The sequence below is a fragment of the Methylobacterium sp. Leaf100 genome (assembly GCF_001422845.1).
In the GTDB taxonomy this organism is placed as follows: domain Bacteria; phylum Pseudomonadota; class Alphaproteobacteria; order Rhizobiales; family Beijerinckiaceae; genus Methylobacterium.
On record NZ_LMMW01000012.1, the window covers coordinates 520637 to 577601 of the forward strand.

Sequence of the window (56965 nt, forward strand, 5' to 3'; positions counted from 1 at the left end):
TCGCCTGCCCCTGGAGCGAGACGGTGGTGCGCTCCGAGCCCCCGACCCGCGAGCGGGTGATGTTCGGCGCGCCGATCACCGTGGGAAACAGGGCGGCGCGGGCCTGGGCGACGAAACCGCGCGCCTGCTCGTAGGCGGCGACCTGGGCGCGCAGGGATTGGTTGTCGACGTCGACGAGGCGGATCAGCCGGTCGAGGGCCGGATCCCGAAAAACCCGCCACCAGTCGCCGCGCTCGGCCCCGTCGTTGGGGGCGGCCGGGCGCCACCCCTTGCGGCTCGCGACATAGGCCGCACTGTCCTCGCGGGCCCCGCCCTCCTTGAAAGCCAGCGGCGTCTCGACGGAGGGACGGGAATAGTCGGGGCCGACCATGCAGCCGGAGACCGACGCCGCGAGGGCGACGAGGGCGACGAGATGCGACGGGCTCCCTCTCCTGGAAGGAGAGGGTTGGGGTGAGGTGTGGGACCTATTCGGAGAGTCCACACACCTCACCCTGTCCCTCTCCTTCCAGGAGAGGGGACCCGCGCCACCTTCGGAATGCATCGGCCCGCTGTCGCATCGGAACGTGACGTCACTGCGCGCGCGACGATCCACCAAACTACCCACGCTCATTCGGCGGCGCCAGGAACCGCGCCAGGAACCGCGCCAGGAACCGCGCCGGGAACCGCGTCGAGCGCAGGCCCGCGCCGGCGCAGGCGGTCGAGGTAGAGGTAGACGACGGGGGTGGTGTAGAGGGTCAGGATCTGGCTCACGATAAGGCCGCCGACGATGGCGATGCCGAGGGGGCGGCGCAGCTCCGAGCCCTCCCCACCCGCGAGGATGAGGGGGAGTGCGCCGAGCATGGCGGCCAGGGTTGTCATCATGATCGGGCGGAAGCGCAAGAGGCAGGCCTCGAAGATCGCGTCACGGGGTTTCAGGCCGCGCGTCCGCTCCGCGTCGAGGGCGAAGTCGATCATCATGATGGCGTTCTTCTTCACGATGCCGATGAGCAGGAACACCGCGATGAGGGCGATGACCGTGAATTCGGTGCCCGAGACCAGGAGCGCCAGCAGGGCGCCGATGCCGGCAGACGGCAGGGTCGACAGGATGGTGAGCGGGTGGATGAAGCTCTCGTAGAGGATTCCGAGGATGGTGTAGACGGCGACCAGGGCGGCGAGGATCAGCAGGGGCTGGCGCGACGAGGATTCCTGGAAGCTCTTGGCGCCGCCGGCGAACTCGCCGTGGATGGTGGCGGGCAGGCGCAGGTCCGTCATGGTCTGCTCGATGATCCGGGTCGCGTCCGACAGGCTTTTTCCGGGGGCCAGGTTGAACGAGATCGTGGTGGCGACGAACAGGCCCTGGTGGCTCACCTGCACGGGGGCGTTGCCGGTCTCGATATGGGCGAAGGCCGAGAGCGGGATCATCGTCTCCTTGGCGGAGGAGACCGGGGCGCTCGACGAGGCGCCGCCCTTGCCGCCCGCGATGGCGTTGGCGGCGGCGTTGCGGGCCGAATCCCCCGCGAGGGCGGCGGCCGGGTCCGTCACGGCGGTGGTGCCGCTCGGGCCGGTATTGCCGGCCGGATTGGTGTTCACCGTGCCGCCCGCCGCGACCGTGCCGGCCACCGCGTTGGTGGTGGCCGAGCCGCGCGCCTTGCCGCCGGACGTCGAGACGAACAGCGTCTTCAGGGTGTCGGGACTCTGGAGGTAGCGCGGGGCGATCTCCATGACGACGTGGTACTGGTTCAGCGGGTTGTAGATCGTCGAGACCTGGCGCTGGCCGAAGGCGTCGTAGAGGGTGTTGTCGATCTTGTCCGGCGTCAGGCCGTAGCGGAAGGCGGTGGCCCGGTCGATGACGAGCCGGGTCTCGAGGCCGCCCTCCTGCTGGTCCGAGGACACGTCGACGAAGGTCGGGTCCTTCTGCAGGGCCTGGAGCAGCTTCGGGGCGGCGGCGTAGAGCTCTTCCGCCGTGTCGCCCTGGAGGGTGTACTGGTAGGTGGCGAAGCTCTGGCGCCCGCCCATGCGCAGGTCCTGGCGTGGGAACAGGTAGAGCCGCGCCCCCGCCACCTGCGAGAGCTTGGGCCGCAGGCGGGTCATCACCTTCTCGATGGGGTCGCGCTCGGCCTTGGGCTTCAGGCCGACGAAGACGTTGGCCGAGTTGGTGGCGCGCCCGCCGGTGAAGCCGACGACGCTGTCCACCGCCGGGTCGGCCTGCACGATGGCGGTCGCCTGTTCGAGCTTCTGCTTCATCGCCTGGAACGAGATGCGCTGGTCGGCCTGGATGCCGCCCATCATCTGACCCGTGTCCTGCTCGGGAAAGAAGCCCTTCGGCACGATGACGTAGAGGTAGACGTTGAGGCCCACGGTGGCGACGAGGCTGAGCACCACGAGACGGCGGTGGCGCAGGGCGATGCGCAAGGTGCGCTCGTAGGCGGCGAGCATGCCGTCGAACCCGGCCTCCAGGCCGCGCAGGAAGACATTCGGCCGGCGCGCCGGGTCGTGCGCCTCGGGCTTGAGCAGCAGCGCGCACATCATCGGCGTGGTGGTCAGCGACAGCACCAGGGAGATGAGGATCGCCAGCGACAGGGTGACGGCGAATTCCTGGAACAGGCGCCCGACGATGCCGCCCATGAGCAGGATCGGCAGGAACACCGCCACCAGGGACAGGCTCATGGAGATGACGGTGAAGCCGACCTCGCGGGCGCCCAAGAGTGAAGCCTCCACCCGCGCCTTGCCCTGCTCGATGTGGCGCTGGATGTTCTCCAGCACCACGATGGCGTCGTCGACGACGAAGCCCGTGGCGATGATGAGCGCCATGAGCGAGAGGATGTTGAGGCTGTAATCCAGCAGGTACATGGCCGAGAAGGTGCCGACGATGGAGATCGGCACGGCGACCGCCGGGATCAGGGTCGCGCGACCCGAGCGCAGGAAGACGAAGACCACGAAGATCACCAGCACCACGGCGATGAGCAGGGTCTCCTCGGTCTCGGCGAGCGACGCCCGGATGGTGGCGCTGCGGTCGCCCGTCACCATGAGGTCGATGTCGCCGGGCAGCGCCGCCTGGACCTGGGGAATCGCCTTCTTCAGGCCGTTGATGGTGTCGACGACGTTGGAGCCGGGCTGCTTGTAGATGAACAGGATCACGCCCGGCTTGCCGTTGACGAGGCCGAGGTTGCGCTTGTCCTCCACGGAATCCACGACCTTGCCGACATCGGTCAGGCGCACGGCGGCGCCGTTGCGGTAGGCCACGACGATGTCGCGGTAATCGGCCGCCACCCGGCCCTGGTCGTTGGCGTAGAGCTGGTAGCGCCGGGTGTCGGTCTCGATGGCGCCCTTGGGCGAATTGGCGTTGGCCGAGGCCAGCGCCGCGCGGATGCCCTCGAGGCCGATGCCGTAATTGAACAGGGCGGTGGGATCGAGCTCGACCCGCACCGCCGGCAGCGACGCGCCGCCGATGTCGACGTTGCCGACCCCGGGCAGCTGGGACATCTTCTGCTGCACCACCGTGGCGGCGGAATCGTAGAGCTGGCCCGGCGACAGGGTGTTCGAGGTCAGCGCCAGGATCAGGATCGGCGAATCGGCCGGGTTGAATTTGCGGTAGGTCGGGTTCTGGCGCAGCGCCGTCGGCAGGTCGGCCCGGGCCGCGTTGATGGCCGCCTGGACGTCGCGGGCGGCCCCGTCGATGTTCCGGTTGAGGCCGAACAGCAGGATGATCCTGACCGAGCCGACGGAACTCGTGGACGTCATCTCGTTGACGTCCGCGATGGCGCCGAGGCGCCGTTCGAGGGGCGCGGCCACGGTGGTCGCCATGGTCTCGGGGCTGGCCCCCGGCATCGACGCCTGGACGAGGATCACGGGGAAATCCACCTGCGGCAGGGGCGCCACCGGCAGCTTCAGGAACGCGAACATCCCGGCGAGCAGCACGCCGAGGGTGAGCAGGATCGTGGCGACGGGCCGGCGGATGAACGGGGCGGAGACGTTCACGGCAGCGCCTCGACGGGGCCGGCGCCGCCTTCGCGGCGGCCGGTGAGGCGGCGTTCCAGGCGGTCGAACGCGAGGTAGATCACCGGCGTGGTGAACAGGGTCAGGACCTGGGAGACGATGAGGCCGCCCGCGATGACGATGCCGAGGGGTTGGCGCAGTTCGGCGCCCACCCCCGTGCCGACGATGAGCGGTACCGCCGCGAACAGGGCGGCGAGCGTCGTCATCAGGATCGGCCGGAAGCGCAGGAGGCAGGCCTCGTAGATGGCGTCGCGGGGGCTCATCCCGTCCTCGCGCTCGGCCTGGAGCGCGAAGTCGATCATCATGATGGCGTTCTTCTTCACGATGCCGATGAGGAGCACGATGCCGATGACCGCGATGATGTCGAGCGACAGTCCGAACAGCATCAACCCCAGGAGCGCCCCGATGCCGGCGGAGGGCAGCGTCGACAGAATCGTGATCGGGTGGATGAAGCTCTCGTAGAGCACGCCGAGCACGATGTAGACGGTGACGATGGCGGCGATCACCAGGAACAGCTGGTTCGACAGGGCCGACTGGAACGCGAAGACCGAGCCCTGCGGCACCACGCGAAAACTCGGCGGCAGGTCAATGGCCTTGCCCGCCGCCTCCACCGCCGCCACGGCGTCGCCCAAAGCCGCGCCGGGCGCGAGATTGAACGACACGGTGGTGGCCGGGAACTGGCCGAGATGGGAGATGAGCAGCGGCGCCCGCCGCTCGCTCACCCGGGCGACCGCCGAGAGCGGGACCTGCCCCGAGGCCACCGTGGAGGACGGCAGGAAGATGTGGTCCAGGCTCTCGATGGTCCTGTGCAGGGCCGGGTCGGCTTCGAGGATCACCCGGTACTGGTTCGACTGGGTGAAGATCGTCGAGATGATGCGCTGGCCGAAGGCGTCGTAGAGGGCGTTGTCGACGGTGGCCGGGGTGATGCCGTAGCGCCCCGCCGTCGCCCGGTCGATGGTGATGTAGGCGGCGAGACCGCTGGCCTGGAGGTCGCTCGCGACATCCATGAGCAGGGGCGACGTCTGGAGCTGGCGCACGAAGCGCGGCACCCAGGTCTCGAACTCCGTGAGGTTCGGGTTCTCGAGGATCACCTGATACTGCGTCGCGCTCACCGCCGTGTCGATGGTGAGGTCCTGCACCGATTGCAGGTAGAGCCGGATGCCGGCGACCCCCGTGGTCGCGGCCTTGATCCGTTCGATGACCTGGCTCGCCGTGGATGTCCGCGCGGCGTGGGCCTTGAGGTTGATGAGGAACCGGCCCGAATTCAGGGTGACGTTCTGGCCGTCGACGCCGATGAACGACGACAGGCTGGCCACGTCCGGGTCCTGCAGGATGAGGGCGGCCAGCTTCTGCTGGCGCTCGGCCATGGCGGCGTACGAGACGGTCTGGTCGGCCTGGGTGATGCCCTGGACGACGCCCGTGTCCTGCACGGGGAAGAACCCCTTGGGGATCACCACGAACAGGTAGGCGGTGAGCGCCACCGTCGCGAGGGTCACCACCAGGGTCAGGCCCTGATGGCGCAGGACCACCCGGAGCATCCGGCCGTAGCCGGCGATGATCCCGTCCATGGACCGGCGGGCCGCGCGGGCGACGAACCCCTCGCGGCGCTCGGCGTGCCCGGCCGGCACGGGCTTCAGGAGGCGCGCGCACAGCATCGGCACGAGGGTGAGCGAGACCACGGCCGAGATCACGATGGTGGCCGCGAGCGTGATGGCGAATTCGTGGAACAGGCGCCCGACGACGTCGCCCATGAACAGCAGTGGGATGAGGACCGCGATGAGCGAGACGGTGAGCGAGATGATGGTGAAGCCGATCTCGCGGCTGCCCTTCAGCGCCGCCTCCAGGGGCGAATCCCCCTCCTCGACGTGGCGGGCGATGTTCTCGATGACCACGATGGCGTCGTCGACCACGAAGCCCGTCGCGATGGTGAGCGCCATCAGCGACAGGTTGTCGAGGGAGAACCCGTACAGGTCCATGATGGCGAGCGACCCGATCAGCGACAGCGGCACCGACAGGCTCGGGATCAGGGTGGCGGAGACGCTGCGCAGGAACAGGAAGATCACCAGCACCACGAGGCCGATGGCGAGCGCCAGTTCCACCTGCACGTCGTGGACGGAAGCGCGGATCGTCACCGTGCGGTCGGTGAGCACGCCGACGGAGATCGCCGCCGGCAGGGTCGCCCGGAGCTGGGGCAGGAGCTTCTGGATCTTGTCGACGGTGCTGATGACGTTGGCGCCGGGCTGGCGCTGGATGTTGAGGATGACGGCCGGGGTCTCGTCGGCCCAGGCGCCGAGCTTGGTGTTCTCGGGGCCCGAGACCACGTCGGCCACGTCCGAGAGCCGCACCGGGGCGCCGTTCTTGTAGGCGATGATGGCGCTGTCGTAGGCCTTCGGGTCGCGGATCTGGTCGTTGGCGTTGATGGCGTAGGACTGCGTCGGCCCGTCGATGGTGCCCTTCGGTGTGTTGACGTTGAGGTTGGTGATGGTGGTGCGCAGGTCGTCGATGTTGAGGCCGTATGCCGCCAAGGCGCGTGCGTTGAACCGCACCCGGATCGCCGGGCGCTGGCCGCCGCCGGTGCTCACGAGGCCGACGCCCGCCACCTGGGAGATCTTCTGGGCGAGGCGCGTCTCGGCCAGATCGCGCACCTCCGTGAGCGGCATGGTCTTCGAGGTCAGCGCGAGCGTCAGGATCGGCGCGTCGGCGGGGTTCACCTTGGCGTAGATCGGCGGGGCCGGGAGATCCGCCGGCAGCAGGTTGCCGGCGGCGTTGATGGCGGCCTGGACCTGCTGCTCGGCGATGTCGAGGGGCAGGTCCAGGCTGAACTGCAGGGTGACGACGGAAGCGCCCGCCGAACTCTGCGACGTCATCTGGTTGAGGTTGGCGAGCTGGCCGAACTGCCGCTCCAGCGGCGCGGTGACCGCCGAGGTCATCACCTCGGGGCTGGCGCCGGGATAGAACGTCTGGATCTGGATCGTCGGGTAATCCACCGACGGCAGGGCCGAGACCGGCAGGTTCAGGTACGACACCATCCCGACCATCAGGATCGCCAGCATGAACAGCGTGGTGGCGACGGGCCGCAGTATGAACAGGCGGGACGGGTTCATGGGGCGAGCCCCACGCCGTCGAGGGAGCCGCCGACGGAACTCCCTCTCCTGGAAGGAGAGGGCTGGGGTGAGGTGTGTGACTTATCCGGAGCGTTCGCACATCGCACTCTGTCCCTCTCCTTCCAGGAGAGGGGACCCGTGCTGGCGGCGAACGCCGGAGTTAACGGCGAAGGTCCGCACCGGCCGAGAGGTGGCGAGCGGCCGGGCAACCTCATTGCGCGGCCGGGCGCTGGCGGCGGCGTTCGCGCGTCTGGCCCTCGGGGGCGACGGCATCGGCCTTCGCGGCCTCCGCCTTGGCGTCCTCGGGCTTGGCGTCCTCGGGCTTCGGACCGGCGGCACCGGGCGGACGGGTGCCGTCGTCGGTGATCCGCACGCTCGCGCCATCGCGAAGCCGGTCGGTGCCGTCGACCACGACCCGGTCGCCGACGCCGAGGCCGGCCTTCACCACCGTGCGGGCGCCGTCGGCCTCGCCCAGGGTGATGGGGCGGACCACGACCTTGTCGTCGCCCTGCAGGAGGTAGACGTAGGTGCCGGGCGTGCCGCGCAGGATCGCGGCGGTGGGGACGATGGGGGCGTTCCGCACGGTGTCGACGATCAGCTTGGCGTTGACGAACTGGTTCGGGAACAGGGCGTCGTCGGTGTTGTCGAACAGGGCGCGCAGCCGCACCGTGCCGGTGGTGGTGTCGATCTGGTTGTCCACGGTGTCGAGGGTGCCGGTGGCGAGCACGGTGGTGTCGCCGCGATCGTAGGCCGAGACCGTGAGCCTGTCGCCCGTGCGCACCCGGCGCATCACCTGGGCGACGTCGTCCTCGGGCAGGGTGAACACCACCGAGATCGGGTTGAGCTGGGTCACCACCACGAGACTGGTCGAGGCGGCGGTGATGTAGTTGCCCTGATCGACCTGGCGCAGGCCGACGCGGCCCGCCACGGGCGAGACGATGCGCGTGTAGGTGATGTTGAGCTTCTGCTGGTCCACCAGCGCCTGGTCGGCCGCCACCGTGCCCTCGTTCTGCTTGACCAGGGCGCCTTGCGTGTCGACGTTCTGCTTCGAGATCGAATCCTGCTGGGCGAGGCGCTGGAAGCGGGCGAGGTCGAGCTTCGAGTTCTGCAGCAGGGCCTGATCGCGCATGAGCTGGCCCTGGTACTGGGCGAGCTGGGCTTCGTAGATCCGCGAATCGATCTGGGCGAGGAAATCGCCCTTCTTCACCATCTGGCCCTCGCGGAAGCCGACCTCCATGAGGTAGCCGCTGATCTGCGAGCGCACGGTGACGTTGGCGAGGGGCGTCACCGTGCCGAGGCCGCCGAGCACGATGGGCACGTCGCCGGCCGCGATGGTGGCGATGCCGACCGCCTGGGCCGGCTCGCCATGGCGCCCGGCGCCCCGGCCGCCCTTGCCGCGCGGTCCGGCGGTCTCCGTCGGGCCCTCGGGCTTTGGCGCGAGGTAGTGCCGGTAGCCGTAATACCCGCCGCCCGCGAGGATCAGCAGCAGGACGAACCACAGCCAGCCGCGCCCGCCCCGCGTCGGCGCGGCGCGGGTCTCAGACGGAGGCGCGTAGTCCCGCGCGGTCTCGGTGCGGATCGGCGAATTCTCGTTCATGGCGTCACGGCATCGGCGGGCGAGGCGCCCTCGCGGACAGACTGGAGTGGATCTAAGCACGCGTCGCCCGGTCCGACAGAACGGGGCAACGTCGCACCCGGGCGGGGGCGGCGATCGACCTCGGCTCCAGAGGCTTCGGTTCCACGGCGGCGCAGCATGGTGCCCCTTCTGGCCGCCCAATACGACGCCAGTACGGCGTCCGCGTTTCCCCCGTGTTGCTGTCCGTCGCCCCTGTGGATCACGGCCGGTTCGCGGGGTCGTAGGCCCGCACCACCGCACGGTACTCCTCGTCCACCGGCGTCACCGGGACGAGGTGGCGAAGGCCCGCGCCCAGGAGTGCGGTGGCGAGGGCGAGGAGAAGACAAGTCCGGACGCGCATGGCCTCCCATTCCTGCCACAGGCGCAGGGACCGGACACGGAAAAACCGCAGGACACGAAAAAAGGCCGTCGCTGGGGGCGCCGGCCTTTCTCGGGAAGTACAAACTCGGGAAGTCCGAGCTTGGGAAGTTCAAGTTCGGGACGTTCGACCTGATCGGGAAGAACGATCCGCTCGGGCAGAAAAGCCCGGGCGGACCCGCGTCTCTGAAGAAAGCTTCGTGGACCGGAGCGACCGCCGCCTTCCCGAAACGAGGGGGCGAAGTCCCGTGAGAGCCGCCGTCGCTCCGGCCATGTCCGGAACCTACGTCACAGGTGATGAATGTCAACAATCGTCAGCCGTGAGGCCCCCTCCAGCGCCCCCGGACGTGCGGAACCGCACATTTCACCCCGCGTGGGCGCCGTGCTACGCATCCGGCCTCCCGACGCCCGGGCGTCGTCGCACCCTCGCCTGCCGAACCGTATGAATCCCGTCTTCGCGAACCTGCCCACGACCGTCTTCACCGTGATGTCCGGCCTCGCCCGCGAATGTGGGGCGATCAACCTCGGCCAGGGCTTTCCCGACGATCCCGGCCCCGAGGACGTGCGCCGCCAGGCGGCCGAGGCGGTGATCGCGGGCGACAACCAGTATCCGCCGATGATGGGCCTCCCGGAGCTGCGCGCCGCCATCGCGACGCATTACCGGCACCATCAGGACCTCGACCTCGACCCGCAGACGGAGGTGATGGTGACCTCCGGCGCCACCGAGGCCCTGGCCGCCGCCCTGCTTTCCCTCATCGCACCCGGCGACGAGGTGGTGCTGTTCGCCCCCCTGTACGACGCCTACCTGCCCATGGTGCGCCAGGCCGGCGGCGTGCCGCGCATCGTCAACCTCAAGCCTCCGCATTTCCGGCTGGAGGAAGAGGCCCTGGCGGCGGTCTTCTCCGACCGGACGAAGCTCGTGGTGCTGAACAACCCCCTCAACCCCAGCGCCACGGTGTTCTCCCGCGAAAACCTCGCGCTCCTGGCGGGGTTCTGCACGCGCCACGACGTGATCGCGGTCTGCGACGAGGTGTGGGAGCACATCGTGTTCGACGGCGCGGCGCACGCCCCGCTCATGGCGCAGCCCGGCATGCGCGACCGCACGGTGAAGATCGGCTCGGCCGGCAAGATCTTCGGGCTCACGGGCTGGAAGGTCGGCTTCGTCATGGCCGCACCGCCGCTCCTGCGGGTGGTGGCGGGGGCGCACCAGTTCCTCACCTTCACCACCCCGCCCTGCCTGCAGGTGGCGGTGGCCTACGGCTTGGGCAAATCCGACGACTATTTCACCCGGATGCGCGAACGCTTCGCCCGCTCGCGGGACCGCCTCGGCGCCGGGCTGACGGAGCGCGGCTTCACCGTGCTGCCCTCGGCCGGCACCTACTTCCTCAACGTCGACATCGCGCCGCTCGGCTTCACCGACGACGTGGCGTTCTGCGAGGATCTGGTGCGCACCCACGGCGTCGCGGCGATTCCCGTGAGCGCGTTCTACGATGCCGACCCGGTGCGCCACATCGTGCGCCTGTGCTTCGCCAAGTCCGACGCGACCCTCGACGCCGCCCTCGACCGCCTCGGGCAGGTGTCCCGGAGGGCCGCCTGATGGGGCCGGTGCTTGCGGGGGCGCGCGGCCGGGGCCACATCCCGGGTCATGAGCACACCGCGCATTCCCGGCCGCCCGACCACGGACTTTTCCCGAGAGGCCGGTGCGGCGACACCGTTCCGGCCGCAGGCCGACGACCGCGAGGCGACGCTCCTGCGCCTCGAGGCGCTGGCGCACCTCATGGATTCGGCCTTCCTGATTCCGGGGATCAACCGCCGGGTCGGCCTCGACGCCATTGTGGGCCTCGTGCCGATCATCGGCGATGTCGCCGGCATGGTCATCGCCTCCTACGTGGTCAACGAGGCGCGCCGGCTCGGGGCGCCGCGCTGGCTCGTCGCCCGGATGATGGCGAACGTGGTGTTCGACGGGGCGCTGGGCATCGTGCCGCTGGCCGGCGACCTGTTCGATGCGGCCTTCAAGGCAAACCGCCGCAACGTCGCCCTGCTGCGCCGCCACCTCGAGAAGACCGGCGGCCTGCGCCCCAACGAGATCGAGGGGACGGCGGTGCGGATCGACGGCTGAGCGCCTTGCACACCGGGGATCACCGATGAATCAGGTCGCCGTTCCCCGGATGGCCGCGCCAGCCGCCCTCCCCCGCACGGGCTGGCTCTCACCCCTGTCGCGGCGGCGGCTCGCCAATTTCCGCCGCAACCGCCTCGGTTTCTGGTCGTTCGTGATCTTCGCGGCCCTGTTCGGCACGAGCCTGTTCGCGGAGTTCATCGCCAACGACCGCCCCCTCGTCGTGTCCTACAAGGGCGAGATCCTGTTTCCCGTCCTCGTCGACTACCCGGACGAGAAGTTCGGCGGGTTCTATGCCCGGCCGAACTACCGCTCGGCCGAGACCCGGAAGGAGATCGCCGACAACGGCTGGGCGATCTGGCCGCCGATCCCGTATGCCTACGACACCATCATCGACGGGCTGCCGACCCCCTCGCCCTCGCCGCCGACCTGGATGTTGACGGAGCAGCAGTGCCAGTCCGTCGGCAAGCCGTGCGCGGCGCTCGAAAAGCACTGGCTCGGCACCGACAACACCACCCGCGACGTGCTGGCCCGGATCATCTACGGCTTTCGCATCTCGGTGCTGTTCGGGCTCATCCTGGCGCTGATCTCGTCGGTGATCGGCGTGATCGCCGGCGCCGTGCAGGGCTATTTCGGCGGCTGGGTCGATCTCGCCCTGCAGCGCTTCATCGAGGTGTGGAGCGGCATCCCGACCCTCTACCTCATCATCATCATCTCGGCCTTCATCGAGCCCGGCTTCTTCGTGCTGCTCGGCATTCTGCTGCTGTTCTCGTGGGTGTCCCTGGTGGGCGTGGTGCGGGCCGAGTTCCTGCGGGCGCGCAACTTCGAGTACGTGCGCGCCGCCCGCGCCCTCGGGCTGTCGAACATCCGCATCATGAGCCGGCACCTGCTGCCCAACGCCATGGTGGCGACCCTGACCTTCCTGCCGTTCATCCTCAACGGCTCCATCGGCACCCTGACCTCCCTGGACTTCCTCGGCTTCGGCCTGCCCCCGGGCTCGGCGTCGCTCGGCGAGCTGCTGGCGCAGGGCAAGGACAACATCCAGGCGCCGTGGCTCGGGCTCACGGGCTTTCTTGTGGTGGCGGTGATGCTGAGTCTTCTCGTCTTCGCCGGCGAGGCCGTGCGCGACGCCTTCGATCCCCGCAAGTCCTTCGCCTGACAAATCCTTCGTCCGACAAATCCCTCGCCTGACAAGTCCTTCGCCTGACAAGTCCTTCGCCTGATCCGGCCGCCGCGCCATCGGGGACACCGAGGGCGGTCCCCACGCGCCCGCCGGGGTTCGGGGTCCAAGTTCAATTCGGCATCCGGAACGGATGGACCCGGGCCGGCAGGAGCGCATCTTGGGCCGGACAATCATTTTATAAGTTTTTTGCGTCATCCTGACTGTCCTACACGCGAGTGCCGGTCTCGATCGCATGTTCCTGAGCACCCCATCGGACGTCTGGTCCGCGCAAGATCGGGACGTCGATCGGATGCCCGCCGCCCAGGCGTCCGCCGGTCTTCCGGCCGAAGCCGGCCTCACGCGGATCACGGCCCTCGCGGCCGGCTGCCTCGGCACGCCGCTCGCCTGGATCACCCTCGGGACGGGCCCGGCGGCATCGGTCCGGGGCGGCTTCGGATTCGCCGGATCGGACGCACCGGACGCGACGGGCTTCCAGGCCGCGACGCCCCTGCTCGGCGCCGGGGGGCGTCGGTTCGGCGAACTTCGCGTCGGGGCCCCGGGCGCCCGCGCAGCCTTCGACGCGGCGGAGATGGGCCGGCTCGCGGATTTCGCCGCCCTCGCCGCCGACCACCTCGAACGCGAGGGCGGGGCGTGCGCGGACGGTATCGCACGGGGCTTCGCCGAGGCGGCGGCCTTCGCCTTCCTGGCGGTGGACGTCGGCGGCACCATCACCTTCGTCAACCGCGCCGCCGAGACCCTGTTCGGCTACGCGCCCGGCACGATGACGGGGCAGGACGTCGAGATCATCATCCCGCCGTCGTTCCGGGCACGGCACGGCGAGCGCTTCGCCGGGTTCGTGGTCGGTGCGACCTCGAAGCTCGTCGGCCGGACCATCGAACTCGTTGCCCAGCACCGGGACGGCACCACCTTTCCCATCGAGTTCTCCATGTCCGCCTGGACCACGGACGGGCGGATCGGGATCGGCGCGATGATGCGCGACATCAGCGCGTGGCGCGCCCGCGACGACCAACTCGTCCACATGGCCCACCACGACAGCCTGACGGGGCTCGCCAACCGGGCGCAGTTCGACGAACGCCTTAGGGCCGCCCTCGAGCAGGGGCCGGCGACGGTTCTGCTGCTCGACCTCGACGGGTTCAAGGAGGTGAACGACAGCCTCGGCCACGCCACCGGCGACACCCTGCTTAAGGCCGTGGCCGTGCGGCTTCCGCTCTGCGTCGCGCCGGACCTGACCGTGGCGCGGCTGGGCGGCGACGAATTCGCGATCCTGCTGGCGCCGTGCGGCGACCCGATCCCGGCGGCCGCCACCGCCACGCGAATCCTCGACACCTTCCAGGCGACGTTTCAGCTCTCCGGCCACACCTTCCACGTCGGCCTCAGCCTCGGCATCGCCGTCGGCGGCCGGGGCACGGACGCCGCGGCCCTCATCGCCGATGCGGACCTCGCCCTCTACCAGGCCAAGCGCGACGGGCGGCGCTGCTACCGCCTGTTCGAGCCGGCCATGCGCAGCGCGGTGATCGCCCGCCGGACCCTGCACGACGAGCTGAGCCACGCCCTGGAGGCCGGTGAACTCGTGCTGCACTACCAGCCCCAGGTCGCCTTCGACACGGGGCGGGTGGTGGGCGCCGAGGCTCTGCTGCGCTGGCGCCATCCGTCCCGCGGGCTGCTGCTGCCGGGCGTGTTCCTGCCCGCCCTCGAAGCCCACCCGATGGCGGCCGCCATCGGACGCTGGATCGTCGAGGAGGCCTGCCGGCAGGCGGCGCAGTGGCGGGCGGCGGGGCTCCCGCCGCTGCGGGTCGCCGTCAACCTGTTCACCGCCCAACTGCGGGCCGGAACCCTGGCGGAGGACGTGATGCGGTCGCTCACCCGCTACCGGTTGCCGCCCGCCGCCCTCGAACTCGAGGTCACCGAGCGCATCGCCCTCCAGGCCGACGACGCGATCCTGGAGCCGATCCGGGCGCTGCACGCCCACGGGGTCGCGGTGGCGTTCGACGATTTCGGCACGGGCTACGCCTCGCTCTCCTCCCTCAAGCGCTTCCCCCTTACCCGCCTGAAGATCGACCGCAGCTTCGTGCGCGACGTGCTCACCGACCGGCACGACGCCGAGATCATCCGCGTCGTCCTCGGCATGGCCGAGAACTTCGGCCTTGAGGTCATCGCCGAAGGCATCGAGGGCGCCGACCAGGAAGCGGTCCTGCGCGGCATGGGCTGCCACGAGGGCCAGGGCTACCTCTACGGCAAGGCCATGAGCCCCACCGCCCTCGCGGCGATGATCCGGTCCCGCGAGGGCATGACGGACGAAGCCGAGGTGGCGTGAGACGGCCCGCTCGACGATGGCGGATAACCGGCCGGGCCGGCCGGATCACAGGGGCCGGGTGCCGCCGGCGAGCAGCCAGCCCCGTGCGCGCTGGATCAGGGCGGGGCGAACGCGGGCGACGTCGTCGCCGTCGAGGAGCGGTGAGGTCGACAGGGCGGTAAGGTAGGCCGCCTCGTCGGCTTCGCACGCGCGCAGGGAGGCGTCCGCCGCGCGGATGCGGGCGGTGCGGGCCGTCTCGATGGCGAAGGTGCGGTGGAGGCAGCCGCGCCAAGTGGCATGCCGGTCGGCCGCGTCGCCGGCCCAGGCCCCGCCGGGAACGCCGATCGACACCGCGAGGAGGAGCGCGCACACCGCGCCGGCCCGGGTCGTCATGGGCGGGTCGTCATGGGCAGATCGTCATCGGCGGGTCGTCATGGAAAGGTCTCCGGATGGAGACAGCGTCGCGCAAGGTGTTTAACGGGCCCTGACGATCGCCGCGCGCGAACCGTGCCGTTCCGGGACGGCGCCCCGCGGCGCCGGATCGGCCACCCCGCGCAAAGGACCCCCCATGGCCTGGATCACGCTCGTTGCCGCCGGCCTCCTCGAAGTGACCTGGGCCTACGCGATGAAGCTGTCGCACGGGTTCACCCGGCCGTGGCCGACGGCAATCATGGCGGTTACCATGGTGGGCAGCGTCGCGCTCCTCGCCGTGTCGATGCGGACCCTGCCCCTCGGCACCGCCTACACGATCTGGACCGGCATCGGCGCCGTCGGGGCCTTCGTCCTCGGCATCGCGGTGCTGGGCGAGGAGGCGAGCCCCGCCCGCATCGTCGCGGCCCTGCTCATCGTCTCGGGCCTCGTGACCATGAAGCTCGCCAGCCCGCAGTGAGGTCCGGGTCGGATCAGCGGTTGGCGGTGGTGACCGGCGAGGTGGCCCGGCCGAGGGAGACCCAGGCCTGGGTGTCCTGGCTCTCGCGCTTGATGAAGGTGTAGCCGGTCTGGCGCCAGGACTGGACCGCGTTGGTCTTGTTGTCGAGGATGAAGTCGCCCCGGTCGGTGATCAGGGTGAGCACCGCGTGGCCCTCGCCCTTCTCGTCGATGACCACGGTCATCCGCATGGCCCGGCGCGGCAGGCCGGCGAGCCGTCCTCCGCCAGATCCCAGCGGTCTGCGACGTGGAGGTGGTCCATGTCGGTGACGGCCCGGATGGCCTTGTTCACCCGGCGATTGACGGACACGATGGTGTTCCAGGTCGCCGCGTCGAGCGCGATGGTGGCGGGCTCCGTGCGGTCGACGGCGCACTCGGCGGCGTAGCTCTCGCAGAAGGCGACCCAGGCGGCGATGGGCTTGGCGGCGGGGCCGCTGGCGATGACGCTCGGGGTGGCGGGCAGGGAGGCGAAGGTCTGGGCCGGGGCGGCCACGGGGGCGGCGAGAAGACCACCGAGAAGACCGGCCAGAAGCGAGGCACGGCCGAGGCTGCTGCCCGTAACCGCTTCCAGGCACTTCGAAATCGCGATCCGCATGGCCGGCCCGTTCCCGTTAATCTTCTGTTAACGAAAGGTCTCACGGCGGCCCGAGCGCGGCAATCGCCGGGTTAATAAAGGGTTAACGGTGTGGATAGTTGCACCGCAGGCGAAAGAAGCCTGACCGTACCGGCCTCCGTCCGAACGAAAAAACGCCCCGCCGGCGTGACCGGCGGGGCGCTTGGGAGCGGTGGTTGTGAGGGGCAGGTCAGGCCTGCGGCAGGTCCGGGGTGATGCCGAGGTTGGCCATGCCCTCCGCGAGGAGATCGGCGGCGTTGGGGGTGCCGAGGAGTTCGCGGGCGGCGCCCTCGCCGACTGATTCGCGCTCGCGGGCGAAGCGCACGGCGTCGCCCCATTCCTCGGCCTCCATGTCGCCGCGCCCGACATAGACCAGGGCGAGGAGGTCGGCGCGCTCGTCGTCGTTGAGCGCCCCGATCATCGACCGGACCTCCTCCTCGGTGGCGTCGTCGGTGCCCGAGGTGAGGATGTCCGTGGCGCCGTCGTCGATGGCGTTGGAGCCGGAATCCGGGTCCGTCGGGCCCTCCTTCACCTCGACGGCGCGCAGGCGCAGGATGATCTCGGTGACGGTGTCGACGGCGATGTCCATGGGCGTGTTCCAGACTCGTGGGCCGCCGGGGGCGGCGGCCTCAAGCAGGCACAACCCACGAGGTCCGCAAGGGTTCGCGGGCGGGCGTCGGGGCCCGCCCTCAGGCGGTCCCATCCACGAAGGCGCGCATGAGCAGGTGCGCGATGGCCATGGGCGGCGGCACGGTGAGGCCTTCCGGGTGCGTCCCCGCGATCATCGCCGACATGTCGTCCCGGGTGAGCCAGCGGGCGTCGGTGAGCTCGACGGGATCGAGGGTGATCGCCTCGTCGAGGGCCTCGGCGACGCAGCCGATCATCAGGGAGGCGGGGAACGGCCACGGCTGGGACGCGTGGTACGTCACCGCGCCGACGCGAATCCCGACTTCCTCGAAGGTCTCGCGCCGCACGGCCGCCTCGATGGTCTCGCCGGGCTCCAGAAAGCCCGCGAGGCAGGAATACATCGCTTCCTTGAACCGGGGCGAGCGGCCGAGCAGGCAGCGATCCCCCCGCGTGATCAGCATGATCACCACCGGGTCCGTGCGCGGGAAGTGGTGGGTGTCGCAAGACCCGCAATCGCGCCGGTAGCCGCCGGCGGCGAGCTCGGTCCGGGCACCGCAATTGGCGCAGAATCGGTTCCGCGCGTGCCAGGCCAGAAGCGATTTCGCCGTGGCGACGAGCCCGAGTTCGTGAGGCGCGACGGATCCCTCGGCGGCGAGGCTGCGCAGATCGTTCGTGGCGAGATCGGGTTCGGCGTCGAACGCCTCCGCGCGCTCCGGCGCCAGGGCGGCGGCGAAGACCGGCGCCCCGTCGAGGCGGCCGAGGAACAGGGTCGGGCCGGGCGCGGCGATGCGCTCCGGATCGAGCAGAGCGGAGCCGTTCGCGAGCACGATCCGCTCGCCCGCCATGGCGACGAGGCAGGCGCCGGGCGCGGTCAGGAGCGGCACGGCGGCGTCGCTCTCGGCCGAATGGCGCACGAGGCGGTTGTGGACGTAGCCGAGACCGGCGAGGGGGTCCGTCACCCTCAGGCCGCCGCGAACAGGGCGCCGATGCGCTCGATCATCTGGGCGCGGGCATGGTGCGGATAGGGCCGGGCCTCGCCCACCCCCCAGACCGGGCGCGGCCAGGCCGGGTCGGACAGGAAGCGCCCGATGACGTGGACGTGGAGCTGGGGCACGACGTTGCCGAGTGCGGCGACGTTGACCTTGTCGGGCTTGGCGAGCGCCAGCATCACGCCCGTCGCCAGACGCATCTCGTCCATGAGGGCGTGCGCGTCGTCCGCGCCGAGATCGGTGATCTCGCTTGCGTCGGGGCGGCGCGGCACGAGGATCAGCCACGGGAAACGGGCATCGTCCATCAGCAGCACGCGGCACAGGGCGAGGTCGCCGGCATGGACCGTGTCGGCGGCGAGACGCGGGTCGAGGGTGAAATCGGTCATGGGGGAGCGATGTAGGGCGAAGCGCGCCCGGAAGCGAGGCGCTCGACGAGGCCCTCCCCCGCTGCGCCCGCTTCCCGAAAGCAACCTCTCCCGAAAGGTCCCCGCGCCTAGCGGCGGGGCGCGATGATGGCCGGTCCCGCGCTCGGCTCCGGGCGGAACAGCTCGTTGCGCTGAATCTGCATCCGGTTCTGGCTGTTGTCGAATTGCTGCTGGTTCTGGATCCCGCGGATCTGGCTCTGGGTCGAGAGCCGCTCGTTCATGTTGTTGAGGGTGTTGGGATTGCCCGAGGATTGGGCCAGGGCCGGTCCGGCGCCCGCCGCCAGGAGGGCGAGGGCCGCCAGGGTGCGGGTGGTCGTGATTCGGGGTGACGCGGTCATGGCGAAGCCTCCCTGTGGGGTGATGGGGTTCTGCCGTGACGACGCGCGGGGCGAAAGCCGGGTTCCCCCACGGGCGCTTTGCCGCCCGCCCTCGACGCCGTTCGCGTTTTGGTCCAGGGATGCGGCATGAATCAACACCCCGACACGGCGGGGGCCTCGCGGCCGGTGCCCGCTTCCGACGCGCCCACCTCCATCGCCGCCCGCGCCATGGCCTCCCTCAGGCCGCAGGGCTCGCCCTACCTGGAGGGCCTGAACGACGAGCAGCGCCGCGCCGTCGAGGCGACGGACGGCCCCGTCCTCGTGCTCGCCGGCGCCGGCACGGGCAAGACCCGGGTGCTCACCACCCGCATCGCCCACCTCATCGCGACGGCCAAGGCGCGCCCCTTCGACATCCTGTCGGTGACCTTCACCAACAAGGCGGCGCGCGAGATGAAGCACCGCATCGGCGCGCTCATCGGCCCGGCGGGCGAGGGCATGCCGTGGCTCGGCACCTTCCACTCCATCGGCACCAAGATTTTACGACGCCACGCCGAACTCGTCGGCCTGCGCTCGGACTTCACGATCCTGGGCATGGACGACCAGCTGCGGCTGATGAAGCAGGTGATCGTCGACCAGAACATCGACGAGAAGCGCTGGCCCGCCCGCGCCCTCGCCTCGGCCATCGACGGCTGGAAGAACCGCGGCCTCCTGCCCGAGCAGGTGCCGCCGGGCGAGGCGGGCGCGTTCGCCTTCGGCAAGGGCGGCGCGCTCTACACCGCCTACCAGGCCCGCCTGCTGACCCTCAACGCCGCCGATTTCGGCGACCTCCTGCTGCTCTGCCTCAAGCTGTGGCGCGAGAACCCGGACGTGCTGGAGAACTACCAGCAACGCTTCCGCTACATTCTGGTGGACGAGTACCAGGACACCAACGTCGCCCAGTACCTGTGGCTGCGCCTGCTGGCGCAGGGCCACCGCAACGTCGCGTGCGTCGGCGACGACGACCAGTCGATCTACGGCTGGCGCGGCGCCGAGGTCGACAACATCCTGCGGTTCGAGCACGACTTTCCGGGTGCCACCGTGGTACGCCTGGAGCGCAACTACCGCTCCACCGGCCACATCCTCGCCGCCGCGTCCGGGCTCATCGCCAAGAACGAGGGGCGCCTCGGCAAGACCCTGCGCACGGAGGACGTGCCGGGCGAGAAGGTGACGGTGGCGGGCGCCTGGGATTCGGAAGAGGAGGCCCGCCAGCTCTCCGAGGCCATCGAATCGCTCCAGGCCAAGCAGCACCCCCTCTCCGAGATCGCCGTGCTGGTGCGGATCTCGGCGCAGATGCGTGAGATCGAGGACCGCTTCGTCCAGTTGGGGCTCCCCTACCGGGTCGTCGGCGGCCCGCGCTTCTACGAGCGCGCCGAGATCCGCGACGCCCTGGCCTACCTGCGCGTCACCCAGAACCCGTCCGACGACCTCGCCTTCGAGCGGATCTTCAACACCCCGAAGCGGGGCTTGGGCGACGCGACCCTGCAGATCCTGCACGGGTATTCGCGGTCCCAGGGCGTGCCCCTGCTGCAGGCTGCGCGGCTCCTCACGGAGACCGACGAGCTGAAGCCGCGCGCCCGCTCCGGGGTGCGCGCCCTGGTGGAAAGCTTTTCGCGGTGGGCCCGGATGGTCGGCACCAAGCCGCATTCGGAGGTGGCCCAGACCATCCTGGAGGAATCCGGCTACACCGAGATGTGGCAGAAGGACAAATCCGCCGACGCGGCCGGGCGCCTGGAGAACCTCAAGGAGTTCGTGCGCTCCATGGAGGAATTTCCCGACATGGCCGCCTTCCTCGAACACGTCTCCCTGGTGATGGAGGCGAGCGAGCAGGAGGGCGCCGACCGGGTGTCCCTCATGACGCTCCACGCCGCCAAGGGCCTCGAGTTCGACACGGTGTTCCTCCCCGGCTGGGAGGACGGCCTGTTCCCGAACCAGCGGGCGCTGGACGAGAGCGGCCGGGCCGGATTGGAGGAGGAGCGTCGGCTGGCCCATGTGGGCCTGACCCGGGCCCGCAAGCGCGCCAAGCTGTCCTTCGCCGTCAACCGGCGCATCCACGGCCTGTGGTCCTCCACGGTGCCGAGCCGGTTCATCGACGAATTGCCGCCCGGCAGCGTCGACGTCATCGACGCCCCCGCGCATTTCTCTGCCGGCGCCTCGCGCTTCGACCGCAACCCGACGCCGTTCGGCTCGTCCTACGGCACCCCGGGCTGGCAGCGGGCGCAGGCCGCGACCGCCAACACCGGCAATTTCGGAAGCACGCCCGCGCGCAATCCGGCCAACCGCGGGTCTGGCCCACGCCAGATCGAGGGCGAACTCATCGCGAAATCCACCGGCGCCCCCTCGGCCTTCTCCGTGGGCATGCGGGTGTTCCACACCAAGTTCGGCCCCGGCGACGTCGCTGCAGTCGACGGGAACAAGCTCACCGTCGATTTCGACAAGGCCGGGCAGAAGATGGTGCTGGACAGCTTTATTCAAGCGGCGTGAGCGGGCTTGTGGCTGGAAGGCCCGCTTTCCCACCCACGACCTCATCCTGAGGTGCCGCGTCAGCGGCCTCGAAGGAGGGCTCCAAAGAGCGCACTGGGTCCTGGAGCCCTCCTTCGAGGCCTCCGCTTCGCTCCGGCACCTCAGGATGAGGTCGTGGGTGAGGCGGGGACGAGATTCGCCGGCCCGCGAGAAAACTTCTCTCCGCGCGCCCAAGTCCGAAATCATGCGGACTTTCTACATCAATGGTCGAGAATATTCGACCGTCATGCCGCCGTCGCTTCCAGTGCGGCATGGTGCATGCAACGATCGATGGGCGGACGAAGCGTGCCTCACACAACTCCCGATCGCCGCTGGTTCTAAACCGTGGACGCACCGGTGCAGCGGGAGTTTTGCGAGAGACACGAAGACCGGGCGCCTTCGCCATCCACAGGCAAGGCCGCCCGGCCGGGAACCGCCCACTTGCGGCCGGATTGGCTGGTGACGGACACTGGTGCCCGGTCGAGGGAGAGGACGAGGATTACGGTAAGAGGGTTCGGCGCGTCACGTTCAACAGGTGCAGTTCAGATTGAGTCCGGTTGGCCAAGTCCAGGTGGAGTATTGATCGATGAAGAGACGGCGCACACGACTTGAACTTGTGGAAGATCGCCCCGTCCGGTTGCACCGGACCCGCTTCGACGAGGAACGCAACCTCAGCCCGATCCAGCCCCTGACCGACCGCCAGGCCCAGTATCTCGACGCCCTGGCCCTTCACAAGCAGGTGATCGTGCTCGGCCCCGCCGGCACCGGCAAGACCTTCATCGCCGGCACCCGGGCGGCGGACCAGCTCCGCCAGCGCCGGATCGGCAAGGTGATCATCACCCGCCCCAACGTGCCGTCGGGCCGCTCGCTCGGGTACTTCCCCGGCACCCTGGAGGAGAAGATCGCCCCCTGGGTCGCGCCGCTGACCGAGACCATGAAGGAACGCATGGGCGCGGCCGCCTTCGACATCGCGGTGAAGACCGGCGACATCGAGGTGGTGCCGTTCGAGGTGATGCGCGGGCGCACCTTCAAGAACTGCCTCGTGATCCTCGACGAGGCGCAGAACACCACCACGGCCGAGATCAAGATGTTCCTCACCCGCATCGGAGATGATTGCCAGGTGATCATCAACGGCGACGTGTCGCAGACGGATCTGCGCGAGACTTCGGGCCTGCGCACGGTGATCCACCTCATCAAAAGCCGGATGATGCCGATCCCCGTGGTGGAATTTACCCTCGACGATATCGTGCGCTCGGGAATTTGTGCTGATTGGGTGCGGGCTTTCGAGGAAACGAATCTCTGACTCGTGGGTTATCATCGGCGGGCATCGCGGAGCCCGCCGCTCACTCCGGTGCGCGCCACGTGTCCTTCACCCGCAAGGGCCGGACGTGCAGACCGGGTGCCGCACTCGGACAAGAACACAACGGGAGTTCCACGTGAGGAAACTGACCTTCGCCATCGCCGTGCTCGCTTCGCTCGGCGGTGCCAGCCTCGCCACCTCCGCTTCGGCCGCGCCCGGCGCGCCGATGGGCGTCACCGCCCCCGAGACCGTGTCCACCGTGCAGATGACCCGCATGGAGCGTCGTATGGAACGCCGCATGATGCGCAACCGGATGGAGCGCCGTATGGAGCGCCGCCACATGCATCGCAAGATGATGCATCGCCGGATGATGCGCCGCATGTAATCGATCGCCGCGCGCGATCGAATCGGAAAGGGCCCCTCGCGGGGCCCTTTTTTCGTTCGGGATAGGATGTGTGTTCGGCGAGGCCCGATTTCGTGCTCCCAGGTGAGACGAGGCGACGGCCTCTGCCGCATCGCGCCGTCAGGGCCCGACCGATGCCGTGTCATCCCGGGGCCGTGCAACGGCATGACATCGGTATCGATCCGGGAGATCCCTCTTCCGGAGCGCGTCCGCTCAATCCTTCGCGGCGGCGTTCCTGGTGATGGAGCCGGTGGTCTTCGTGGGCGACTTCGCCGCCTTCTCCTCGGCGGTGACGATCGTGGCGGGCTTAGGTTTCGCCGGCGGGTTCGCCGCCGCATGGATCTGCCCGGCATGGGCAACCTTCGCCGGGGCCTTCGGAGTGAGCTTGGCCGGCGCCGGATCGGCCGCGACGGCGGGCGGGATCGTCGCCGCGTCGGCGGCCGGGGTCGCCGGAGCGGGACCGTTGCTGAACAGGTTGCCGAGCAGCTTCTTGTAGGCGGCCGGATCGCCGTCGGCGTCGGCCACCATCACGCGGGCGGGTTTTGCCGGGGCCGGCTCGGCGGCGGGTTCGGCCTTCGCCATCAGGGTGGGGCTCGACACACCCGGCTTGGTCTTGCCGGCCTTGGCGGCGGCCTGCGCGGCCGCGGCCTTGGTAGGAATCGGCGCCTCGGCGCTGGCGAGCATCACCGGACGGCCCTTGGCGTCGACCTCGATCTCGCGGGCGCCCGCGATGGTCTCGGGCCGGCTGACTTCGCCGAGGTGGTGGCGGGCGTAGTCCTTCGGATCGTAGGGCTGCTCCGGCTCCTCGGGCTTCACCAGGTTGGCGAAGGCCAGGGTGTTGGCCGGCGGCTGCGGCCGGAACACCGGGTTCTGGCTGCCGTCCTCGTAGACCACGCGGGTGGCGGGCGTGCCCTTGGCGACGAGTTCGGCGATCTCGCGGTTGTCGCGGTCGCGCTTCTCGGCGACCTGCGGGTCGACCCGCGGGGTGCACGAGCCGGCGGCCGCGTCCGAGCCGCCGAACACGTAGCGGGCGCCGCACAGGCCGACCTTCGGCTCCTCGCGCAGGGCCTCGAAGTAATCGGAGCCCTCCTTGAGGTTCTTCCAGAACGGTGCGTTGGGGTCGTTGCGGAACTTCGCGACGTTCGCCGCCGTCATCCGGAACGGATAGGACTGGAACTGGAACGCCCGCTGGCCCCCGGCGAAGGAATCGCGCGCCAGCGCATAGATCTCGCCCATGGATTCGTCGGTCATGGCAAAGCAGCCCGCCGACGAGCAGGTGCCGTGGACCATGATGTAGTTGCCCGTGCGGCCGTTGGCCCGATCGTAGGCGTTGGGGTACCCGGTGTCGAACGAAAGGTAATACGACGAGTTCGGGTTCATCTGCCCCGGAGTCACCGTGTAGAAGCCCTCCGGCGCCTGGCGGTCGCCCTGCTTGGTCTTGGGGCCGAGTTGGCCCGACCAGCGGCAGATCGGGAACGTCTTCAGGAGCGCGTACTGGCCGTTGGTGCCGCGCTTCCACACCTCCATCTCCGCTTCCTTCTTGTAGGCGCGGATGAGGATGGGGTCGTTCTCGGCCATGCCCTTCTGGGTCATGAGCGCGAGGGTCTTGGGCGGCACGGGCGCGAGGGCGCGCAGGGGAACGCCGCCGCCCGTCGAGCCGTCCTGGCAGGCGCCAAGCGAGATCGTGAGCGCGGCGAGGGCAGCGATCACGGACGGGCGCAACGCCGACGGGCGCACAGCCATGGGGAACCCCGTTCTCAAAAGTCACGCGTCCGCGGGATTCTCCCGTCGGACGCCACTCCCCAACCCAATAGCTCCGTTAAACTTACCCTCTTGTTACCGCAAGGCGATGGCAGCGGCGGCCGAGGGAGCCTGTGAATCCCGGGCATGGTTCGACGGACCCGCGGAACCCCGCTCCGGGGCCCAACAAACCGTACGCGAAGCCCTTGGTGCGGAACGACTTTTCATCGTGGTCGCGGCGTCGTCCACCATCCGACGCATGTGCGCTCCCGCACGGCCCGTCCGAATAAACGTTAAAAGGTTCCTGCCACGAACCTGCGACAAAACGTCCAGCGCCCGTATCGTTCCCCGGTCGGCTACAGCTTCCGGCCGATCTCCAGGAACTTGACCGCGCGGCGGTCGCGGATCTCGTCCGGCGACAGGCCGTCGAATTCGGTGAGCGCGCTGGCTATCGCCTGTCCGGCGGCGGCGGTGGCGGCGGCGCGGCCGCGATGGGCGCCGCCCGTGGCCTCGGGCACGATGGTGTCGATGATGCCGAGGCGCAGCAGGTCCTGCGCGGTGATCTTCATGGCGGTGGCGGCGTCCGCCGCCCGGCCCTGGTCGCGCCACAGGATCGAGGCGGCGCCCTCGGGCGAGATCACGCCGTAGATCGCATGCTCCATCATCAGCACGCGGTTGGCGGTGGCGAGGGCGATGGCGCCGCCGGAGCCGCCCTCGCCGATGACGAGGGCGAGGTTGGGGACGCCGAGCCCGAGGCAGGCTTCCGTGGAGCGGGCGATGGCCTCGGCCTGGCCGCGCTCCTCGGCCTCGATGCCGGGGAACGCGCCCGCCGTGTCGATGAAGGCGAGGACCGGCAGGCCGAACCGGTCGGCCATCTCCATCAGACGCACGGCCTTGCGGTAGCCCTCGGGCTTCGCCATTCCGAAATTGTGGTGCAGGCGCGTCTCGGTCGAGTGGCCCTTCTCCTGGCCGATGACGCAGACGGACCGGCCCCGGAATCGACCGAACCCGGCCACGATGGCGGCGTCCTCGCCGAAGGCACGGTCCCCGGCGAGCGGCGTGAACTCAGTGATGAGATCGGCGCAGTAATCGACGAAATGCGGCCGCTGCGGATGGCGGGCCACCTGGGTCTTCTGCCACGGGGTGAGCGAGGCGTAGATGTCCGACAGGGCGGAGGCGGCCTTGGCTTCGAGACGCCCGACCTCCTCGGTGATGGACACGGCGCCGTCGCGGGCGCCCACCGCCTTCAGTTCCTCGACCTTCGCCTCGAGTTCGGCGACGGGCTTCTCGAAGTCCAGGTAGGAGCGCATCACCGTCATCGGTCTCAAGGTCCATCCCAATCGCGGGCGCCGGGGTTTTGGGGACCCGGTGCGGTGCGGGGTGTTGGCGAAGGCCGGGCGGGTGTCAACCGCGCGGGGTCAGGCGAGGGGGCGGGTGGCCGCGTCGAGCCAGGCCCGCGTCGGGGCGTCGAGGTGGGGGCCGAGGGCGTCGCGGACCCGGGCGTGATAGGCGTCGATCCAGGCGTGCTCGGCCGGGCCGAGGAGGTCCACGGCGACGAGGCGGCGGTCGAACGGCGCCAGGGTCAGGGTCTCGAAGCCGAGCATCGGGCGCTCGCCCCCGGGGATGGCGCGCGGCTCGACGAGGACGAGGTTCTCCAGGCGGATGCCGTACGCCCCGGCGCGGTAATAGCCCGGCTCGTTGGAGAGAATCATGCCGGCCTCCAGGGGCACGGTGCCGGTCTTGGCGATGCGCTGCGGGCCCTCGTGCACGGAGAGGAAGGCGCCGACCCCATGGCCGGTGCCGTGGTCGAAGTCGAGGCCGGCGTCCCACAGGGCGGCGCGGGCGAAGCCGTCGATCTGCGCCCCCGTCGTGCCCTTGGGAAACACCGCCCGCGCGATGGCGATGTGGCCCTTGAGCACCCGGGTGAAGCGGTCGCGCATGAGGTCCGTGGGCGGGCCGACGGCCACCGTGCGGGTGATGTCCGTGGTGCCGTCGGCGTATTGCGCGCCGGAATCGATGAGAAAGAGTTCGCCGGGCCGGACCCTTCGGTCGGTCTCGCGGCTCACCCGGTAATGCACGATGGCGCCGTTGGGGCCGCTGCCCGAGATGGTCGGGAACGAGACGTCCCGCAGCAGGCCGCCCTCGCTGCGAAAATCCTCCAGGGCCTCCACGGCGGCGATCTCGGTCAAGCCCTTCGCCCCATCGAGCCAGGCGAGGAAGCGGACCACCGCGACGCCATCGCGAAGATGGGCGGCGCGGGTGCCGGCGATCTCGGCTTCGTTCTTCACCGCCTTCAGGGCGGTGATCGGGTCCGGGCCGGTCTCGGCCACGCCGCCGGCAGCCTCGATCCGAACTTTCAGGGCGATGGCCGCCGTGGCGGCGTCGAGGCGGATCGTCCGGCCCTTCGCGAGCCCGTCGAGGGCGGTCTCGAACGCCGAGCGGGGCCGGAGGTCGGCGACCGGCGCCAGCGCCGCCCGCAAGGCGGGGGCGATGTCGGGCGAAGCGAGGAACAGGGTCGGGCGGCCCTCCAGGGGCAGGATCGCGTAGCCGAGCGCCAGGGGCGTGTGCGCCACGTCGGCGCCGCGCAGGTTGAACGCCCAGGCAAGGTTGTGCGGATCGGAGATCACCAGGGCGGCGCACGCGGCCTTAGCGAGGGCCGCGCGGATGCGGACGAGTTTCTCGGGGATCGCCTCGCCGGCGAGCGCGAGGGGATGAGGCACCACGGGGCCGGCGGGCGCGCCGGGTCGGTCGGCCCATACGGCATCGACGGGGTTGGCGGCGACGGCGCGCAGGGTCGCCCCGACCTTTTCGGCGACCCGCGCCAGGCGGGCGACACCGTCCGGCGTGTGCAGCCATGGATCGTAGCCCAGCACCTGGCCGCGCGTGAGATGAGCGCCGATCCACGCCTCGACATTCGTCTCGGCGAGTTGGACCGGGGTGATGACGGCGGTGTCGACCTGGGCCGGAGCCTGGAGGGTGTAGCGCCCGTCCACCACCAAGGCGGCGGTGTCCGTCAGGATCACCGCCGTACCCGCCGAGCCGGTGAAGCCCGTGAGCCAGGCGAGGCGCTCGGCCCCGGGCGGCACGTATTCCGACTGGTGCTCATCGGCGCGGGGCACCACGAACCCGTCGAGCCCCTCCGCCGCCAGGATTGTTCGCAGGGCCGCGATGCGTGCGGCGCCCGCGCGGTGACTCGGATCGTCGAAGGTCTGGAAGCGGACGCGCGTCATGCGGCCAGGGTTACGCCGGGCGGTTCAGTGCGGCAACCATCCGCGCAGGGGCCGGGGTGCGGCGCCGCCGCGCTTGAGCACCAGGGTGGCCCAGCCCTCGATGAGGCCGTGGCGGGCGAGATGGAAGCCGCGGTGGCGGTAGGTCGAGAGCACGCCCGGCACGTCGCGCTCGATGAGGCCCGAGAGGATGAGCACGCCGCGATCCGCCACCACCGCCGTGAGCGAGGGCGCGAGGCCCTTCAGCGGGCGCGCCAGGATGTTGGCGAACACCACGTCGAACCGGCGCGGCCGGCGGGCGAGCGCGTGGCGCACGCCCGGGCCCTGGTAGAGCCGGAGCGTCGGGCCCAATCCGTTGAGGCGGGCGTTGCCGATGGCCGTCGTCACCGCCTCGGGGTCGAGGTCGCCGGCGATGACCGGGGTGTGCAGGGCTTTGGCCGCCGCGAAGGCCAGGATGCCGGTGCCGGTGCCGACATCGAGGACGTGGGCCGGGCGGCCGCGCTTCAGCACGTCGGCCAGCGCCCGCAGGCAGCCCAGCGTCGTGCCGTGGTGGCCGGTGCCGAAGGCCAGCGCCGCCTCGATCTCGATGGCGAGATCGTTGACCCGCACGGTGTCGCGGTCGTGGCTACCGTGGACGAGGAAGCGCCCGGCCCGCACGGGGTTGAGCCCCTCGAGGGAGGCACGGACCCAGTCCTGCTGGTCGATGGTCTCGAAGGTCGCCGCATCGGCCTGGTCGCCGACCACGGGCCGGATGAGGTCGCGGACCCACGCCTCGTCGGGCGCGTCGGCGAAATACGCCTCCAGGCGCCAGGTCCGGCCGTCCTCCGCCTCGAAGGCGGCCACCGCCGTCTGCGTCGGGTCGAACATCTCGCCCAGCAGGTCGGTCATCGCCTTGGCCGCCCCCTCGTCCGTGAGGAGCCGGAGCACGTGGGTCGGGCGGTGGGGGGGAAGGCCTTCGAGCATGGACGAGGGCTCTAACATCCCGGGCGATGCGTCGCCACTGTCGCGAAAATCTTACGGAACGGGGGCGGAAGTTCCGCGTTTGTCCTCGCTTCCCGGAGTCGCTTCGATCATCGCGGGTGCCCGTGTGCGTATGAAAATCAAGAGAACCGGCGCGCGAACGCCGGTGGTCATGGCGGAAATGTCCAAGTCCCGCAGGCGCCTCGCCCGCGGACGCGCGGGGATTCTCGACGCCGAGGCGCTGACCGCGCCGGTGCCGGGGCCCATGCTCGTGCTCCTCAGCCGCCTGCATCGCTCCGAGACCTCGTTGCGCGACGAGGACGAGCGTCAGTCCTGAGGCGGCCTTCGAAGGGTTGGCCCGGGTTCGCCAGCTCCGACGCCTGAAGTTGCGCGCGCCGTCTCCGGCGGCGCGGGCCCATGGGTGGCATCGTGGGCAGCGCCCGTTAAACCGCGTAGCTTGGCGACCGATCCGCGATCCGCCGCGCCCTTACCCCGGACTGCGCCTTGGACATTCCCGGCCTCGCCCTCGGCCTCACGCCCGACGAGTGGACCGCCATCGCCCTCAGCCTGCGGGTGGCGGCGGTGGCGACGGTGGCGAGCCTCGGTCCCGGCCTGGCGGTCGCCTGGCTGCTGGCGCGAAAACGCTTTCCCGGGCGCAGTCTCCTCGACGGGCTCGTGCACCTGCCCCTGATCCTGCCGCCGGTGGTGACGGGCTATCTCCTGCTCCTCGCCTTCGGCCGGCGCGGCACCTTCGGGGCGGCGCTGGCCGAGGCCGGCATCGTGCTGTCGTTCCGTTGGACCGGGGCGGCGCTCGCCTGCGCGGTGATGGGGTTCCCTCTCATGGTGCGGGCCATGCGCCTGTCCATCGAGGCCGTGGACCGGCGGGTCGAGCAGGCGGCGGCGACCCTGGGGGCCTCGCCGTGGGCGGTGTTCCGCACCGTGACCCTGCCGCTCGCGCTCCCGGGCGTGCTCGCCGGGGCGGTGCTGGCCTTCGCCAAGGCCATGGGCGAGTTCGGCGCCACCATCACCTTCGTGTCGAACATCCCCGGCGAGACCCAGACCCTGCCGTCGGCCATCTACAGCCTGACCCAGGTGCCGGGCGGCGAGGCCGGGGCCTTACGCCTCACCCTCGTCTCCGTGGCCCTCTCCATGGCGGCGCTCCTCGCCTCCGAACTCCTGGCCCGGCGCCTCGCCCGCCGGCTGGGGGCCGGATGAGCCTCCGGTTCGAGGCCGCCCTAGCGCGCGGCGCCTTCCGGCTCGACGTCGCCTTCACGGCGCCCTCCGGCCTCACCGCCCTGTTCGGGCCCTCGGGCTCGGGCAAGACCACGGTGATCGATTGCCTCGCGGGCCTCGCGCGGCCCGACCGGGGCCGCATCGTCGTCGACGGGCGGACCCTCCTCGATACGCAAGGCGGCATCGCCCTCCCCGTCCATCGCCGCCGCATCGGCGTGGTGTTCCAGGAAGCCCGGCTGCTGCCGCATCTCAGCGTGCGCCAGAACCTCGATTACGGCCGGCGGTTCTTCGCCCGCGGCGACGCGGAGAGCCCCGGCCTCGGCTTCGACGACGTGGTCGGGCTGCTGGGCATCGGCCATCTCCTGGCCCGGCGCGCCGCCGGCCTGTCGGGGGGCGAGGGCCAGCGCATCGCCATCGGCCGGGCGCTGCTGTCGCGCCCGCGCCTGCTCCTCATGGACGAGCCGCTCGCCGCCCTCGACGCGGCCCGCAAGGCCGAGATACTGCCCCTCATCGAGCGCCTGCGCGACGCCGCCGGCCTGCCCATCGTGTATGTCAGCCACGCCGTGTCGGAGGTGGCGCGCCTCGCCGACACCCTCGTGGTGCTGGAGGCCGGGCGCGTCGCCGCCGCCGGCCCGGCCGAGACCCTGCTGCGCATCGGCGAACTCGGCCCCGAGCACGCCGCGCAGGGCGGCAGCCGCCTCGACATGGTGGTGGCCGGGCACGATTCCGCCTCGGGCCTCACCCGGCTCTCCGGTGCCGTCGGAACCTTGAGCGTCCCCCGCCTCGACCGCGCCGTCGGCACGGCGGTGCGCCTCCTCGTGCCGGCCCGCGACGTGCTGGTGGCGATCGAGATCCCCGTGGGCCTCAGCGCCCGCAACGTGCTCGCCGGGACCGTGCGGGATCTCGCGCCCCTCGGGGACGGGGCCGTGCGCGTCACACTCGCGTGCGGCGGCGTGGCGCTGGCCGCCCGCCTCACGCAGGCCTCCGTGCGCGACCTCGCGCTCACGCCGGGCCGCCCGGTCTTCGCCGTGGTGAAGAGCGTCGCGTTCGATCCCCAGGGCATCGGCACCGGCGGGAGTACCGCGCCGGTGGAGATCTGAAACGCCCGCCCCGACTCCTAAGATTCGATGGATGGCCGCAACGCTCCCTTGACGACACACGCACGGACCGGTGGGCGGGGACGATTCCTTAAGACTCGATTCAGGCCCCGCGCGTTCACTGGTCTCTCGGACTGGTATCCTGTCATCCAAGGAGGCGCGGGGCGAACGATGCAGATCTCGACCATCACCGCGACCCCGGCGTTCCGGGGACCGGGCGCGGGTCCGGCCCCCGTCGCCCCCGTCGCCGCGCCGGAGCCCCTCGCGCCCGCCGTGCGCGTCGACATCCGCAATCCGGAGCGTGACGCGCCCCGGCCGGAGCCGGACGCGGCGGTGACGCCGAACGAGGCCCGCGTCCGCATCGACCGGGACACCCGCACGGTGGTCTATCAGGAGGTCGATCCGGCATCGGGCGACGTGGTGATCCAGCTGCCCGATCCGGTGATCCTCAAGGCCCGCGCCTACGCCGAGCAGGCGGCCGCCGCCCGCGCGACGACCGAGCGCCCCCTCGACCGGACGGCCTGACGGGGCTCCCGAGCCCTGCGCATCCCCGACGCGGGCGGCGCTTCGGGGTCGCATCCGCCGGCGGGAGGCCTATATCGGAGGAAGCCCAGCCCGATCGCGAGACCGCCCCCATCCATGCTGCCGCCCATCGAGACCATCATCGAGAATTTCGGAATCCTGGACGAGGGACCGGACCAGATCGAGTACCTCATCGAACTCGGTCGCGCCCTGCCGCCGTTTCCGGAGGATCTCCTCACCGAGCACAACCGGGTCCACGGCTGCGAGAGCCAGGTCTGGGTGGCGTCCCGCATGGACGAGGCACAGGAGCCACCGCGGCTGAGCCTGCGCGGCACCAGCGATTCCACGGTGACCAAGGGGCTGATCGCCCTGGTGATGGCCCTTCACGACGGCAAGACGGCGCAGGAGATTGGCGCCGTCGACGTGTTCGGGGTGTTCAAGGAGATCGGGCTCGGCGCCCACCTCACCTCGAAGCGGTCCAACGGCGTGCGCGCCATGGCCGAGCGCATCCATCACGACGCGGCCCGGCTCCTGGCGGCGTGAGCGTCGCATCGGCCGGGCCCGTTCGGACGGATGCGGAAAATCAGAGCGCCGCAGCGTCCCGCCACAGGCGCATCCGGCCCCGGTCCGGCCCCACGGCCTCGCGCTCGAAGCCGTAATGTTCGGCGAGACGCGCCAGCGCGATGCGGGCCACCACCTTGGCCGAGCGCGCCGGCCAGCGCCGCTCGGCCTCGATGCGCTCCAGCCCTTTCAGGAAGCCGCAGAGGTCGATGAGCAGGCCCGAGAGGTCGCTGCCCACGGCGGCCAGGGCCGTGCGTACGCGCTGGCGCGCCGCCAGCATGGCGTCGGAGGCGCTCGACGGATCGCGCGGCCCCGAGCCGTCGACCTTCGGCCCGCTCCAATCCGCCCCCATGCGCGGCATCATCACCGCCCGGGTCAGGTCGCGGCGCAGGCGTTCGCCGGCCTCGTAGCAGGCGGCGTCGATGAGCGGCACGCCGTCCCGGTCCCGGCGCCGGGCCATCCATGCCAGCGGGCTCTCGGCGGCGTCGCGTAAGGGACGCCCTTCGCGGGCGCCTTGCCGGGCGCCACCCTCGCCGACGAGGTCGAGGTGCTGGGCGAGGTAGGGCGGATGGGTGCCCGCCCGCTCGCGCCGCAGGCGGGCGAGCCCGGCCGGGCTGAGGGTGAGGCGCGCGTTGCGGCCGGCCGCCCGTTCCGCGAGGTCGGCGGACAGGAGCGCCGCCCCGGCTGCGGCGGGAAAGCGCCCGGCCCCGAGGGACACGCCGGCTCCGCCCACCCGCACGATGAACCCGCCCTCCGTGCCGGCGCCGTCCGCCGTCGGATCGGGCAGCGCGTAGGCGCCCTCTTCGGCCAGGGCCGCGAGGAGGTGCCTGGCGTCGCGCCCGAGAACCGGCGCCAAGCCGGCCGGACGGACCGTAGTGCGGGAAGTCGACGCAACGGATCGAATTTTGTTCATGATTTGTTCCACGAGCAACGCGGGCCAGCTCATCGCCCTGCAACCCATGATAAAGGATATAAGTCCTAAATCAAGCCCGATTTCCCATTGCCCGGACATAATTCTCCGGGCGGATGCTGTGGCTCCGCCCGGTGCGAGGCATCGCCTCGAAGTCGCCGCCTCGACGGCAGACCTTCGTGCGATGCCGGACCGCCCTCAGGCGGCTTCGTCGTAGTTTCCGTTGCGGGTCTGGCCGAGGCCGATGGCCTTGGCAAGGTCGGACCGGGCCTTGGCGTAGTTCGGGGCGACCATCGGATAGTCCGGCGGCAGGCCCCACTTCGCACGATACTGCTCGGGGCTCATGTCGTACTTCGCGCGCAAGTGACGCTTGAGCGACTTGAACACGCGTCCGTCTTCCAGGCAGATGATGTGGTCCGCCGTCACGGATTTCTTGACGGAGACCGCCGGCTGCTGCGGAGCGGACGGAGCCTTCGGCTCCTCCTGGCCGCTGCCGATCTGGATCAGCGAGGCGTGGACCCGGCCGATGAGCTGGGCTAGCTCCGCCGGGGGAACCGGGTTGTTGCTCACGTAGGCCGAAACGATGTCGACCGTCAGTTCCACGTAATCCGCCGAATTTTCAAATTCAGTCATAGTCTTAGCGTTTCCTTAAATGCACAGATCCCCCCGGGACGAAAAAGCCCGATCGGTCTGGCGCCCAATGCCTCGATGGGTTGATGATGGTTTGCAGCATCAACGTCCGCTCTCCCGAAGGAGTGTAATCTATAGCGACGCACCCTGCCATGGGACGGGAAGCAATTAATCATTCCTCCAGCGCAGGACAAGGCAGTCGAAACCATCTTGCGTCGCGCCGTTGCACTGAATAATAATTCATCGAACACAATTGCACGGACACATCTGCACACGGCGCGCAATGTCCTGAGCTGTACAATCATGTACTTTTCAGCTCATTCTCGGGAGCCGCGAGGGCTCATCGCGGCGACGAAACGGCTTGCCGTAACGATGAATCGTCTTGTCCCCGCCAGCCCGCGTCCGCTCCGATCGTCCCCGGTCCAGGGCTCCGTCCCGGTCGGAGGCCCCTTGCCGGCCCCCTCCCGGCGCTGCACATGGCTGTGACGAGTGGCGGGCACGCCGGTTCGATCATGCGAAGCATGCCCGCCCCGCGCCGCGCCAGCCCGATCCGAGGATTTTGGCCATGGTAACCGACCGTATTCCCATCACAGTTCCGTCAGCGGCACCGGTGGCCGAAGCGCGGCCCCATGCCTTCACGGTCCACGGCCGCACGACTATCGACGATTACGCCTGGCTCAAGGCGGAAAACTGGCGCGCCGTCCTCAAGGACCCGGCCGCCCTGCCGGACGAGATCGGCGCCTACCTGAAAGCCGAGAACGCCTACGCGGACGCCGCCCTGGAACCCGTCGCCGCCCTGCGAAAGACCCTGGTGGCCGAGATGCGCGGGCGCATCCGCGAGGACGACAGCGGCGTGCCCGAGCCCGACGGGCCGTTCGCCTACTACACCCGGCACCGCGACGGCGGCCAGCATCCCCTGGTGTGCCGGCGGCCCCGCACCGTGGTGGTGATCCCGGGGCAAGGCGCCGAGACCGCCGCCGAGGGCGGCCCCGAGGAGGGCGAGGTCATTCTCCTCGACGGCGACCGGGAGGGGGCGGGTCTGGCCTTCTTCGAGATCGCGGCGGCTGTCCATTCCGACGACCACGCGCGGCTGGCCTGGAGCGCCGACACCAACGGCTCGGAGTTGCACACCATCCGGGTGCGCGACCTCGACACCGGCCTCGACGGCCACGACCGCATCGAGGCGACCACGGGCGAAGTGGTGTGGACCAAGGACGGCAGCGCGTTCCATTACGTCGCCCTCGACAGCAACCACCGCCCGGCCCGGGTCCTGCGCCACCGCCTCGGCACCCCGCAGGCCGAGGACGTGCTGCTCTACGAGGAGCCGGATTCGGGCTTCTTCGTCCACATCGAGGAGACCCAGTCGGGCGACCACCTCGCCATCACGGCGAGCGACCACGAGACCTCGGAGGTCCGCCTCCTCGACCGGGGCGCCCCCGATGCGGCGCCCGTGCTGGTGCAGCCGCGCACGCCCCTGCTCATCTATTCCGTCGAGAACTGGGGCCCTCACCTCTTCATTCTCACCAACGCCGACGGGGCGGTGGACTTCAAGATCGCCACCGCCCGGATCGAGGCGCCCGGCCGCGAGAACTGGACCGACGTGGTGCCGCACCGGACCGGCGTGATGATCCGCCACCAGCACATCATCGCCGAGCACATCGTGCGGTTGGAGATCGAGAACGCCCGGCCCCGCATCGTCGTGCGCGACATGGCGGGCTCCGAGCACGTGGTGGCCTTCGCCGAGGAGGCCTATTCCCTCGGGCTGCAGCCCGGTCACGAGTTCGAGACGGCGGTGATCCGCTTCACCTACTCGTCGATGACCACGCCGGCCGAGACCTACGACTACGATTGCGTCACCCGCTCGCGGCAGCTGCGCAAGCGCCAGACGATCCCGAGCGGCCACAAGCCCGAGGACTACGTCACCCGCCGGCTGTTCGCCACGGCGCCGGACGGCGAGACCGTGCCTGTCTCGCTCCTGCACCGGCGCGACCTCGTCCTCGACGGATCGGCGCCCCTGCTGCTCTACGGCTACGGCTCCTACGGCACCCTGATGCCGGCGGCGTTCCGCACCAACCTGCTGTCCCTCGTCGATCGCGGCTTCGTCTACGCCATCGCGCACGTGCGCGGCGGCACCGAGAAGGGCTGGAACTGGTACCTCGACGGCAAGCGCGACAAGAAGCCCAACACCTTCTCGGACTTCGTCGCGTGTGGGCGGGCCCTGATCGAGGCGGGCTACACCCGCTCCGGCAACATCGTCGCCCATGGTGGCTCGGCCGGCGGTATGCTCATGGGGGCGGTGGCCAACCTGGCGCCGGAGCTGTTCGCCGGAATCGTCGCCGACGTGCCCTTCGTCGACGTGCTCAACACCATGCTGGACGGCGACCTGCCCCTGACCCCGCCGGAATGGCCCGAATGGGGCAACCCGGCCGACAGCCTCGCCGCCTTCGAGACCATCCTGTCGTACTCGCCCTACGACAACGTGGGGGCACGAGCCTATCCGGCGATCCTGGCGCTCGGCGGCCTCACCGACCCGCGCGTGACCTACTGGGAGCCGGCCAAATGGGTCGCGCGCCTGCGGGCCACCATGACGGGCGGCGGCCCGGTGCTCCTGCGCATCAACATGGAGGCGGGCCACGGCGGTGCGGCCGGCCGCTTCGACCGCCTGGAGGAGGTCGGCCTGATCTACGCCTTCGCCCTGATGGCGGTGGGCCGGGCGCAGGCGTAGGGCACGCTCCGCCGTGGCGGGCGCCTGTCCCGGCGGCGTGCCACCGGTACATCGGACAGGAGCCCCCGCGCGACAGATACAGCCGTGGAATCTCAATTCCACGGCCTCTTCGACGCTCTTTACCATGAAAACATTGGTAAACAGTCAAGCAGCTTTGTTTTTGTTGATAATCAAGCTTTCGTGCAGCGTTAATCTTGCGGGAACATGGAGAGGTCACTTATGTCCGATGCTGGAAAAGATCTTTTGGCGTAGGATTTCACATGTTGAATCCGTTGGTCCGGCGTATCTTCAGTCCCGGAAAGTTCGAGCGCGTCCTTGCGGAACGACTCACCGAACCCCTTCACGTGAACATCGCTGCTGCGTTCGTGGCGTTGTTCGGAAGCTTTCGTCGGAAGGTCGACTTCGATCTGGTGATCCGGCCGCAATACGCCTTCCCGATCCTGCGCGCCGCCGACCTCGCGCGCGAATGGGGCTATACACGCCTGACCATCCTCGAATTCGGCGTGGCGTCCGGGGCAGGGCTTCTCAACATCTGCCGGATCGCCGAGAACGTGACGAAGGCCACCGGCATCACGTTCCGCGTCGTCGGCTTCGACACCGGCACCGGAATGCCGCCGCCTATCGACTACCGCGACCTACCGGAGATCTATCAGGCCGGCGACTTCCCCATGGACGTCGAGCGCCTGCGGAACAACCTCCCGGTCAATTGCGAGCTGATCATCGGCGACATCGCCGAGACCCTGCCCCGCTTCCTCGAGACCGTGACGGTGGATGCGCCGATCGGGTTCGCGTCCATCGACGTGGATTACTATTCTTCTGCCAAGCAAGCCCTGGAAATCTTCCGCGGCTCACCCGATAAATACCTCCCCCTTCTGCCGATCTACCTCGACGACGTCGGCGACATCACGGTCAACCCCTGGGTGGGGGAGGCCCTCGCGGTCAACGAATTCAACACGGAGAACGAGCTGCGCAAAATCGCGCCCTGGACGATGCTGCGCGCACGCCGCCTCTGCAAGAACGCCAAGTGGATCGATCACATCTTCGGCGTCCACATTCACGATCACAAAATCCGCACACCAGGCGGCCGGGTCGGGCGTCGCCTGACTATCGACAACGAGTTCATCGGAGTCGCCTTCAAGGACGCGCCCGCAGGCGAACGGCCGAAGGCGGCCTGAGCGGCCTGAGGCTCCGCCTCCCGATAGGGCTTCGGCCGCGCGCGGCGCGGCTTGGTATGGAGCATCGGCAGGTCGCCCTCGGATAATCCGAGTCGGCCGATGGGGGTTTGGCGGTCGATGCCCCCGTGAGGCCGAGGCCAGTTGTACCTGAAGTAGAAGGCCGAGCGTTCGTCTCCGCGTTGATCGGACGTGTCGTGGGCATGGGCATAGGCCGGTTTCGCGCAGGAACGTCTGGACGACGCGCTCGGTCTTGCCGTTGGTCTTCGGGGCGTCGCGCCGGTTGCGTTTAGGAGCGGTGCCGCCCCATCCCCAGGCTCTGACTTAGCGCCTGGATTTGACGCCCGCGGCCCCCGCCCATCGGGTGACGCCCGATCCCCGGAGATGAGAATGACGGCCCTGACGACCCGCCTCCACTGCGACCACCTCCACCTGCGCAGCCGCGATGCCCTCGCGGCCGGCGCATTCTACGTCGACAAGCTCGGAGCCCGCGAAGTCGGGCGCGAGGGTAGCCCGGTGAGCCGGGTGATCCTCGACCTTGGCGGCCTGACCCTGTTCATCGAGCAGGCGCCGGAGGGATTGACCCCCGCCGCGCCGGCGCCGCATCTCGGCATCGAGCACATCGGCCTCGGCGTCCCCGACATCGACGCGACCTACGCCGAGCTCCGCCGCCGGGGCGTCACCATCGTGTCCGGCATCACCGACGTGCGCCCGGGCCTGCGGGTCGTTTTCATCGAAGGGCCGGACGCGGTCCGCATCGAGTTCCTGCAGCGTTCGGACCCGAACTGACCGGGCCGCCGCGCCCTGGCAAGGCACCGCCCCACCGTCCTATCGTGCGGCCCGCCTGCCAGGGAGACCCGCACCCATGACCAATCGCCGCTATCGCATCGCCGTCGTGCCCGGGGACGGCATTGGCAACGAGGTCGTTCCCGAGGGCGTGCGCGTCCTCGAGGCGGCGGCCCGGCGCCACGGCTTCACCCTCGACCTTGAATGGTTCGATTTCGCCTCGTGCGATTACTACGACAAGCACGGGCGGATGATGCCCGAGGATTGGAAGGACCGGATCTCCGGTCACCGGGCGATCTTCTTCGGCGCCGTCGGCATGCCCGCGCGGGTGCCCGACCACATCTCGCTCTGGGGCTCGCTGATCCAGTTCCGGCGGACCTTCGACCAGTATGTCAGCCTGCGCCCGGCCCGCCTGATGCCGGGGGTGCCGTGCCCCCTCGTCGGCCGCAAGCCCGGCGACATCGACTTCTACGTCGTGCGCGAGAACACCGAGGGCGAGTATTCCAATGCAGGCGGGCGCATGTTCGCCGACACCGACCGGGAATTCGCCATCCAGGAAACGATCATGACCCGCCACGGGGTCGACCGCATCCTGCGCTACGCCTTCGATCTCGCCCAGACGCGGCCGAAGAAGCATCTCACCTCGGCGACGAAGTCGAACGGCATCTCGATCACCATGCCGTACTGGGACGAGCGCGTCCGGGCCATGGCGGGACACTATCCGGACGTGCGCTGGGACCAGTACCACATCGACATCCTGGCGGCGCATTTCGTGCTGAACCCGGACCGCTTCGACGTGGTGGTGGCCTCGAACCTGTTCGGCGACATCCTGTCGGACCTCGGGCCCGCCTGCACCGGCACCATCGGCATCGCGCCGTCGGGTAACATCAACCCCGACCGGAGCCAGCCGTCCCTGTTCGAGCCGGTGCATGGTTCGGCGCCCGACATCTTCGGCCAGGGCGTCGCCAACCCCATCGGGCAGATCTGGTCTGGCGCGATGATGCTCGAGCACCTCGGCGAGACGGCGGCCGCGGCCGAGATCGTCTCGGCCATCGAGCGGGTCCTCGTCGAACCGGCGCTCAGGACGCGCGACCTCGGCGGCCGGGCGTCCACGGAGGCCTGCGGCAAGGCCGTCGCCGACGCCCTCGGCTGAGGCGCCGAGGCCCCGAACGGGGGATGTCGGCGCCTCGGTCGAAGGCGAGGCATCGGCGGGCCCCTGAACCGCCGTCCCGGATGCGCGATCCGGGACGAGGTCCTAGCGGTTGCCGAGGGAGGGGCCGCCGGACGCGCCGCCGGTGCCGGGCGGGCCGCTCGTCGGGGTGCCGCCGACGTTGACGCCGGGGGTGCTGCCCGGAACCGAGGCCGGGCTCGGATTGCCGACGACGTTCGGGGCGGGGCGCAGGGGGCGGTCCTTCGCCTGCATCCCCTCGTCGGGCTCCAGGGCCGGGGTCATCACGCCTGTGTTGCCGGCGCCCCCCGTGGGCGCGACGGACTGGGCCAAGGCGGGGCCGGCCGCGAGAAACGCCGCGAGGGCGGCGGTGAGGGCGATGCGGTTCATGGAAGGCCGTTCGTTCGGTGGCGGGTGGTCACGCAACAGCCGAGACACCCGAGAGTTCACGGGCCGCCGCCGGAACCCGGTGGACCCGGGTGCGGTGGACGCGGGTTCCGAGGATCCTCGGGTCCGGAGGCCAGTTGTCGGGCCGGCGCGGGGCTGGCATGGTCGCGCCATGGCCACGTCCCCACCCCCGCGCTATTCCGCCGCCGAACTCATCGAGGAGCTGCGCGAGGCGGCCGAGGAGATCGCTCCCGAGCTCAACGGCATCCGGCCCGAGGAGACCCTGGAGGGCGAGGCGGCCCAGACCCTCGAGGAGATGGCCGACGCGCTCCGGCGCATCGTCGCCGGTGCGCCCCAGCCCCAGGCCCTGGCCCGGGCCGCCCTGGAGGCCAAGGCGCCCCTGAAGCCGTTCGGCAAGCCGAAGAACACCGTGGTGAAGATGCAGAAGCCCCGCCGGTAGGGGGGCCCCGCCCAGCGGGCCGCGACGCGCCGCCCAATGGGCCGCGGCGCCCCGCCCGGCGCACCGCGAAGCCCCGCTCAGCGGGCCGCGACGGCGTTGGCTTCGCCCGACAGGCCGGCGAGGCTGCGCGCCGTGACCTCGAAGGGCGCGTTGCCGAGGCCGGGGGAGCGGTAGAGGTAGGGCTGGCCCCACGGGTCGGTCAGGCCCTTGGCGTCCCGCACGTAGGGCCCGCGCCAGGCGACGCTGCCGGCGGGTGGCGCCACGAGGGCGGACAGGCCTTCGTTCGTCGTCGGATAGGTGCCGAGGTCGAGGAAGTAGAGTTCCAGGGCCTGGCCGATGTTCTTGATCTGGATCCGCGCGGTTTCACCCTTGGCGCGGCCGAGGTAGCCCAACACCTGTGGGGTCACCATCGTGGCGATCATTCCGATGATCGCCAGGACGACCAGGAGCTCGACGAGGGAGAAGCCGGCTTCCCCGGGGTTGGGCTCCCCGTCGTCGCGGATCGATTGCATCTGTACTTCCATCGTCCCAGCACCCTTGAAGCTATAGGCTCAATCTGCCGGAACTTCATGAAGACTCTGCTGATCGACACGGATACCGATTGCTTAAGTTTTCCCGTTATCGTCCCCGATGAGAGATGGGCGGCGGACGAGTCGTCTCCGGCGGGCCGGGAGGACTTCCAGTGCGGATGCGGACGGATCAGGGGCGCCCCGTTGCGATCCGTGCCCTCGTGGGGGCCTGCACCGGAGCGGTCTGCCTCACGGTCTGCGGGCCGGCCCTGGCGGACGTCCTCGTCATCCCGCTACCGCTCAGGATTCCCCTGCCCGAGCCGCTTCCGCACGTGCGGCTCCTCACCCTCCTCGTTGGCCTCCACCTGATGGGGCTCTGCTTCGGCCTCGGCGGCGCCACCATGCTGGATTTCTGGATCCTGCGCTGGATGCGCTGGGGCGGCATGCCGGCCGAGATCGAGCGCACCTTCCACTTCATCAGCAAGGTGGTGGCGGTCGGGATCGGCCTGCTGTGGCTGTCGGGGCTCGGCTTCCTCGCCCTCTACGCCATCGAGGCCCCGGAGAAGCTCGAGAACCCCAAGCTCTGGGCCAAGGTGGTGGTGGTGAGCGTGCTGACCGTCAACGGCCTGATGATCCACGCCCTCGTGCTGCCGGGCGTCCTGCGCGACGTGCGCCGGCCGATGCTGCACGGCGTCTCCCGGGGCCGCACCGCCGTGTTCCTGGTCTCGGGGGCGGTCTCGGGGGTGTCGTGGTACACCGCCTTCGTCCTCGGCCTCATGCGGGAACTGAACGGCGGGGTCGCCTTCGGCCTCCTCATCGCGCTCTGGCTCGCCGCCGCCGTCGCCGCCTCCCTCGGCGCGGGCCTCCTGTGGAAGAAGCTGGGCCGGCCGGGCCGCCGCGCCGCCTTCCTGGAGATCCTCGAACCCGAGGCCGATCCCCTCGCCACGGTGCAGGACGCCGTTCCTCCGCAAGCCTCGCGCTTCTCGCAAGCCCCATCCGTCTCGCAAGGCCCGTCCCTTTCGCAAGGCCCGTCCCTTTCGCAAGGCCCGTCTCTTTCGCAAGGCCCGTCCCTTTCACAAGGCGGCGCTCCCAAGCGTCGAATTCCCGAGCGGGCGGCGGCACCGCGCATTCCCCCCGGCCAGTTCGTCACCGTCGGCCGGTCCCCGGCCACGGCGGCCTGACGCCGCGTGGTCCCCTTCGACACGCCGCTGATCGTGGCCCTGCTGCCGCTGCCGATCACCGTGGCGGTGGCGGTGATCGACGGGCGCCGGCGCATCATCCCGAACCGTCTCAACTTCGCCCTGCTGGGCCTCGGCCTCGCCGTGACGGCGGGGCGGGCGCTGGATGGCAACTCGTCGGCGGTTTCCTGGGCGGTCTTCTCAGCGGTCGTCTCGGCCCTGGCGCAGGGCCTCGCGACGGCGGGCCTCGCCTTCGCCGTCCTGTGGGCCGTGCGCGCCGCGCATGCGCGTCTCCGCGGCCGCGTCGGCCTCGGCCTCGGCGACGTGAAGTTCATCGCCGCGGGCGCTGCCTGGACCGGCCTTGCCGGCCTGCCCGCGATGATCCTCGCGGCGAGCGTCCTGGCCCTCGCCGTCCTGGCCGTCGCGGCCCTGCGCGGCCGGTCCATCGACGGGGCGACCCGGTTGCCCTTCGGCCCGTTCCTCGCCGTCGGCCTCCATGCGGCCCTGCTGATGCAGGCGTTCGAGGCCCTGCCCTGACGGGGACCGGCCGGGGCGCCGGTTGTCAAAGGCTGCCCGAGCCGTCAGGCTGGTGGGCACGGTCATCCAGTCCCGGCGCCCGGAGGCGCATGACGGAGCCAGGATGAGGATTGCCGAATGATCGAGTTGTTCGACCGTGAGGGTCGCGAGACCGCGTTCTGTCGCGACGGTCAGTCGATCTATCTCTGGAACGGCACGCCGGCGGCGTTCATCGATGCGGACGAGGTGTTCGCCTATTCCGGCCGCTCCATCGGCCTGGCCCGAGACGGATGGATCTGGGACGAACACGGCGAGCGGCTGCTGTTCGAGTTCGACGCCGTGGGTGGCCCGGCCAAACCCAAGCGCCGGACCAAGACGGCCGCCGGACCGCGCCGCGCGAACCCGGCGCGCGGCATCCCCGTGCGGATGCCGACGCGGCCGGCCCCCTCGGCAGCATGGTCCCGCCACGCCTTCGCCGACCTGATCTGACCCGCCCGGCTCACGCCCCGGACCGTCAAGCCAGCCAAGCCGTCACGCCGTTGCGGCGGCGGCGAAATCCGCCTCCTCGAACAGCGGCCGAATCTCGATGGTGCTCGGGCCGGGCATCGGGTTGGGGCAGCGCCGGACCCAGGCCACGGCCTCGTCGAGGTTGGCGACGTTCCAGATCCAGAACCCGGCGACGAGACTCTCGGTGTCGGCGAACGGCCCCTCGGTGACCGTACGGTCGGGCCCGTCGAAGACCACCCGCCGCCCGCGCGCGGACGGGTGCAGGCCCTCGCCCGAGAGCAGGATGCCGGCCTGCATGAGCTCCACGTTGAACCGGCCCATGGCTTCGAGCAGCTCCAGGGACGGCATGGTGCCCGCCTCGCTGTCGGCCGTCGCCTTGACCAGGATCATCACGCGCATCGATCGCTCCCCGTAGACGGGCCGGTCCGTCTCCCGCGAGGTTAGGCCGCGGGTGCGAAAAGCGAAAGCCGCCTTTGGGCGGAGACGGGGCGGCCGGGCCGAGGGGCGTCGGCGGGCCCGGCGAATCGCGCCCGCGGGCTCAGGCGACGTTGCGGCCGGCGGCGGGCCTGCCGACGCGGGGCGTTCCCGAAGCGGACCGGCCGGCGGCCTCCCGGGCGCGGTCGTGCACCTCCAGGCTGCGCAGGGCCGCCACCATGGCGTCGGTGCGGTCGTGGAGATCCGGCGGCACGGCCGCGCGCGCCGCCGCGGCGGCGTTGCGGCGGGCGAGATAGAGGGCGGCCGCGAGGGCGGCGAAGCTGCCGCCGAAGGGGGCGGACACCACGGCGAGCGCTATGCTGGTGGGCGCCACGGCGGCGGCCGTGCCGAGCCCCGCCGCGATGGCTACGAACATCAAGGGGAACATCGGCGCCTCCGGCAGTCGGGAAGACTGCCCGAGGTGGCAGGTCCCGGCCACCATTCACCCGCCACGGGGTTACCGAAGGGTAAACGCGCGGCCTACCGCTTTCGGGGGGCCCCCAGGCGGGGAGGCCCGGGGGCCCTCGGACCAGCTGGACCCTCACGCCACCCGCGCGATGGCGTCGCCGAGGATCGACACCATGGTGTCGATCTGCCCTGGCTCGACGATGAGGGGCGGCGACAGGGCGACGATGTCGCCTGTGACCCGCACCAGCAGGCCGCGCGCGAAGCAATCGACGAAGACGTCGTAGGCCCTGGCCCCTGGCGCGCCGTCGCGGGGCGCGAGTTCGATGCCGGCGACGAGGCCGAGGGTGCGGACGTCGATGACGTGGCGCGCGTTGGCCAAGCCGTGCACCGCCTCCGCCCAGGTCTCGCTCAAGCTGGCGGCGCGGGTGAGGAGACCCTCGCGGGCGTAGATGTCGAGGGTGGCGATTCCGGCTGCGCACGCCGCCGGATGGCCTGAATAGGTGTAGCCGTGGAAGAGCTCGATGGCGCCCTCCGGCCCGTGCATCAGTGCGTCGTGGACGGTGCGGCTCGCGAACACCGCCCCCATGGGCAGCGCCCCGTTCGTGAGGCCCTTGGCGGTGGTGACGAGGTCCGGCACCACGCCGAAATAGTCCGTGGCGAAGGGCGTGCCGAGGCGGCCGAAGCCGGTGATGACCTCGTCGAAGATCAGCAGGATGCCGTGGCGGGTGCAGATCGCGCGCAGACGTTTGAGGTAGCCCTGCGGCGGGACCAGCACGCCGGTGGAGCCGGCCAGGGGCTCGACGATGCAGGCCGCGATGGTCTCGGCCCCGTGCAGCGCCACGAGGCGCTCGAGGTCGTCGGCGAGCTCCGCCCCGTGCGCGGGCTGGCCCCGGGTGAAGGCGTTGCGGTCGAGGTCGTGGGTGTGGCGCAGATGGTCGACGGCCGGCAGCAGGGGGAAGACGCGGCGGTTGTTGACGAGGCCGCCCACCGAGATGCCGCCGAAGCCGACGCCGTGGTAGCCGCGCTCGCGTCCAATGAGCCGGGTGCGGGTGCCCTGGCCGATGGCGCGCTGGTAGGCGAGGGCGATCTTCAGGGCGGTGTCGACGGATTCCGACCCCGAGCCCGTGAAGAACACCCGGTCGAGACCCGCATCGGGCCCGCCCGGCGCGATGGCGGCGAGGCGTTCCGCGAAGTCGAACGCGATGGGATGGCCCATCTGGAACGAGGGCGCGAAGTCGAGGGTGGTGAGCTGGCGCTCCACGGCCGAGGCGATCTCGCGCCGTCCGTGACCGGCGTTGACGCACCACAGGCCCGCCGTCCCGTCGAGGACGCTGCGTCCGTCCGTCGCCGTGTAGTGCATGCCTTGCGCCGCCGCGAGCATGCGGGGCGCGGCCTTGAACTGCCGGTTGGCCGTGAACGGCATCCAGTAGGCGTCGAGTCCGGGGGCGTTCGCGCTGGCGGGCATGCTGATCCTCTCGTGTCGTCACGAGATGACCCGGGTTCGCATCCGCGAACAAGATCTTTTGCACCGCCCAGTCCGCCGGACGGCGCCGTGGCACCCATCAGAAACGGTAGCCGAGCCCGGCGCCGAGGACGAGCATGTTCAGGTCGGTCTTCACCTTGACCCCGGCGATCTCGTACGCGACGGGCGGCACGAAGACGTACTTGACCATGACGTTCGCGAACCAGTTGCCGGTGAGGTGATGGTCGAATCCGGCCTGGAGCAGCGGGCTCGTCTGCGACGGCACCGTGAAAGCCGGGATCCCCGCCGCCGGACGGACGGCGACGGGCGTTGTCGCGCTGACGCCGACGCCGAGATACGGATTGAAGCGCGCGCCCGGCAGGAAATGGTACCGCACCACGCCGGAGACGGCCGCATTCCAGATCGATCCGATCGCGATGTCGCCGACGAGCGAATCCCGAATCATCGGCCTGGTCCGGATCGCCCCGGCCTGCCCCGAGACGGCGATGTGATCGGTCAGGAAATAGGACAGGTCGACATCGGGCAGGAGGGCGGCGGGCGTGTCGATCCGGCCGCCGATGGCCTCGATGCGCGAAGTCCGCTCGGTCGGCACCATGCCGATGATCCGGCCGTGCACGAGCCAGTCCCCCGCCCGCAGGCCGACCGCCGCCGGGAGGGGCTCCACCGCCGGCTCGGCGCCGTGCGCCGCCGTGCCTGCGAGGCACAGGGCGGCCGCGAGGGACAGGACGCGGGCCCGCGAGAGACCGCGCTCGACGAGACCGCCTCCGACGAGGGGAGCGATGGGCGAGGTCTCGAACGTCGACATGGGCGTGCTTTCGGGGGTCCATTCCGCAGGGGGAGTCCGGCGGTCACCGGAACGGGCGGGACCCGGCCGTTCCGGGGGCGCAGTCTCGCGATGCGCGCCCAGCAAAAGTCCTATGACGGGAAACTTTCGAAACCCTGACTTGCATGACTAGATTCAGAGTTGATCTCTGAGTCGTCCGACTAGGAATTCATTAGAGTTTCGCGTGCAAACTCAGTCGAACAGAGAGAAATCCAGTTTTCGCTTTCTCCAGCGTAGCGGCCGATCGAGTTCGAGATCTTTCTTGGGGGCAAGGCGACGGGCGCCGGGTTCACCAGGTATCCGTCGGAGCAGGTCGCTCAAGAGAACCGTGCGTCATGTTGCTCGACCTTGCCACACTGCATTTCGCCAGCGCCGCAAGTCGATGCGCCTACGTGATCGTCTTCCTCGTCATGGCGCTCAGCCAACGTGGGCAGACCTATCTGTGGCAGTGGATGGGGGCCATGGGCGCGTCGATGGCCGGGTCCTTCGTCATGATGGGCGTTCCACCCGAGACCCTGCCGTCGGTTCCCGTCACGATGGTGGTGTACTGGCTCTACGGCGGAAGCCTCGTCCTCGCCTGGACGGGGTTCCGCAGCTTCTTCGGCCGGCCGGTGAACATCGGCCTCGGCGTCCTCCTCTGCGCCCTGCCAGGCCTGGTCTATCCGGCCATCCTCGCCGCCGGCCTCTCCGGCCGGCTGGCGCTGACCGGCGTCTTCGCCTCCTGCCTCGTCGTGGCGCTCCTCTCGCTCCACGAAACCGTGCGCCGGACGGCCGGAATGGCACGGCTGTGGTCGCAGTACATCGAGACCCTGGCCTTCGCCTGCTACACCCTGGCCTTCCTGCTCTCCATCGCGATGCTGCTCGGCACCGACATGCCGATGGCCTCGGCGGAGAGCGCCCGCGGCTCCCTCATCCTCGATCAGATCACCGGGGTCTTCGTCTATTTCGGCTTCGTCGCCATGGCGGCGGAGCGGGCCAACCGCAATCTCCTCCGCCTCGCCGAGACCGACCCGCTCACGGGCCTCTACAATCGTCGCGGCCTGCAGCAGGCCCTGCAGCGCCGCGTCGCGTCCCTCGACGGGCGGTCGCCGGCCGGCCTCCTCATCGCCGACATCGACCACTTCAAGGCCATCAACGATCGTTACGGCCACGAGAGCGGCGACCTCGTCCTCACCGCCTTCGCGAAGCGGGTGCGAAGCACCTTGCGGGCGACCGACATCGTGACCCGCTGGGGCGGCGAGGAATTCCTGGCCGTGCTGCCCGGGGTCACCCCACAGGAACTCGCCGCCATCGCCGAGCGCCTGCGGGCGAGCATCGCCGATCAGCCGTTCCCCCTCCGCAGCGGCCCCCTCCCGGTCACGGTGAGCATCGGCACCGCCACCCTGAATCTCGGCGACGACAGCTTCGAGCGCGCCACAAAGACGGCCGACGCCGCCCTGTACGAGGCCAAGACCCAGGGCCGCAACCGGATCTGCGCCGGCTCGTCCCCGCCGGATGCCTCGTCCCAGGACGCCCTATCCCGAGACGCCATATCCCGAGACGCCACAACACCGGACACCACGCAGCACGGGGCCGCAGCCCAGGACGTGCCCCCGCCGGGCGCCCTCAGGCGGCGCGCGGATAGCGTCCTCGCCGAACCCCACCCGGCGTGAGCCTTTCCCCGCCGGGAAGGGGTTCGGAAACCGTTGCGGGCGCAGAGCGGGTCCGCGTCGGCCGGCCGGCGCTTCCCCTCGCCGAGGTCCTCGACGTGAAGCGGGTTCCGAGACGCAAGACCGCAGACCGCCCACACGACACCGGGCGGGGCCCGCCCGTCGCGGCCGACGCCGCATGTGGCGTCGGGAGGGCATGGGTAGCCGGCGCGGCACTTGCAGTTCCCGCTCGCCCCCACCCGCCCCTTGCCCCGGAGCGGGACGGGGTGCCCCCCGCACGGAGCACGAGACGTGAGCCTCGACAGACCGGTGCCCCGGACCATCCGGGCGACTGGTGCCCCTTCTCCCTCACCGGACGGCCGCAGCGCCGGCGCCAATGCCCTAGGCGAGGCTTCGCCGGGGGCAGGGGCGCCCCGTGGCGCAGCGGAGGCCGGCGCCTCCCGCGGGGTCATGGCGGTACGCGGCCCCGGAGCGGTGATCCGAAACGGGATCGTCCGCGGCGCCGGTCGGGCGCGCGGCGGCGGGCCGATGGATCGTTTCACGCCCATCGTTGGCGTTTCGCGGGGTTTCGACGCAGAACCGGAGGCCACGCCCACGCAACCTGTCGAGGCCGCCCGCCGCGATGAAAGCCTGACGATGCCCCCGATCGCGCCACCACCAGGTTCCCCTCCGGGGGGGACAGGCGCCCCCCTGGGGGGGGCAAGTGCCCCTCCGGGAGGTGTGAGTGCCCCTCCGGGAGGTGTGAGCGCCCCTCTGGGAGGTGTGAGCGCCCCCCTGTCCGTGGACGGTCAGTTCATCAACGTCGCGAGCCTCGCCGGGGCCGTGGCCACCGTGCGGGCGCGCGCCGCCACGGGGCACGGCTTCACGTTCTTCACCCTCAACCTCGATCACCTCGTCAAGCTGCGCGACCATGCGGGCTTCCGTGACGCCTACCGCGCCGCCACGTTCGTCAGCGCGGACGGCTGGCCCGTGGCCCTCCTGGCCGGGCGCGGCGCGTGCCGCCGGGACCCGCCCCCCGTGCGGGTGACCACCGGCGCCGACCTCGTCGTTCCCCTGTGCGCCACGGCCGCCGCCGACGGCGTGCCCGTGTACCTGTTCGGCGCCACCGCAGAGAGCTTGGTCGAGGCCGCCGCCGTCCTGCGAATGGCGAGCCCGAACCTCGACATCCGCGGCTGGCACGCCCCGCCCTTCGGCTTCGATCCCCTGTCGCCGGCGGCCGACGCGGATGCCGACCGGATCGCGGCGTCGGGCGCGCGCCTCGTCTTCGTGGCCCTCGGTGCGCCGAAGCAGGAGCTGTTCGCGGCGCGCGCCGCGATGCGCCACCCGGGGCTCGGCCTCGTCTGCGTCGGCGCGGCCCTCGATTTCCTCTCCGGCGCCCAGGTGCGGGCGCCGCGCCTCGTCAGGACGGCGCGCCTCGAATGGCTGTGGCGGCTGGCGCATGCCCCGAAGGCCCTGACCGGACGCTACGCGCGCTGCGCCGCCCTGCTCTTCAGCCTCACCACCCTCGAGCCGGCCCTGCGGAGGCTCGGCCTCGGCCACGGGCCTGACGACGGCCCGGACCCGACCGGCCCACCGCGCCACCGCCTGTGCATCATCGACACGATGGACCCGCGCAGTGCGGAGACCGGCCGTGTCGCGGGCTGGATCCACCGGATCCTGCGCCACCGCCCGGCGGATGTCTCGGTGCTGTTCGTCGGCACCGACGCCGTCGGCGACTGCGCCCTCGGCGTGGTCCGGCCCCTCGAACGCGACGGGCGGCCCTTCGACTTCCTCCCCGTCGCGCGCAGCCGGGGCGACGATGCGCCCGCGGGGCCGGGCCTCACCCTGCGGGTCGGGCTCGGCACCCTGCGCCATCGCCGGGCGATCCGGCGCGCCCTCGGGCCGGGCCCCGCCACCGCCGACCTGCACCGCTTCGGCCTCGCCCCCCTGGCGCGGCTCCTCGGCCTGCCCGCCATCCAGACGATCCACGGCGGCGACCGGGGGGAGGCCTCGGACCGGTCGTCCGGCTTCGTCCGCACCCTCGGCGAGCGCTTGGCCCTGCGCTGGGCCACCGCCATCGTGTGCGCGGACCCGGCCGTGGCCCGGCGCATGGCCGCGCGGTTTCCCGGGGACCTGCCGAAGGTCGAGCCCCTCGACGGCGCGGTCGAGCCATGCCTGCCCCGGGCCCACCCCTTCGCCTGCGACGACGGCGTGTTCCGCCTGTTCGCCGCCACCCCCGATGCCGGCGTGGACCCCACCCTGGTGGTCGCGACGGTCCTGGCCCTGCGCGCGCGCCTCGAAGGTCGGGTGGCGCTCCACCTCGTCGGCGCCGGCGACCCGGACTCCTGGCCGGGTTTTGCGGCCATCCGCGACATCACATGGCGTCACGACGGGGCGGACGCGGACGGCATCGCCCGGATCCTGGCCCCGTGCCATGCCGGCCTCGCCGTCGCGTTCTCGCAGGACAGGCCGGGCCTGCTCCTCGCGGGACTCGCCGGCGGACGCCCCTTCGGGGCACTGCGCCCGGCCGGGTCGGAGGCCCTCGAAACGGTGGAGGCCCTCGTCGACGCCGGCACCGGCGGCTTCCTGGTGGAGCGCGGCGCCGATACCGGTGCCGCGGCGGACCGCCTGGCCGAACGGTTCGTGCGGTTGTGGGACGCGATCCGCCAGGGGCGCGTCGACCCGGAGGCGCTCCACGCCCGGGCCGCGTCCCACGTGGTCGCGGGCCGGATCGGCCGGCTGTTCGCCCGGCACCGCGCCGCCCAAGGCACCGCCCTCGCCGTGACCGCGGCCTGAGCCCGCGATGGCGCGCGCGATCGCCCGGACCATCGGTGTTCGCCTCGACGGGCATGCGCCGCGCCGCTGGCACCTGCGCCTCCTCGACGCCCTCGCGGCCCTGCCGGGGCTCGACCTCTCCGTCTCCCGCGCGCCGGGACCGGGCGGCCTGCCGGACAACGCCGCCCTGCTGTTCGCCGTCGAGGCCCGCCTTCGGCGCCTGCCCGGCGGCGGCCCGGCCGCGCCGGTTCCGCTCGCCGCCCTCGCGGCCTATCCGGATCTCGGGCCGACCGGCCTCGTCCTCGACCTCTGCGGCGACGTCGCCCCGGCACCGGGGCGCCGGATCTGGCGCCTGACCTTCGACGGGGCCTGCGGGGAAGCCGCCCTCCTCGCCGCGCTGCTGGCCGGGCGCGCGCCCGTCGCCGCCCTGAGGGAGACGGAGCGCGTCGTCGCCGCCGGGTGCCTCGGCACCGAATCCCTCACGGTGATGCGCACCGCGTTCGAGGACGGCCTCATCCGCACCGTCGACCTGATCCGCGCGGCGCTGATCGGCGAAGCGCTGGGCGAGAGCGGTTGCGCGCCCGGCGCGTCGCTCAGGATCCCCGAGCCGCCGGCTCCGACCGACCTGACCGTCGCCGCCATCGGGGCCCGCGCCGGCGGTCTCCTCGCCCGCGCGGTGGCGGGGCACCTGCATCGCCTGTGCTACCGGGCGCCGCATTGGCGCGTCGCCTGGCGCCCCCTCGCCGGCCCGGACCTCGTCGACCTGCGCCAGGTGCCGGGGGGCTGGCGCGACCTGCCCGACGACGGCCTGCGCTTCTACGCCGATCCGTTCCCCCTGGTGCATCGCGGCCGCACGATCCTGTTCCTCGAGGAATACCCCCACGCCACGGGAAAGGGCGTCGTCTCGGCGGTGGCCTTCGGCTCCGACGGCCCCGAGGGCGTGCCCGTTCGGGTGCTGGAGGAGGCCCACCACCTCTCCTACCCGTTCGTGTTCGAACGCGACGGCGCCCATTGGATGATCCCCGAGAGCGGGGACAACGGCACCGTCGACCTCTACCGGGCCACCGCGTTTCCCGGCGGCTGGGTCAAGCACGCGACCCTGATCTCCGGCGTGACCGCGAGCGACGCGACCCTCCTCGAACGGAACGGGCGGTGGTGGCTGTTCGCCAGCGCGCGCGCGCACGGCCCCGGCGAGCCCCCGCGCGCGGCGCGCGGCGCCTATTCGGACGCGCTGCACCTGTGGTCGGCGCCGGATTTCCGCGGGCCGTGGACACCGCATCCGCGCAACCCCGTCCTCATCGATTTCGGGGCCGCGCGCCCGGCTGGCCGCATCGTCCTGCGCGACGGCGCCCTGATCCGCCCGGCGCAGGATTGCCGGCGCGGCTACGGCGAGGCCCTGTCGCTGGCCCGCATCGACCGCCTCGACATGGCGGGCTATGCCCAGACCGTGGAGACCACCCTGCGGGCCGGGGCGGGCTTTCCCGGCCACCGGTTCCACACCCTCAACCGCACCGACGACTTCGAATTCGTCGACGGATCGGGCGCCGCGCCGCGCCGCTGGTTCAGGCCCCGGTCGTCGTGAGTCGGGCCGGCCGCGCGCGGCCAGGCCTCCCGGGTGTACGAAACACACGATAATTTAATCCGCCGCCCCGGAACCGAATTCGTCACCGCGGGATTTGCGAGCGCTGGTCAAGCTCGGCCTCACGCCGAACCGTGCCCCGCCCCCCGACGAACTCACGACGTCCGCGACGTCAGGAAGGGCTCATCATGTCAGAGCCGCACACCTCCGGCGGCCCCGTCGTGCGCACGCCCTCGGCCCGATCCCTGCGCGGACTCGACGCCCTCAACTTCTTCCTCGCCGACGTGCGCGACGGCCTCGGGCCGTATCTCGCCATCTACCTCATCGCCGTGCGGGGGCCGGACCAGGGCTGGAACGAGGCCACCACCGGCCTGATCATGACCATCGCGGGCATCGCCGGCCTCATCGCGCAGACGCCGGCCGGCGCCCTCATCGACCGGACCAGCGCCAAGCGCGCCGTGGTCATCGCCGGGGCCATCGCGGTGACGGCGAGCTGCCTCCTCCTGCCGTTCATCTCGAACTTCTACCTCGTGGCCGCGACCCAGTCGGTGGCCGGCATCGCCGGGGCGATCTTCCCGCCGGCGCTCGCCGCCATCACGCTCGGCGTCGTCGGCCCGAAGATGTTCGCCAAGCGCATCGGCCGCAACGAGGGCTTCAACCACGCCGGCAACGCCGTCTCGGCGGCTATCGCGGGGGGCACGGCCTACTTCTTCGGCCCCATCGTGGTGTTCTGGCTCATGGCGATCCTGGCCTTCTGCAGCATCGGCGCCATGCTGATGGTGCCGGCCGACGCCATCGACGACGACCTCGCCCGCGGCCTCGACCACGGCGAGGGCAAGGCCAAGTCCGGAACGGCAGAGACCTCCGGCGAGGAGCCCTCCGGCTTCACCGCGCTCCTCAAGAACCGGTATCTCGTGCTGTTCGCCGTGCTGGCGGCCCTGTTCCACCTCTCCAACGCGGCGATGCTGACCTCCGTCGGCCAGCTGCTGACCAAGCTCTCGGGCAAGGACAACGCCACCTCGCTCATCGCCATCTGCATCGTGGCGGCGCAGCTCGTGATGGTGCCGGTGGCGGTGTTCGTCGGCGCCAAGGCCGACGCCATCGGCCGCAAGCCGATCTTTCTCGCCGCCTTCGGCGTGCTCGCGGTGCGCGGCGTGCTCTACACCCTGTCGGACAACCCGTTCTACCTCGTCGGCGTCCAGCTCCTCGACGGCATCGGGGCCGGCATCTACGGCGCCCTGTTCCCCCTCGTGGTCGCCGACCTGACCCGCGGCACCGGGCGGTTCAACGTCTCGCAGGGGGCGGTCGCCACGGCCCAGGGCCTGGGCGCCGCCCTCTCGGCGACGCTCGCCGGCGTCATCATCGTCTCGGCGGGCTATTCCACGGCCTTCCTGGCGCTGGCCGCCATCGCGGCCGCGGGCTTCGCCCTCTACCTCTTCGCCATGCCGGAGACCTACGGCTACGAGCCCGGCCGCCACGACGCCTCCGGCGGGGGCGCGGCGCCCGTGCCGGCCGCGGCGGTCTAGGCGGGATCGCATGTCGGCCCGTGACGACCTCCTCGCCTTCGCCCATATCGGCGACCTGCACCTCACCGAGGCGGACGCGCCCAACGCCCGCGACTTCACCGCCATCGTGGACCAGATCAACGCCGCCGACGGGCTCGATTTCGTCTACCTGCCGGGCGACAACGCCGACAACGGCACGCCCGCGCAATACGCCCTCGTGCGCGCGGGCCTCGACCGGCTGCGTCTGCCGGTCCACGTGATCACCGGCGACCACGACGTCGAGGGCGGCAGCCTCGACGCGTTCCATGCCGGCCTCGACGCGCGGCCCCTGCCCTACGCCATCGACGTGTCGGGCCTCCGCTGCCTGTTCCTCGACATGAGCGGCCCCGGTTCCGGCGGACCCGACTTCCGCCTCGGCGAAACGCAGCTCGCCTGGCTGGAGCACGAACTGGCGCAGGCCGATCGGGAGGCCCGCGACTGCGCCCTGTTCATGCACACCTACCCGGCCGACCTGGCGAGCGACGGCGAAGCGGAGCGCGTGGCGCACCTCGTCTCGAACGGGCGGGTCCGCCTCGTCGAGATGGGCCACACCCACTACAACGAGCTCGCCAACGACGGTCGGACGGTGTTCGCCGCCACCCGTTCGACCGGACAGATCGAAGAAGGCCCCGTGGGCTACGCCGTCGCGGCCATCGACCGAGGCGTGGTGAGCTGGCGCTTCAAGGACCTGGCCCGGCCCTGGCCCTTCGTCCTCGTCACCGCCCCGGCCGACCGCCGCCTCGCGCACGACGCAGGGCATCCCGAGCACATCGTCGGCGAGACCCTCGAGGTCCGCGCCCTCGTCCTCGGCGCGGCCCCCGTCGCCGCCTGCAGCGTCAGCGTCGACGGCGGTCCCTGGCAGGCGATGGTTCGGGCCGAGGGCGACCGGCGCTACCGGGCCCGCATCGCCTTCCCCCACCACGCCCGCCGCCTCGTGGTGCGGGCGGAGGACGCGGCCGGCGGCACGGACGAGGATGCCGTCGAGCCCGCCCGGGATGCGGCCGGCATCCCGGTCTCGAAGGGCCTCGGCAGCGATGCCGACGCCGTCGGCGCCTGGCCCGAGAAGGGGATCCTCGGCACGCAGCTCGGTCCCAACCGTAACGGCCGGCCCTGGTAGGCACCCGCCCGACCCCCACGCCGCCTCCCAGTGCCTCGACGGACCAGCCCGATCATGTTCGCTCTACCGATGACGCCCCATCTCGCCACCTGGATCATCGCCGGGCTCGCCACCCTCGGGGTGATCGTGCGTCCGTTCGCGTGGCCCGAGGCCGTCTGGGCGGTGCTGGGGGCCGCCGCCCTCGTGCTGCTCGGCCTGATCTCGCCGGAGACCGCCTGGGAGGGCGCGCGCAAGGGCACCGACGTCTACCTCTTCCTCGTCGGCATGATGCTGATCTCGGAGGTCGCCCGGCAGGAGGGCTTGTTCGACTGGCTGGCGAGGATCGCGGTGCGGGCCGCCGGGGGTTCGGCCACCCGGCTGTTCCTCCTGGTCTACCTCGTCGGCACCGTGGTGACGGTGTTCCTCTCCAACGACGCCTGCGCGGTGGTGCTGACCCCGGCGGTCTACGCCGCCACCAAGGCGGCCCGGGTCGAGAACCCGCTGCCCTACCTGTTCATCTGCGCCTTCATCGCCAACGCGGCGAGCTTCGTCCTGCCGATCTCGAACCCGGCCAACCTCGTCGTCTACGCCACCCACATGCCGCCGCTGATGCAGTGGCTCGCCCGGTTCGCCCTGCCGTCGGCCCTGGCGATCCTCGCCACCTACGCGGTCCTGCGCCTGACCCAGAACTCAGCGCTCAAGGCGCAGACCGTGGCGCGGGACGTCGAGGCGGTGCGGCTGTCGGGCACCGGCAAGGTCGCGGGCGCCGGCATCGTCGCCACGGCGGGCGTCCTGCTCGCCGCCTCCGCCTACGGCCTGGAACTCGGCCTGCCGACCTTCTGCGCCGGCCTCGCCACCACCCTGGTGGTGCTGGCCATCAAGCGCGGCGGCGCCGTCGACGTGGTGAAGGACGTGTCGTGGAGCGTGCTGCCCCTGGTGGCCGGCCTGTTCATCCTCGTCGAATCCCTGGAAAAGACCGGCGTGCTGGCGATGATCGTCGCCTGGCTGAAGGCGGTGGCCGAGGCCTCGCCCGGACAGGCGGCCTGGGGCGGCGGCCTCCTCGTCGGCGTGCTGTCCAACGTCGTCAACAACCTGCCCGCCGGCCTCATCGCGGGGGCTGCGGTCCAGGCGGCGGACGTGTCCGAGCGGATCGCCGGCGCCATCCTCATCGGCATCGACATCGGCCCGAACCTCTCCGTCACGGGGTCGCTCGCCACCATCCTGTGGCTCACCGCCATCCGCCGCGAGGGCCAGGACGTGAGCTTCTGGCGCTTCCTCAAGCTCGGCCTGCTGGTGATGCCGCCGGCCCTGATCCTGGCGCTCGCGGGCCTCCTGCTCGTCTGATGGCCTGCGTCCTGTGGGACGGCCTCGGCTCGTCCGACCGCCTTCCGCTTCCTCGAACTCCCGCCCCAAGGCCGCCCGTGAACCCCGCCCTCCTCTATCCCTTCATCCTCGTCGCGGGCGCCCTCCAGGCGCTCGGCAATTCCATGAACGCGCAGCTGCGCGGCCGGCTGGTGAACCCGTGGCTCGCCGCCACGGTGTCGTTCCTGCCCATCGTGTTCGTGTTCGCGACCCTGTTCCTCGTGATGCCGACGCCGCTTCCGACCCTTGAGACCCTCGGTAAGATGCCCTGGTACGCGCCGCTCGGCGGCGTCGCCGGCGCGGTGGCGGTGTTCGGCGGCCTCGCCTTCATCGACAAGGTCGGGGCGGGCCCCTTCAACGGCCTGACGCTGACGGCCAACATCCTGGCGTCGCTGGCCATGGACGCGTTCGGGCTGTTCGGGCTCCAGGCCGGCGGGTTCAAGGTGATGCCTTGGCTCGGCGGGCTGCTGATGGCGGTGGGCGTCGTGTTCATCGCCCGCACCACGGCGGACAAGGAGGACGGCAAGGACGAGGGGCACGGCCTCAACCCGAAGCTGCTCTATCCCTTCATCGTCGGCGCCGGCATCCTGCAGGCGGTGGGCGTCGTCTGGAACGCCGGGCTGCGCGGCGCCCTCGTGAACCCGTGGCTCGCCGCGACGGTGTCGTTCCTGCCCGTGGTGTTCGTGTTCGCCCTCGTCTTCC

Annotated in this window: 49 protein-coding genes and 3 pseudogenes (2 of these 52 cut by a window edge); 28 read left to right on the top strand and 24 right to left on the bottom strand. The window is 70.8% G+C overall.

From position 1 onward, the window contains the following. From ASF25_RS10420 to ASF25_RS23235, 5 genes and pseudogenes are all read right to left on the bottom strand, one after another. Positions 1 to 397 (bottom strand): annotated as a pseudogene (locus tag ASF25_RS10420) (efflux transporter outer membrane subunit) (its annotated part extends 1067 nt beyond the left edge of the window); the annotation flags it as partial. Positions 398 to 606: 209 nt separating this feature from the next. Beyond that, complete coding sequence (locus ASF25_RS10425) at positions 607 to 3957, bottom strand: efflux RND transporter permease subunit (protein ID WP_056304528.1); 3351 nt, start codon at positions 3955 to 3957, stop codon at positions 607 to 609. Beyond that, positions 3954 to 7079, bottom strand: a complete 3126-nt coding sequence (locus ASF25_RS10430; protein WP_056260774.1) for an MdtB/MuxB family multidrug efflux RND transporter permease subunit — start codon at positions 7077 to 7079, stop codon at positions 3954 to 3956. Before ASF25_RS10430 ends, ASF25_RS10425 begins: the two co-directional genes overlap by 4 nt. A 211-nt stretch (positions 7080 to 7290) precedes the next feature. Then, entirely contained in the window at positions 7291 to 8676 is a 1386-nt protein-coding gene (locus tag ASF25_RS10435) for an MdtA/MuxA family multidrug efflux RND transporter periplasmic adaptor subunit (RefSeq protein ID WP_056304529.1), read from the bottom strand. Positions 8677 to 8914: 238 nt separating this feature from the next. Further along, entirely contained in the window at positions 8915 to 9055 is a 141-nt protein-coding gene (locus ASF25_RS23235) for a hypothetical protein (RefSeq protein ID WP_200918734.1), read from the bottom strand. A 459-nt stretch (positions 9056 to 9514) separates the two neighbouring features. Between ASF25_RS23235 and ASF25_RS10440 the strand changes: the two genes are divergently transcribed. The 4 genes from ASF25_RS10440 (at position 9515) to ASF25_RS10455 (ending at position 14685) form a co-directional block, all read left to right on the top strand. Then, positions 9515 to 10669 (top strand): aminotransferase, encoded by a 1155-nt coding sequence (locus ASF25_RS10440; protein WP_056304530.1) that lies wholly within the window; start codon positions 9515 to 9517, stop codon positions 10667 to 10669. Between the two features lie 48 nt (positions 10670 to 10717). Further along, positions 10718 to 11191: a DUF4112 domain-containing protein gene (locus ASF25_RS10445; RefSeq protein WP_056170740.1), complete on the top strand. Its 474-nt coding sequence runs from the start codon at positions 10718 to 10720 to the stop codon at positions 11189 to 11191. A 25-nt stretch (positions 11192 to 11216) separates the two neighbouring features. Further along, positions 11217 to 12347, top strand: coding sequence for an ABC transporter permease (locus ASF25_RS10450; protein ID WP_056304531.1), 1131 nt, complete (start codon positions 11217 to 11219; stop codon positions 12345 to 12347). A gap of 313 nt (positions 12348 to 12660) precedes the next feature. Further along, the gene (locus ASF25_RS10455) at positions 12661 to 14685 is read left to right on the top strand and encodes an EAL domain-containing protein (RefSeq protein WP_056304608.1); all 2025 of its coding nucleotides are present in this window, start codon (positions 12661 to 12663) and stop codon (positions 14683 to 14685) included. 45 nt (positions 14686 to 14730) lie between these two features. On the opposite strand, the gene ASF25_RS10460 is transcribed toward ASF25_RS10455, so the two are convergent. Then, on the bottom strand, positions 14731 to 15057 hold the full coding sequence (locus tag ASF25_RS10460) for a hypothetical protein (protein WP_056304532.1): 327 nt from the start codon (positions 15055 to 15057) through the stop codon (positions 14731 to 14733). A gap of 175 nt (positions 15058 to 15232) precedes the next feature. Here ASF25_RS10460 and ASF25_RS10465 point away from each other — a divergent pair, with 175 nt between their 5' ends. Then, positions 15233 to 15553, top strand: coding sequence for a multidrug efflux SMR transporter (locus tag ASF25_RS10465; protein WP_056170392.1), 321 nt, complete (start codon positions 15233 to 15235; stop codon positions 15551 to 15553). 13 nt (positions 15554 to 15566) lie between these two features. On the opposite strand, the pseudogene ASF25_RS10470 reads toward ASF25_RS10465, so the two are convergent. From ASF25_RS10470 to ASF25_RS10490, 5 genes and pseudogenes are all read right to left on the bottom strand, one after another. Continuing rightward, positions 15567 to 16186, bottom strand: a pseudogene (locus tag ASF25_RS10470) (transglutaminase-like cysteine peptidase). A gap of 208 nt (positions 16187 to 16394) precedes the next feature. Beyond that, positions 16395 to 16793 carry a DUF3775 domain-containing protein gene (locus ASF25_RS10475; protein WP_056170398.1) on the bottom strand — a complete coding sequence of 133 codons (399 nt, stop codon included), beginning with the start codon at positions 16791 to 16793 and terminating at the stop codon, positions 16395 to 16397. Positions 16794 to 16893: 100 nt separating this feature from the next. Further along, positions 16894 to 17790, bottom strand: a complete 897-nt coding sequence (gene nudC / locus ASF25_RS10480) for an NAD(+) diphosphatase (protein ID WP_056304533.1) — start codon at positions 17788 to 17790, stop codon at positions 16894 to 16896. A 2-nt stretch (positions 17791 to 17792) separates the two neighbouring features. Next, a complete protein-coding gene (locus ASF25_RS10485) occupies positions 17793 to 18206 on the bottom strand; it encodes an HIT domain-containing protein (RefSeq protein ID WP_056170403.1) in 414 nt (137 codons plus the stop codon). Between the two features lie 107 nt (positions 18207 to 18313). After that, positions 18314 to 18583, bottom strand: a complete 270-nt coding sequence (locus ASF25_RS10490; RefSeq protein WP_056170408.1) for a hypothetical protein — start codon at positions 18581 to 18583, stop codon at positions 18314 to 18316. 126 nt (positions 18584 to 18709) lie between these two features. On the opposite strand from ASF25_RS10490, the gene ASF25_RS10495 reads away from it, so the two are divergent. The 3 genes from ASF25_RS10495 to ASF25_RS10505 all read left to right on the top strand — a co-directional run bounded on the left by ASF25_RS10495 (position 18710) and on the right by ASF25_RS10505 (position 22785). Beyond that, the gene (locus ASF25_RS10495; RefSeq protein ID WP_056304534.1) at positions 18710 to 21082 is read left to right on the top strand and encodes a UvrD-helicase domain-containing protein; all 2373 of its coding nucleotides are present in this window, start codon (positions 18710 to 18712) and stop codon (positions 21080 to 21082) included. Between the two features lie 604 nt (positions 21083 to 21686). Then, a complete protein-coding gene (locus ASF25_RS10500) occupies positions 21687 to 22403 on the top strand; it encodes a PhoH family protein (protein ID WP_056170413.1) in 717 nt (238 codons plus the stop codon). Positions 22404 to 22536: 133 nt separating this feature from the next. Then, a complete protein-coding gene (locus ASF25_RS10505) occupies positions 22537 to 22785 on the top strand; it encodes a hypothetical protein (protein ID WP_056170416.1) in 249 nt (82 codons plus the stop codon). A 231-nt stretch (positions 22786 to 23016) separates the two neighbouring features. Here ASF25_RS10505 and ASF25_RS10510 read toward each other — a convergent pair whose 3' ends face one another. From ASF25_RS10510 to ASF25_RS10525, 4 genes are all read right to left on the bottom strand, one after another. Beyond that, a complete protein-coding gene (locus ASF25_RS10510) occupies positions 23017 to 24546 on the bottom strand; it encodes a murein L,D-transpeptidase family protein (protein ID WP_056304535.1) in 1530 nt (509 codons plus the stop codon). A 353-nt stretch (positions 24547 to 24899) separates the two neighbouring features. Beyond that, entirely contained in the window at positions 24900 to 25853 is a 954-nt protein-coding gene (locus ASF25_RS10515) for an acetyl-CoA carboxylase carboxyltransferase subunit alpha (RefSeq protein WP_200927290.1), read from the bottom strand. Positions 25854 to 25961: 108 nt separating this feature from the next. Then, positions 25962 to 27773 carry an aminopeptidase P family protein gene (locus ASF25_RS10520; RefSeq protein ID WP_056304537.1) on the bottom strand — a complete coding sequence of 604 codons (1812 nt, stop codon included), beginning with the start codon at positions 27771 to 27773 and terminating at the stop codon, positions 25962 to 25964. Between the two features lie 24 nt (positions 27774 to 27797). Then, entirely contained in the window at positions 27798 to 28733 is a 936-nt protein-coding gene (locus tag ASF25_RS10525; protein ID WP_056304538.1) for a 50S ribosomal protein L11 methyltransferase, read from the bottom strand. Between the two features lie 178 nt (positions 28734 to 28911). Between ASF25_RS10525 and ASF25_RS10530 the strand changes: the two genes are divergently transcribed. The 5 genes from ASF25_RS10530 (at position 28912) to ASF25_RS10550 (ending at position 32125) form a co-directional block, all read left to right on the top strand. Next, positions 28912 to 29067, top strand: a complete 156-nt coding sequence (locus tag ASF25_RS10530; protein WP_244472972.1) for a hypothetical protein — start codon at positions 28912 to 28914, stop codon at positions 29065 to 29067. A gap of 167 nt (positions 29068 to 29234) precedes the next feature. Next, a complete protein-coding gene (gene modB / locus ASF25_RS10535; protein ID WP_244472973.1) occupies positions 29235 to 29945 on the top strand; it encodes a molybdate ABC transporter permease subunit in 711 nt (236 codons plus the stop codon). Next, a complete protein-coding gene (modC, locus tag ASF25_RS10540) occupies positions 29942 to 31063 on the top strand; it encodes a molybdenum ABC transporter ATP-binding protein (RefSeq protein WP_056304539.1) in 1122 nt (373 codons plus the stop codon). Before modB ends, modC begins: the two co-directional genes overlap by 4 nt. A 168-nt stretch (positions 31064 to 31231) precedes the next feature. Further along, positions 31232 to 31585 (top strand): hypothetical protein, encoded by a 354-nt coding sequence (locus ASF25_RS10545; RefSeq protein ID WP_056170438.1) that lies wholly within the window; start codon positions 31232 to 31234, stop codon positions 31583 to 31585. 114 nt (positions 31586 to 31699) lie between these two features. Continuing rightward, positions 31700 to 32125 (top strand): SufE family protein, encoded by a 426-nt coding sequence (locus ASF25_RS10550; RefSeq protein WP_056260797.1) that lies wholly within the window; start codon positions 31700 to 31702, stop codon positions 32123 to 32125. Between the two features lie 40 nt (positions 32126 to 32165). On the opposite strand, the gene ASF25_RS10555 is transcribed toward ASF25_RS10550, so the two are convergent. After that, a complete protein-coding gene (locus tag ASF25_RS10555; RefSeq protein ID WP_244472974.1) occupies positions 32166 to 33056 on the bottom strand; it encodes a DUF6456 domain-containing protein in 891 nt (296 codons plus the stop codon). Positions 33057 to 33251: 195 nt separating this feature from the next. Further along, on the bottom strand, positions 33252 to 33686 hold the full coding sequence (locus ASF25_RS10560) for a MucR family transcriptional regulator (protein WP_056170448.1): 435 nt from the start codon (positions 33684 to 33686) through the stop codon (positions 33252 to 33254). A gap of 562 nt (positions 33687 to 34248) precedes the next feature. Here ASF25_RS10560 and ASF25_RS10565 point away from each other — a divergent pair. Then, positions 34249 to 36408, top strand: a complete 2160-nt coding sequence (locus ASF25_RS10565) for a S9 family peptidase (RefSeq protein WP_056304541.1) — start codon at positions 34249 to 34251, stop codon at positions 36406 to 36408. Between the two features lie 344 nt (positions 36409 to 36752). Continuing rightward, entirely contained in the window at positions 36753 to 37583 is an 831-nt protein-coding gene (locus ASF25_RS10570) for a hypothetical protein (protein WP_200927291.1), read from the top strand. Positions 37584 to 37636: 53 nt separating this feature from the next. Here ASF25_RS10570 and ASF25_RS23570 read toward each other — a convergent pair. After that, positions 37637 to 37850 (bottom strand): annotated as a pseudogene (locus ASF25_RS23570) (integrase core domain-containing protein); the annotation flags it as partial. Between the two features lie 120 nt (positions 37851 to 37970). Here ASF25_RS23570 and ASF25_RS10575 point away from each other — a divergent pair. Together ASF25_RS10575 and ASF25_RS10580 are read left to right on the top strand one after the other, a co-directional pair. After that, the gene (locus ASF25_RS10575) at positions 37971 to 38369 is read left to right on the top strand and encodes a VOC family protein (RefSeq protein ID WP_056304542.1); all 399 of its coding nucleotides are present in this window, start codon (positions 37971 to 37973) and stop codon (positions 38367 to 38369) included. Positions 38370 to 38445: 76 nt separating this feature from the next. Next, positions 38446 to 39519, top strand: a complete 1074-nt coding sequence (locus tag ASF25_RS10580; RefSeq protein ID WP_056304543.1) for a tartrate dehydrogenase — start codon at positions 38446 to 38448, stop codon at positions 39517 to 39519. 102 nt (positions 39520 to 39621) lie between these two features. Here ASF25_RS10580 and ASF25_RS10585 read toward each other — a convergent pair whose 3' ends face one another. After that, positions 39622 to 39924 (bottom strand): hypothetical protein, encoded by a 303-nt coding sequence (locus ASF25_RS10585; RefSeq protein WP_056304544.1) that lies wholly within the window; start codon positions 39922 to 39924, stop codon positions 39622 to 39624. Between the two features lie 169 nt (positions 39925 to 40093). Between ASF25_RS10585 and ASF25_RS10590 the strand changes: the two genes are divergently transcribed. Continuing rightward, entirely contained in the window at positions 40094 to 40381 is a 288-nt protein-coding gene (locus ASF25_RS10590; protein ID WP_056304545.1) for a hypothetical protein, read from the top strand. A 77-nt stretch (positions 40382 to 40458) separates the two neighbouring features. Here the strand turns inward: ASF25_RS10590 and gspG are convergent, their stop codons facing one another. Then, positions 40459 to 40893, bottom strand: coding sequence for a type II secretion system major pseudopilin GspG (gspG, locus tag ASF25_RS10595; protein ID WP_156368931.1), 435 nt, complete (start codon positions 40891 to 40893; stop codon positions 40459 to 40461). Positions 40894 to 41069: 176 nt separating this feature from the next. Here gspG and ASF25_RS23575 point away from each other — a divergent pair, with 176 nt between their 5' ends. The 3 genes from ASF25_RS23575 (at position 41070) to ASF25_RS10610 (ending at position 43073) form a co-directional block, all read left to right on the top strand. Further along, complete coding sequence (locus ASF25_RS23575; protein WP_244472975.1) at positions 41070 to 42071, top strand: hypothetical protein; 1002 nt, start codon at positions 41070 to 41072, stop codon at positions 42069 to 42071. 6 nt (positions 42072 to 42077) lie between these two features. Then, positions 42078 to 42605: an A24 family peptidase gene (locus ASF25_RS10605; protein ID WP_056304546.1), complete on the top strand. Its 528-nt coding sequence runs from the start codon at positions 42078 to 42080 to the stop codon at positions 42603 to 42605. A gap of 117 nt (positions 42606 to 42722) precedes the next feature. Then, a complete protein-coding gene (locus ASF25_RS10610; protein WP_056170479.1) occupies positions 42723 to 43073 on the top strand; it encodes a 4-fold beta flower protein in 351 nt (116 codons plus the stop codon). A 42-nt stretch (positions 43074 to 43115) separates the two neighbouring features. On the opposite strand, the gene ASF25_RS10615 is transcribed toward ASF25_RS10610, so the two are convergent. The 4 genes from ASF25_RS10615 to ASF25_RS10630 form a co-directional block, all read right to left on the bottom strand. Further along, positions 43116 to 43490, bottom strand: coding sequence for a YciI family protein (locus ASF25_RS10615; RefSeq protein WP_056304547.1), 375 nt, complete (start codon positions 43488 to 43490; stop codon positions 43116 to 43118). A 139-nt stretch (positions 43491 to 43629) separates the two neighbouring features. Next, positions 43630 to 43953, bottom strand: a complete 324-nt coding sequence (locus ASF25_RS10620; RefSeq protein ID WP_156368932.1) for a hypothetical protein — start codon at positions 43951 to 43953, stop codon at positions 43630 to 43632. Positions 43954 to 44106: 153 nt separating this feature from the next. Next, positions 44107 to 45438: an aspartate aminotransferase family protein gene (locus tag ASF25_RS10625; protein WP_056304549.1), complete on the bottom strand. Its 1332-nt coding sequence runs from the start codon at positions 45436 to 45438 to the stop codon at positions 44107 to 44109. A 97-nt stretch (positions 45439 to 45535) separates the two neighbouring features. Continuing rightward, positions 45536 to 46261: an OmpW family outer membrane protein gene (locus ASF25_RS10630; RefSeq protein WP_056304550.1), complete on the bottom strand. Its 726-nt coding sequence runs from the start codon at positions 46259 to 46261 to the stop codon at positions 45536 to 45538. Between the two features lie 353 nt (positions 46262 to 46614). On the opposite strand from ASF25_RS10630, the gene ASF25_RS10635 reads away from it, so the two are divergent. The 7 genes from ASF25_RS10635 to ASF25_RS10665 all read left to right on the top strand — a co-directional run. After that, the gene (locus tag ASF25_RS10635; protein WP_056304551.1) at positions 46615 to 47931 is read left to right on the top strand and encodes a GGDEF domain-containing protein; all 1317 of its coding nucleotides are present in this window, start codon (positions 46615 to 46617) and stop codon (positions 47929 to 47931) included. A 759-nt stretch (positions 47932 to 48690) separates the two neighbouring features. After that, complete coding sequence (locus ASF25_RS23240) at positions 48691 to 50703, top strand: WecB/TagA/CpsF family glycosyltransferase (RefSeq protein ID WP_244472976.1); 2013 nt, start codon at positions 48691 to 48693, stop codon at positions 50701 to 50703. 7 nt (positions 50704 to 50710) lie between these two features. Then, positions 50711 to 52264 (top strand): hypothetical protein, encoded by a 1554-nt coding sequence (locus tag ASF25_RS10645; RefSeq protein ID WP_056304552.1) that lies wholly within the window; start codon positions 50711 to 50713, stop codon positions 52262 to 52264. A 185-nt stretch (positions 52265 to 52449) separates the two neighbouring features. Continuing rightward, positions 52450 to 53787, top strand: a complete 1338-nt coding sequence (locus tag ASF25_RS10650) for an MFS transporter (RefSeq protein WP_056304553.1) — start codon at positions 52450 to 52452, stop codon at positions 53785 to 53787. Positions 53788 to 53797: 10 nt separating this feature from the next. Further along, a complete protein-coding gene (locus ASF25_RS10655; RefSeq protein ID WP_056304554.1) occupies positions 53798 to 54922 on the top strand; it encodes a metallophosphoesterase in 1125 nt (374 codons plus the stop codon). 54 nt (positions 54923 to 54976) lie between these two features. Next, a complete protein-coding gene (locus ASF25_RS10660) occupies positions 54977 to 56245 on the top strand; it encodes an arsenic transporter (RefSeq protein WP_056304555.1) in 1269 nt (422 codons plus the stop codon). 77 nt (positions 56246 to 56322) lie between these two features. After that, a protein-coding gene (locus tag ASF25_RS10665) for a DMT family transporter (RefSeq protein ID WP_056304556.1) crosses the window boundary here: on the top strand, positions 56323 to 56965 show its 5' portion. Its footprint extends 287 nt past the window's final position; the window shows 643 of its 930 coding nt (coding positions 1-643); its start codon is at positions 56323 to 56325; its stop codon lies beyond the right edge, outside the window.

Coding starts and splice junctions, on each gene's coding strand:
- ASF25_RS10555 (WP_244472974.1), bottom strand. CDS start 33,056: ATGAACAAAATTCGATCCGTTGCGTCGACTTCCCGCACTACGGTCCGT.
- ASF25_RS10645 (WP_056304552.1), top strand. CDS start 50,711: ATGGCGCGCGCGATCGCCCGGACCATCGGTGTTCGCCTCGACGGGCAT.
- ASF25_RS10610 (WP_056170479.1), top strand. CDS start 42,723: ATGATCGAGTTGTTCGACCGTGAGGGTCGCGAGACCGCGTTCTGTCGC.
- ASF25_RS10485 (WP_056170403.1), bottom strand. CDS start 18,206: ATGACCGATTTCACCCTCGACCCGCGTCTCGCCGCCGACACGGTCCAT.
- ASF25_RS10460 (WP_056304532.1), bottom strand. CDS start 15,057: ATGACGACCCGGGCCGGCGCGGTGTGCGCGCTCCTCCTCGCGGTGTCG.
- ASF25_RS10520 (WP_056304537.1), bottom strand. CDS start 27,773: ATGACGCGCGTCCGCTTCCAGACCTTCGACGATCCGAGTCACCGCGCG.
- ASF25_RS10660 (WP_056304555.1), top strand. CDS start 54,977: ATGTTCGCTCTACCGATGACGCCCCATCTCGCCACCTGGATCATCGCC.
- gspG (WP_156368931.1), bottom strand. CDS start 40,893: ATGCAATCGATCCGCGACGACGGGGAGCCCAACCCCGGGGAAGCCGGC.
- ASF25_RS10430 (WP_056260774.1), bottom strand. CDS start 7,079: ATGAACCCGTCCCGCCTGTTCATACTGCGGCCCGTCGCCACCACGCTG.
- ASF25_RS10635 (WP_056304551.1), top strand. CDS start 46,615: ATGTTGCTCGACCTTGCCACACTGCATTTCGCCAGCGCCGCAAGTCGA.
- ASF25_RS10560 (WP_056170448.1), bottom strand. CDS start 33,686: ATGACTGAATTTGAAAATTCGGCGGATTACGTGGAACTGACGGTCGAC.
- ASF25_RS10630 (WP_056304550.1), bottom strand. CDS start 46,261: ATGTCGACGTTCGAGACCTCGCCCATCGCTCCCCTCGTCGGAGGCGGT.
- ASF25_RS10530 (WP_244472972.1), top strand. CDS start 28,912: ATGTCCAAGTCCCGCAGGCGCCTCGCCCGCGGACGCGCGGGGATTCTC.
- ASF25_RS23235 (WP_200918734.1), bottom strand. CDS start 9,055: ATGCGCGTCCGGACTTGTCTTCTCCTCGCCCTCGCCACCGCACTCCTG.
- ASF25_RS10615 (WP_056304547.1), bottom strand. CDS start 43,490: ATGCGCGTGATGATCCTGGTCAAGGCGACGGCCGACAGCGAGGCGGGC.
- ASF25_RS10450 (WP_056304531.1), top strand. CDS start 11,217: ATGAATCAGGTCGCCGTTCCCCGGATGGCCGCGCCAGCCGCCCTCCCC.
- ASF25_RS10625 (WP_056304549.1), bottom strand. CDS start 45,438: ATGCCCGCCAGCGCGAACGCCCCCGGACTCGACGCCTACTGGATGCCG.
- ASF25_RS10655 (WP_056304554.1), top strand. CDS start 53,798: ATGTCGGCCCGTGACGACCTCCTCGCCTTCGCCCATATCGGCGACCTG.
- ASF25_RS23575 (WP_244472975.1), top strand. CDS start 41,070: ATGCGGACGGATCAGGGGCGCCCCGTTGCGATCCGTGCCCTCGTGGGG.
- ASF25_RS10500 (WP_056170413.1), top strand. CDS start 21,687: ATGAAGAGACGGCGCACACGACTTGAACTTGTGGAAGATCGCCCCGTC.
- ASF25_RS10545 (WP_056170438.1), top strand. CDS start 31,232: ATGCAGATCTCGACCATCACCGCGACCCCGGCGTTCCGGGGACCGGGC.
- ASF25_RS10445 (WP_056170740.1), top strand. CDS start 10,718: ATGAGCACACCGCGCATTCCCGGCCGCCCGACCACGGACTTTTCCCGA.
- modC (WP_056304539.1), top strand. CDS start 29,942: ATGAGCCTCCGGTTCGAGGCCGCCCTAGCGCGCGGCGCCTTCCGGCTC.
- ASF25_RS10515 (WP_200927290.1), bottom strand. CDS start 25,853: ATGCGCTCCTACCTGGACTTCGAGAAGCCCGTCGCCGAACTCGAGGCG.
- ASF25_RS10435 (WP_056304529.1), bottom strand. CDS start 8,676: ATGAACGAGAATTCGCCGATCCGCACCGAGACCGCGCGGGACTACGCG.
- ASF25_RS10465 (WP_056170392.1), top strand. CDS start 15,233: ATGGCCTGGATCACGCTCGTTGCCGCCGGCCTCCTCGAAGTGACCTGG.
- ASF25_RS10585 (WP_056304544.1), bottom strand. CDS start 39,924: ATGAACCGCATCGCCCTCACCGCCGCCCTCGCGGCGTTTCTCGCGGCC.
- ASF25_RS10590 (WP_056304545.1), top strand. CDS start 40,094: ATGGCCACGTCCCCACCCCCGCGCTATTCCGCCGCCGAACTCATCGAG.
- ASF25_RS10475 (WP_056170398.1), bottom strand. CDS start 16,793: ATGGACATCGCCGTCGACACCGTCACCGAGATCATCCTGCGCCTGCGC.
- ASF25_RS10620 (WP_156368932.1), bottom strand. CDS start 43,953: ATGTTCCCCTTGATGTTCGTAGCCATCGCGGCGGGGCTCGGCACGGCC.
- ASF25_RS10490 (WP_056170408.1), bottom strand. CDS start 18,583: ATGACCGCGTCACCCCGAATCACGACCACCCGCACCCTGGCGGCCCTC.
- ASF25_RS10565 (WP_056304541.1), top strand. CDS start 34,249: ATGGTAACCGACCGTATTCCCATCACAGTTCCGTCAGCGGCACCGGTG.
- ASF25_RS10455 (WP_056304608.1), top strand. CDS start 12,661: ATGCCCGCCGCCCAGGCGTCCGCCGGTCTTCCGGCCGAAGCCGGCCTC.
- ASF25_RS10525 (WP_056304538.1), bottom strand. CDS start 28,733: ATGCTCGAAGGCCTTCCCCCCCACCGCCCGACCCACGTGCTCCGGCTC.
- ASF25_RS10510 (WP_056304535.1), bottom strand. CDS start 24,546: ATGGCTGTGCGCCCGTCGGCGTTGCGCCCGTCCGTGATCGCTGCCCTC.
- ASF25_RS10440 (WP_056304530.1), top strand. CDS start 9,515: ATGAATCCCGTCTTCGCGAACCTGCCCACGACCGTCTTCACCGTGATG.
- ASF25_RS10495 (WP_056304534.1), top strand. CDS start 18,710: ATGAATCAACACCCCGACACGGCGGGGGCCTCGCGGCCGGTGCCCGCT.
- ASF25_RS10550 (WP_056260797.1), top strand. CDS start 31,700: ATGCTGCCGCCCATCGAGACCATCATCGAGAATTTCGGAATCCTGGAC.
- ASF25_RS10575 (WP_056304542.1), top strand. CDS start 37,971: ATGACGGCCCTGACGACCCGCCTCCACTGCGACCACCTCCACCTGCGC.
- ASF25_RS10650 (WP_056304553.1), top strand. CDS start 52,450: ATGTCAGAGCCGCACACCTCCGGCGGCCCCGTCGTGCGCACGCCCTCG.
- ASF25_RS10580 (WP_056304543.1), top strand. CDS start 38,446: ATGACCAATCGCCGCTATCGCATCGCCGTCGTGCCCGGGGACGGCATT.